The 55,955-nt window shown below is 69.1% G+C and carries 57 protein-coding genes, 1 tRNA gene and 1 pseudogene (2 of these 59 only partly in view); 11 read left to right on the forward strand and 48 right to left on the reverse strand.

All coding sequences use genetic code 11. The annotated features are described in order from the left end of the window. Nucleotides 1–534: the final stretch of a hypothetical protein gene (locus AB0I45_RS00275; protein WP_360315889.1), read on the forward strand. It extends 549 nt beyond the left edge of the window; 534 of the gene's 1,083 nt are visible here — the last part of the coding sequence; its start codon lies beyond the left edge, outside the window; it ends in the stop codon at nt 532–534. A gap of 31 nt (nt 535–565) precedes the next feature. Beyond that, nucleotides 566–1,744, forward strand: coding sequence for an aminotransferase class I/II-fold pyridoxal phosphate-dependent enzyme (locus tag AB0I45_RS00280; RefSeq protein ID WP_360315892.1), 1,179 nt, complete (start codon nt 566–568; stop codon nt 1,742–1,744). Here the strand turns inward: AB0I45_RS00280 and AB0I45_RS00285 are convergent. Then, nucleotides 1,671–2,555: a hypothetical protein gene (locus AB0I45_RS00285; protein ID WP_360315895.1), complete on the reverse strand. Its 885-nt coding sequence runs from the start codon at nt 2,553–2,555 to the stop codon at nt 1,671–1,673. The genes AB0I45_RS00280 and AB0I45_RS00285 overlap by 74 nt on opposite strands. An 89-nt stretch (nt 2,556–2,644) precedes the next feature. Here AB0I45_RS00285 and AB0I45_RS00290 point away from each other — a divergent pair, with 89 nt between their 5' ends. Further along, the gene (locus tag AB0I45_RS00290) at nt 2,645–2,911 is read left to right on the forward strand and encodes a hypothetical protein (protein WP_247618323.1); all 267 of its coding nucleotides are present in this window, start codon (nt 2,645–2,647) and stop codon (nt 2,909–2,911) included. Between the two features lie 117 nt (nt 2,912–3,028). On the opposite strand, the gene map is transcribed toward AB0I45_RS00290, so the two are convergent. The 31 genes and pseudogenes from map to rpsL form a co-directional block, all read right to left on the reverse strand. After that, nucleotides 3,029–3,859 (reverse strand): type I methionyl aminopeptidase, encoded by an 831-nt coding sequence (map, locus tag AB0I45_RS00295; protein WP_360315899.1) that lies wholly within the window; start codon nt 3,857–3,859, stop codon nt 3,029–3,031. After that, nucleotides 3,860–4,429 (reverse strand): adenylate kinase, encoded by a 570-nt coding sequence (locus tag AB0I45_RS00300; RefSeq protein WP_360315902.1) that lies wholly within the window; start codon nt 4,427–4,429, stop codon nt 3,860–3,862. 70 nt (nt 4,430–4,499) lie between these two features. Further along, nucleotides 4,500–5,801, reverse strand: a complete 1,302-nt coding sequence (secY, locus tag AB0I45_RS00305; RefSeq protein WP_247618321.1) for a preprotein translocase subunit SecY — start codon at nt 5,799–5,801, stop codon at nt 4,500–4,502. Between the two features lie 242 nt (nt 5,802–6,043). Further along, entirely contained in the window at nt 6,044–6,496 is a 453-nt protein-coding gene (gene rplO, locus AB0I45_RS00310; protein WP_137317966.1) for a 50S ribosomal protein L15, read from the reverse strand. 1 nt (nt 6,497) lies between these two features. Beyond that, entirely contained in the window at nt 6,498–6,680 is a 183-nt protein-coding gene (gene rpmD / locus AB0I45_RS00315) for a 50S ribosomal protein L30 (protein WP_101652129.1), read from the reverse strand. Beyond that, a complete protein-coding gene (gene rpsE, locus AB0I45_RS00320) occupies nt 6,680–7,312 on the reverse strand; it encodes a 30S ribosomal protein S5 (protein WP_137320277.1) in 633 nt (210 codons plus the stop codon). The genes rpmD and rpsE overlap by 1 nt, the downstream gene beginning before the upstream one ends. Nucleotides 7,313–7,338: 26 nt before the next feature. Next, the gene (rplR, locus tag AB0I45_RS00325) at nt 7,339–7,719 is read right to left on the reverse strand and encodes a 50S ribosomal protein L18 (RefSeq protein WP_360316398.1); all 381 of its coding nucleotides are present in this window, start codon (nt 7,717–7,719) and stop codon (nt 7,339–7,341) included. A gap of 2 nt (nt 7,720–7,721) precedes the next feature. Next, nucleotides 7,722–8,258, reverse strand: a complete 537-nt coding sequence (gene rplF, locus AB0I45_RS00330; RefSeq protein WP_137317968.1) for a 50S ribosomal protein L6 — start codon at nt 8,256–8,258, stop codon at nt 7,722–7,724. A 17-nt stretch (nt 8,259–8,275) separates the two neighbouring features. Further along, a complete protein-coding gene (rpsH, locus tag AB0I45_RS00335) occupies nt 8,276–8,674 on the reverse strand; it encodes a 30S ribosomal protein S8 (RefSeq protein ID WP_101652137.1) in 399 nt (132 codons plus the stop codon). A 70-nt stretch (nt 8,675–8,744) separates the two neighbouring features. Next, a complete protein-coding gene (rplE, locus tag AB0I45_RS00340; RefSeq protein WP_137317969.1) occupies nt 8,745–9,317 on the reverse strand; it encodes a 50S ribosomal protein L5 in 573 nt (190 codons plus the stop codon). Continuing rightward, nucleotides 9,317–9,685: a 50S ribosomal protein L24 gene (gene rplX / locus AB0I45_RS00345; RefSeq protein WP_101652141.1), complete on the reverse strand. Its 369-nt coding sequence runs from the start codon at nt 9,683–9,685 to the stop codon at nt 9,317–9,319. The genes rplE and rplX overlap by 1 nt, the downstream gene beginning before the upstream one ends. A gap of 2 nt (nt 9,686–9,687) precedes the next feature. Next, on the reverse strand, nt 9,688–10,056 hold the full coding sequence (gene rplN / locus AB0I45_RS00350; RefSeq protein ID WP_137317971.1) for a 50S ribosomal protein L14: 369 nt from the start codon (nt 10,054–10,056) through the stop codon (nt 9,688–9,690). 145 nt (nt 10,057–10,201) lie between these two features. Then, a complete protein-coding gene (gene rpsQ, locus AB0I45_RS00355; RefSeq protein ID WP_345029901.1) occupies nt 10,202–10,492 on the reverse strand; it encodes a 30S ribosomal protein S17 in 291 nt (96 codons plus the stop codon). Next, the gene (rpmC, locus tag AB0I45_RS00360; RefSeq protein WP_137320279.1) at nt 10,492–10,743 is read right to left on the reverse strand and encodes a 50S ribosomal protein L29; all 252 of its coding nucleotides are present in this window, start codon (nt 10,741–10,743) and stop codon (nt 10,492–10,494) included. Before rpmC ends, rpsQ begins: the two co-directional genes overlap by 1 nt. 2 nt (nt 10,744–10,745) lie before the next feature. Next, a complete protein-coding gene (gene rplP / locus AB0I45_RS00365; RefSeq protein WP_101652149.1) occupies nt 10,746–11,162 on the reverse strand; it encodes a 50S ribosomal protein L16 in 417 nt (138 codons plus the stop codon). A gap of 3 nt (nt 11,163–11,165) precedes the next feature. Then, nucleotides 11,166–11,993 carry a 30S ribosomal protein S3 gene (gene rpsC, locus AB0I45_RS00370; protein WP_137317973.1) on the reverse strand — a complete coding sequence of 276 codons (828 nt, stop codon included), beginning with the start codon at nt 11,991–11,993 and terminating at the stop codon, nt 11,166–11,168. After that, entirely contained in the window at nt 11,993–12,379 is a 387-nt protein-coding gene (gene rplV / locus AB0I45_RS00375; protein WP_137317974.1) for a 50S ribosomal protein L22, read from the reverse strand. Before rplV ends, rpsC begins: the two co-directional genes overlap by 1 nt. Before the next feature lie 44 nt (nt 12,380–12,423). Continuing rightward, a complete protein-coding gene (gene rpsS, locus AB0I45_RS00380) occupies nt 12,424–12,705 on the reverse strand; it encodes a 30S ribosomal protein S19 (RefSeq protein ID WP_101652155.1) in 282 nt (93 codons plus the stop codon). A 15-nt stretch (nt 12,706–12,720) separates the two neighbouring features. Beyond that, nucleotides 12,721–13,557: a 50S ribosomal protein L2 gene (rplB, locus tag AB0I45_RS00385; RefSeq protein ID WP_137317975.1), complete on the reverse strand. Its 837-nt coding sequence runs from the start codon at nt 13,555–13,557 to the stop codon at nt 12,721–12,723. A gap of 31 nt (nt 13,558–13,588) precedes the next feature. Beyond that, nucleotides 13,589–13,888, reverse strand: a complete 300-nt coding sequence (rplW, locus tag AB0I45_RS00390) for a 50S ribosomal protein L23 (protein ID WP_101652159.1) — start codon at nt 13,886–13,888, stop codon at nt 13,589–13,591. Next, on the reverse strand, nt 13,885–14,571 hold the full coding sequence (rplD, locus tag AB0I45_RS00395; RefSeq protein ID WP_137317976.1) for a 50S ribosomal protein L4: 687 nt from the start codon (nt 14,569–14,571) through the stop codon (nt 13,885–13,887). Before rplD ends, rplW begins: the two co-directional genes overlap by 4 nt. A 5-nt stretch (nt 14,572–14,576) precedes the next feature. Continuing rightward, nucleotides 14,577–15,242 carry a 50S ribosomal protein L3 gene (gene rplC, locus AB0I45_RS00400; protein WP_247618364.1) on the reverse strand — a complete coding sequence of 222 codons (666 nt, stop codon included), beginning with the start codon at nt 15,240–15,242 and terminating at the stop codon, nt 14,577–14,579. 18 nt (nt 15,243–15,260) lie between these two features. Beyond that, a complete protein-coding gene (rpsJ, locus tag AB0I45_RS00405) occupies nt 15,261–15,569 on the reverse strand; it encodes a 30S ribosomal protein S10 (protein ID WP_009379191.1) in 309 nt (102 codons plus the stop codon). A gap of 609 nt (nt 15,570–16,178) precedes the next feature. After that, nucleotides 16,179–17,429, reverse strand: a pseudogene (locus AB0I45_RS00410) (ABC transporter ATP-binding protein); the annotation flags it as partial. Between the two features lie 51 nt (nt 17,430–17,480). Further along, nucleotides 17,481–18,332 carry a carbohydrate ABC transporter permease gene (locus AB0I45_RS00415; protein WP_345029909.1) on the reverse strand — a complete coding sequence of 284 codons (852 nt, stop codon included), beginning with the start codon at nt 18,330–18,332 and terminating at the stop codon, nt 17,481–17,483. Between the two features lie 3 nt (nt 18,333–18,335). Beyond that, on the reverse strand, nt 18,336–19,322 hold the full coding sequence (locus AB0I45_RS00420) for a sugar ABC transporter permease (protein WP_345029913.1): 987 nt from the start codon (nt 19,320–19,322) through the stop codon (nt 18,336–18,338). Then, entirely contained in the window at nt 19,319–20,503 is a 1,185-nt protein-coding gene (locus AB0I45_RS00425) for an extracellular solute-binding protein (RefSeq protein WP_360316402.1), read from the reverse strand. The genes AB0I45_RS00420 and AB0I45_RS00425 overlap by 4 nt, the downstream gene beginning before the upstream one ends. Before the next feature lie 303 nt (nt 20,504–20,806). Further along, entirely contained in the window at nt 20,807–22,000 is a 1,194-nt protein-coding gene (gene tuf / locus AB0I45_RS00430) for an elongation factor Tu (RefSeq protein ID WP_247618314.1), read from the reverse strand. Between the two features lie 108 nt (nt 22,001–22,108). Continuing rightward, nucleotides 22,109–24,211: an elongation factor G gene (fusA, locus tag AB0I45_RS00435; protein WP_360315922.1), complete on the reverse strand. Its 2,103-nt coding sequence runs from the start codon at nt 24,209–24,211 to the stop codon at nt 22,109–22,111. Between the two features lie 69 nt (nt 24,212–24,280). After that, a complete protein-coding gene (gene rpsG / locus AB0I45_RS00440; protein ID WP_137317982.1) occupies nt 24,281–24,751 on the reverse strand; it encodes a 30S ribosomal protein S7 in 471 nt (156 codons plus the stop codon). After that, complete coding sequence (gene rpsL / locus AB0I45_RS00445) at nt 24,751–25,125, reverse strand: 30S ribosomal protein S12 (RefSeq protein WP_102161472.1); 375 nt, start codon at nt 25,123–25,125, stop codon at nt 24,751–24,753. Before rpsL ends, rpsG begins: the two co-directional genes overlap by 1 nt. A 410-nt stretch (nt 25,126–25,535) precedes the next feature. On the opposite strand from rpsL, the gene AB0I45_RS00450 reads away from it, so the two are divergent. The 3 genes from AB0I45_RS00450 (at nt 25,536) to AB0I45_RS00460 (ending at nt 28,617) form a co-directional block, all read left to right on the forward strand. After that, nucleotides 25,536–26,234: a DUF1707 domain-containing protein gene (locus AB0I45_RS00450; RefSeq protein WP_295686742.1), complete on the forward strand. Its 699-nt coding sequence runs from the start codon at nt 25,536–25,538 to the stop codon at nt 26,232–26,234. A gap of 163 nt (nt 26,235–26,397) precedes the next feature. After that, entirely contained in the window at nt 26,398–27,423 is a 1,026-nt protein-coding gene (locus tag AB0I45_RS00455; RefSeq protein ID WP_295686739.1) for an ATP-dependent 6-phosphofructokinase, read from the forward strand. Between the two features lie 423 nt (nt 27,424–27,846). Beyond that, on the forward strand, nt 27,847–28,617 hold the full coding sequence (locus AB0I45_RS00460) for a zinc-binding dehydrogenase (RefSeq protein WP_360316405.1): 771 nt from the start codon (nt 27,847–27,849) through the stop codon (nt 28,615–28,617). Nucleotides 28,618–28,796: 179 nt separating this feature from the next. On the opposite strand, the gene AB0I45_RS00465 is transcribed toward AB0I45_RS00460, so the two are convergent. From AB0I45_RS00465 to AB0I45_RS00475, 3 genes are all read right to left on the reverse strand, one after another. Next, nucleotides 28,797–32,669 carry a DNA-directed RNA polymerase subunit beta' gene (locus AB0I45_RS00465; protein WP_295686733.1) on the reverse strand — a complete coding sequence of 1,291 codons (3,873 nt, stop codon included), beginning with the start codon at nt 32,667–32,669 and terminating at the stop codon, nt 28,797–28,799. A gap of 57 nt (nt 32,670–32,726) precedes the next feature. Continuing rightward, nucleotides 32,727–36,212, reverse strand: coding sequence for a DNA-directed RNA polymerase subunit beta (gene rpoB, locus AB0I45_RS00470; RefSeq protein ID WP_360315929.1), 3,486 nt, complete (start codon nt 36,210–36,212; stop codon nt 32,727–32,729). 295 nt (nt 36,213–36,507) lie between these two features. Beyond that, nucleotides 36,508–37,830, reverse strand: coding sequence for a hypothetical protein (locus AB0I45_RS00475; RefSeq protein WP_360315932.1), 1,323 nt, complete (start codon nt 37,828–37,830; stop codon nt 36,508–36,510). Nucleotides 37,831–38,455: 625 nt separating this feature from the next. On the opposite strand from AB0I45_RS00475, the gene AB0I45_RS00480 reads away from it, so the two are divergent. Further along, the gene (locus tag AB0I45_RS00480; protein WP_360315935.1) at nt 38,456–41,767 is read left to right on the forward strand and encodes a hypothetical protein; all 3,312 of its coding nucleotides are present in this window, start codon (nt 38,456–38,458) and stop codon (nt 41,765–41,767) included. Then, nucleotides 41,760–42,518 (forward strand): MBL fold metallo-hydrolase, encoded by a 759-nt coding sequence (locus tag AB0I45_RS00485; protein WP_360315943.1) that lies wholly within the window; start codon nt 41,760–41,762, stop codon nt 42,516–42,518. Before AB0I45_RS00480 ends, AB0I45_RS00485 begins: the two co-directional genes overlap by 8 nt. A gap of 124 nt (nt 42,519–42,642) precedes the next feature. Here the strand turns inward: AB0I45_RS00485 and AB0I45_RS00490 are convergent, their stop codons facing one another. From AB0I45_RS00490 to rplJ, 3 genes are all read right to left on the reverse strand, one after another. Continuing rightward, complete coding sequence (locus tag AB0I45_RS00490; protein ID WP_360315946.1) at nt 42,643–43,374, reverse strand: hypothetical protein; 732 nt, start codon at nt 43,372–43,374, stop codon at nt 42,643–42,645. A gap of 269 nt (nt 43,375–43,643) precedes the next feature. Continuing rightward, nucleotides 43,644–44,033 carry a 50S ribosomal protein L7/L12 gene (rplL, locus tag AB0I45_RS00495; RefSeq protein WP_101652197.1) on the reverse strand — a complete coding sequence of 130 codons (390 nt, stop codon included), beginning with the start codon at nt 44,031–44,033 and terminating at the stop codon, nt 43,644–43,646. Nucleotides 44,034–44,096: 63 nt separating this feature from the next. Beyond that, a complete protein-coding gene (rplJ, locus tag AB0I45_RS00500) occupies nt 44,097–44,639 on the reverse strand; it encodes a 50S ribosomal protein L10 (protein WP_137320282.1) in 543 nt (180 codons plus the stop codon). 311 nt (nt 44,640–44,950) lie between these two features. Here rplJ and AB0I45_RS00505 point away from each other — a divergent pair, with 311 nt between their 5' ends. Beyond that, nucleotides 44,951–45,556 carry a DedA family protein gene (locus AB0I45_RS00505; protein WP_360315949.1) on the forward strand — a complete coding sequence of 202 codons (606 nt, stop codon included), beginning with the start codon at nt 44,951–44,953 and terminating at the stop codon, nt 45,554–45,556. A gap of 216 nt (nt 45,557–45,772) precedes the next feature. Here AB0I45_RS00505 and rplA read toward each other — a convergent pair whose 3' ends face one another. From rplA to AB0I45_RS00555, 10 genes are all read right to left on the reverse strand, one after another. After that, nucleotides 45,773–46,468, reverse strand: coding sequence for a 50S ribosomal protein L1 (gene rplA / locus AB0I45_RS00510; protein ID WP_137317992.1), 696 nt, complete (start codon nt 46,466–46,468; stop codon nt 45,773–45,775). 71 nt (nt 46,469–46,539) lie between these two features. Continuing rightward, nucleotides 46,540–46,977 carry a 50S ribosomal protein L11 gene (gene rplK / locus AB0I45_RS00515; protein ID WP_137317993.1) on the reverse strand — a complete coding sequence of 146 codons (438 nt, stop codon included), beginning with the start codon at nt 46,975–46,977 and terminating at the stop codon, nt 46,540–46,542. A gap of 204 nt (nt 46,978–47,181) precedes the next feature. Continuing rightward, a complete protein-coding gene (nusG, locus tag AB0I45_RS00520) occupies nt 47,182–47,952 on the reverse strand; it encodes a transcription termination/antitermination protein NusG (RefSeq protein WP_360316409.1) in 771 nt (256 codons plus the stop codon). A gap of 233 nt (nt 47,953–48,185) precedes the next feature. After that, nucleotides 48,186–48,464 (reverse strand): preprotein translocase subunit SecE, encoded by a 279-nt coding sequence (secE, locus tag AB0I45_RS00525; protein WP_247618298.1) that lies wholly within the window; start codon nt 48,462–48,464, stop codon nt 48,186–48,188. Between the two features lie 76 nt (nt 48,465–48,540). After that, nucleotides 48,541–48,613: transfer RNA gene (locus AB0I45_RS00530), tRNA-Trp, on the reverse strand. Between the two features lie 144 nt (nt 48,614–48,757). Beyond that, nucleotides 48,758–50,434 carry a metallophosphoesterase gene (locus AB0I45_RS00535; protein WP_360315954.1) on the reverse strand — a complete coding sequence of 559 codons (1,677 nt, stop codon included), beginning with the start codon at nt 50,432–50,434 and terminating at the stop codon, nt 48,758–48,760. Beyond that, a complete protein-coding gene (locus tag AB0I45_RS00540; protein ID WP_360315957.1) occupies nt 50,431–51,504 on the reverse strand; it encodes a UDP-N-acetylmuramate dehydrogenase in 1,074 nt (357 codons plus the stop codon). The genes AB0I45_RS00535 and AB0I45_RS00540 overlap by 4 nt, the downstream gene beginning before the upstream one ends. Beyond that, on the reverse strand, nt 51,501–52,001 hold the full coding sequence (locus tag AB0I45_RS00545; protein WP_360315960.1) for a MaoC/PaaZ C-terminal domain-containing protein: 501 nt from the start codon (nt 51,999–52,001) through the stop codon (nt 51,501–51,503). The genes AB0I45_RS00540 and AB0I45_RS00545 overlap by 4 nt, the downstream gene beginning before the upstream one ends. Beyond that, nucleotides 51,998–52,450, reverse strand: a complete 453-nt coding sequence (locus AB0I45_RS00550; protein ID WP_137317998.1) for a MaoC family dehydratase N-terminal domain-containing protein — start codon at nt 52,448–52,450, stop codon at nt 51,998–52,000. The genes AB0I45_RS00545 and AB0I45_RS00550 overlap by 4 nt, the downstream gene beginning before the upstream one ends. Before the next feature lie 133 nt (nt 52,451–52,583). Further along, entirely contained in the window at nt 52,584–53,441 is an 858-nt protein-coding gene (locus AB0I45_RS00555; RefSeq protein WP_360315963.1) for a TetR family transcriptional regulator, read from the reverse strand. A 144-nt stretch (nt 53,442–53,585) separates the two neighbouring features. On the opposite strand from AB0I45_RS00555, the gene AB0I45_RS00560 reads away from it, so the two are divergent. Together AB0I45_RS00560 and AB0I45_RS00565 are read left to right on the forward strand one after the other, a co-directional pair. Further along, nucleotides 53,586–54,539 carry a cyclase family protein gene (locus tag AB0I45_RS00560; RefSeq protein WP_360315966.1) on the forward strand — a complete coding sequence of 318 codons (954 nt, stop codon included), beginning with the start codon at nt 53,586–53,588 and terminating at the stop codon, nt 54,537–54,539. Continuing rightward, nucleotides 54,536–55,955, forward strand: the 5' portion of a protein-coding gene (locus AB0I45_RS00565) for an AMP-binding protein (protein WP_360315969.1). It continues 197 nt past the right edge of the window; 1,420 of the gene's 1,617 nt are visible here — the first part of the coding sequence; its start codon is at nt 54,536–54,538; the stop codon falls past the right edge of the window. Before AB0I45_RS00560 ends, AB0I45_RS00565 begins: the two co-directional genes overlap by 4 nt.

Here is a 55,955-nt window from a genome sequence, read left to right on the forward strand (position 1 = left end):
GCCCGCTGGGTGACGCTCAGCCCCCGCGTTCCCGCCGCGCACCGCGCCGGGGACCGCCGGCTGCGACCGAACGCCGCCTCGCTCGTGGAGAAGGCGGCCGCACTGACCTACGGGCGCGGCTCCTACCGGCGGATCCAGGGGGACTTCGCCGGCGTCGCGCTCGGGCTCCTCACCGGCCGGTGGTGCCCGGCCCGGCCGGTCCCGCTGCGCCTGTCGCGGATCGAGCACTGGCTCGCGGCCGGACGTCCGGTCGTCGCCTCGACGCTCGTGCGACCCGGCGGATCGTTCCGGGTGCCGCGGGAGGACGACCCGCACCGCTCGGTCGCCGTCATGGACGGCCACGTCTACGTGGTGCGGCGGGTCGCCCGGCTGAGCGAGGACGGCTCACCCGACCCGCACGGGCCGCTGCGGGTCCATGTGCACAATCCGCTCGGCGGCGCCGAGGGCGAACCCCGGCGCACCGATCTGTTCCTCTCCGCGGCCCAGCTCCGCCGCACGTTCATCAGCGTCAATGTCGGCCCCCGCCTGCGCTGAGGCCCCGCCGACCGAGCGGTACCGTGGAGGCATGACGATTCCCGAGTACACCCCGGACCAGCTCCGCGCCCGCGGCGGCATCAAGTGGACCGCGGTCCCCGAGACCCTGGGCGCCTTCATCGCCGAGGCCGACTTCGGCACCGCCCCGGCCGTGCACTCGGCCCTCGCCGAGCTCACCGAGAAGGAGCTCTTCACCTACACGCCGCCGGCGATGCTCCGGGATCTCCGCGAGGCCACCGCCGAGCACTGCGCACGGAGCTTCGGCTGGGACATCGCCCCCGCACAGGTCGCCGCGGTGCCCGACGTCATCACCGCGTACCGCGCGATGATCGACCTGTTCACCGCACCGGGCACCCCGGTCGTCCTCATGACCCCGGCGTACATGCCGTTCTTCAAGGTGCCGCCGCTGTGCGGACGCGAGATCCGCGAGGTGCCGATGATCCGCACCGCCGACGGCTGGGACGTCGACGGGCCCGCCCTCGAGTCCGCGCTCGCCGGCGGCGGGCTGCTCGTCCTCTGCAATCCCCACAACCCGATCGGCAAGGTCTACGAGCGCACCGAGCTCGAGGCCATCAGCCGGATCGTCGAGGCCACGGGGTCCCGGGTGTTCGCCGACGAGATCCATGCCCCGCTCGTCTTCCCGGGCGCCCGCCACATCCCCTACGCCACGGTGTCCGAGGCTGCCGGAGAGCACTCGATCACCGCGCTGTCGGCCTCCAAGGCGTTCAACATCCCGGGCCTCAAGTGCGCGCAGATGGTGTTCACGAACCGCGTCGATGCCGCCCGGTTCGCCGAGCTCGGCGAGTTCGTCGCGCACTCGACGGCGAGCCCCGGCATCGTCGCGACGACCGCGGCCTACCGGGAGGGTGGGGACTGGCTGGCGGAGCTGCTGGCCTACCTCGACGACAACCGCGCAGCGCTCGCTGCCCTGCTCGCCGAGCGGCTGCCGGAAGCGGGGCACCTGCCGTCCGCCGGGAGCTACATCGCCTGGGTCGACCTGCGGGCCTACGACCTCGGCGAGGACCCCGCCCGGTTCCTCCGCGAGTCCGCCGGGATCGCGCTGACGAACGGCCGCGAGTGCGGTGAGGCCGGCGCCGGGCACGTGCGCATCAACACCGCGACCCCGCGGGCGGTCCTCACGGAGATCGTCGAACGGATGGCCGAGGCGATCGACGGCCGGCAGGAGGCGCCTGCGGATCCCACTCGATGAGGTCCGCATTCGGCAGCGCCTGCACCCGGCTCAGCACGGCGGGGCCGAACGCTGCCCAGTAGTACTCGTTGAGCATGCTCATGCAGCGGCCCAGCCGGGTGTGGATGTCGAGGCCGGGGGCGAGGTCTGCCGGCAGGACCGGTGCGCTCATGAGCTCGCCGGAGACTGCATAGTAGAGATCGAAGTAATCGACCAGGCCGAGTTCGGAGCCGCCGAGTGCTGCGGCGACCCGCGCCTCGGCATCGCCGATCATGCTTCGCAGCGCGGCGATCCCGAATGCCCGGTCGGCCCAGCGCCGGGCCTGGTCCATGTCTTCGGGCACGAGGGAGCAGAACTCGAGCCAGGCCCTGCCTTCGACCCCGATGTCCGCACCGACCTCGGCCCGGAACCCGGCGACCGCCTCGGTGAGAACGATGAGCACTCCCGGCCGGAGCGGCCGGTAGCCGGATCTCCGTGCAAGGTAGAGCACGCGGTCACGATCGGAGCGACGAGCCTCGGGGATCGACAGGACGACGGCGGCGAACGCCCCGGAGAACTCCGTGTGCTCCACCCGCCCGGCGAGCCGCCCATAGCTCGGGCGCAGGGCCTCGGCGAGGCGGTACACGGCGATCCTGCCCACCTGGGACCGGTGCAGCAGACCGCGTGAGACGAGGCGCACGACCTGGTTGCGAGCAGCGGATTCGCTGTAGCCGTGGAGAGCGAGCACCGAGGTGATCACCGGCCCCGGCACTGCGCTCGCCCCGAGCGAGCCGAACACGGAGACCACGTCGAAACCACCGCGGGTGATGCGGTAGCGGTGCTGATCCGTCACTGTTCGTCTCCGTTTCGGGAGGAAGTGGCAAGGGGTGAACCGCCACCATAGCGTGGACAGCGATACCCGTTGTCTCAGAAAGGTCCACCATGTCCCAGTCCTTCGCAGCAGCGCTCGAGAGCGCTCGCGCTGCCCACAGCTTCTCCCTCGCCGCGGCCAGCGTGGCGGCCTCGATCACCGTAGTCATCGCCTTCGCAGCATTCATGATCGTCGGTGCAGGCATCACCACCACCGCGACATGGATGTTCGCACTCGGTCTCCTGGCAGCAGGCGGGACCTATCTGGGAACCTTCCTGGGAGTCCGCGGGAAGATGAGGGAGGTGCCGGACACCCGGGCCGCTGCCGCACAGGTCTGATCCGGGTGCGTCCACGTGACGCCCGCGCCCGCTTCACCGCTGGATACGACGACGGCCGGAGTGCACACGCACTCCGGCCGGTCCGTTCGGCGGGCCCGGTGGCCCGCCGGTGCCGCGTCAGTCCTCGAGCGGCACCGGGGTCACGCCGTAGGTGGCGAGGCGCTCGGCCCCGCCGTCCTCGGCGGTGAGCACCCAGATGCCGCGCTCGTGGCGAGCCACTGTGTGCTCCCAGTGGGCGGCCCGCGCCCCGTCGACGGTGACGACGGTCCAGTCGTCGTCGAGGGTGCGCGAGGCGATGTCACCGGCGACGAGCATCGGCTCGATCGCCAGGCACAGCCCGGGCCGGATCTTCGGCCCCATGTTCCTGGCCCGGTAGTTGAGCACCTCGGGCTCCATGTGCATCTGCGTGCCGATGCCGTGCCCGGTGTAGTCCTCGAGCAGCCCGAGGTCCGGAGCCTCGGCCAGCGCGAACTCCTCGATCGCCGCACCGATCTCGCCGACCCGCTTGGCGCGGGCGAAGGCCGCGATGCCGGCCCACATCGATTCCTCGGTGATGTCGGAGAGACGCCGGTCGGCCGCACTCGCGTGCTCCCAGCCGCCGACGCAGAGGGTGAAGGCGGAGTCGCCGTGATAGCCGTCGACGATCGCTCCGCAGTCGATCGACACGAGATCGCCGGCCTCGAGGACGCGCGCGCCGGGGATGCCGTGGACGATCTCCTCGTTCACGGAGATGCAGGCCACAGCGGGGAACCCGTGATAGCCCTTGAAGTTCGAGCGCGCACCGGCCTCGGCGATGACGGCGGCCGCGGCTGCGTCGACCTCGGCGGTGGTGGCCCCGGGCACGGACGCGGCACGGGCGGCCGCGAGGGCCGCCCGTGTGACGAGACCGGCGCGGCGCATCGTGCGGATCTGCGCCTCGGTCTTGAGCTCCAGCTTGGATCCGAACACTCAGTGCCCGATCTGCGCGAGGATGCGGTCGGTGATCGCATCGATCTCACCGAGCCCGTCGACCTGGCGCAGCAGACCGCGGTCGGCGTAGACCCGGGTCAGCGGCTGCGTCTGCTCGGCATAGACGTCGAGGCGGTGGCGGATGACCTCCTCGGTGTCGTCGGAGCGGCCCTGGAGCTGCGCGCGGGCGAGCAGGCGCTCGACGACCTCGTCGGTGTCGGCGGTGAGCTCGACGACGTGGTCGAGCGACTCGCCGAGGTCGGACAGCATCGAGTCGAGCTCGGCGACCTGCGCCTCGGTGCGCGGGTAGCCGTCGAGCAGGAACCCGGGCTGGGCGTCGTCCTGGGCGAGGCGGTCCCTGACCATCGAGTTGGTGACCTCGTCCGGCACGTACTCGCCGGAGTCCATGTAGCGCTTCGCGGTCTTCCCGAGTTCGGTCTCCCCGGCGACGTTCGCACGGAAGATGTCCCCGGTGGAGATCGCCGGGATGCCGAGCTTCTCCGCGAGGCGGGCGGCCTGGGTGCCCTTGCCCGCCCCCGGCGGGCCGATGAGGATGATCCGTTCGCTCATGGTGTGTTCCTTTCAGGATGGTCCCGCCCACGGCCGGCGCCCGGGACGGGCGCGGCCGATGCGGTCGTGGTCAGCGCAGCAGCCCCTCGTAGTGGCGCTGCTGCATCTGCGAATCGATCTGCTTGACGGTCTCCAGGCCCACACCGACGATGATGAGGAGCGAGGTGCCGCCGAACGGGAAGTTCTGGTTGGCATCGATGAGCACCAGCGCGATGAGCGGGATCATCGCGACGAACGCGAGGTACAGCGAGCCCGGGAAGGTGATCCGGGTGAGCACGTAGCTCAGGTACTGCTCCGTCGGCCGTCCGGCGCGGATGCCGGGGATGAAGCCGCCGTACTTCTTCATGTTGTCCGCGACCTCCTCCGGGTTGAAGGTGATCGCGACGTAGAAGTACGTGAAGAAGATTGTCAGCAGGAAGTACACGAGCATGTAGACCGGGTGGTCGCCCGTCGTGAGGTACTCGGTGATCCACTGCACCCACTGCGCCTCGGGGTCGCCGAACTGCGCGATCAGGCTCGGCAGGTACAGGACCGAGGAGGCGAAGATCACCGGGATCACACCGGCCTGGTTGACCTTGATCGGGATGTAGGTCGAGGTCCCGCCGAACATCCGACGGCCGACCATGCGCTTGGCGTACTGCACCGGGATGCGGCGCTGGGACTGCTCGACGAACACGACGAGCGCGACGATCGCGAGGCCGACCGCGACGACGATGAGGAAGATGTCGATGCCCTGCGAGGTGAGGATCGCGCCGAAGGCGGCCGGGAACCCGGCGGCGACGGCGGTGAAGATCAGCAGCGACATGCCGTTGCCGACGCCCCGCTCGGTGATCTGCTCGCCGAGCCACATGATGAGGCCGGTGCCGGCGGTCAGGGTGATGACGATGATGAGGACGCCCCACCAGGTGTCGTTGACGATGAGGTCCTGGCAGCCTTCGACATTGCCGAACAGCGCACCGGTGCGCACCGTGGAGACGAGGGTCGTGGCATTGAGGATGCCCAGTCCGATCGTCATGTACCGGGTGTACTGGGTGAGCTTCGCCTGGCCGGAGGCGCCCTCCTTGTGGAGGGCCTCGAAGCGCGGGATCACCACGCGCAGGAGCTGGGTGATGATGCTCGCCGTGATGTAGGGCATGATGCCGAGCGCGAAGATCGACAGCTGGAGCAGCGCTCCGCCGCTGAACAGGTTGACGAGCCCGAACGCACCCTGGTTGAGCTGCGGGTTGGCGACGCACTGCTGGACCTGCGCGTAGTCGATGCCGGGGGCGGGGATGTACGAGCCGAGCCGGTAGAGCACGATCACGCCGAGTGTGAAGAGGAGTTTGTTCCTCAGATCGGGCGTTTTGAAAGCCCGCCCAATTGCGCCGAGCAAGCGTCCTCCTGGGGGTGTCCACCAAGGCGGGCGGCCGCGCGCGTGCGCAGGGGCCGGCGATCCTCGGATGATGAGTCGTTGAGAGTACCTGTTGAACTGTAGCAGGGTGGTTCCGCGCCCCTGAAACCGAACGGCCGGCCCCGGACGGGGGTCCCCGGTGCACGCTCAGGGGTGCGGACGCGACAGGAGGGAGGCCGCCCTCAGGCGACCTCCCTCCCAGCGACCGGGCCGAGGGGTCACCCTCAGGCGGTCGTCGTCTTCCCTCCGGCCGCTTCGATCTTCTCGATCGCGGACGCGGAGAACTTGTCGGCGGTGATGTCGAGCTTGACGGAGATCTCTCCGGTGCCCAGCACCTTGACCGGCTGCTTGGGGCGCACGGCGCCCTTGGCGACCAGGTCCTCGACACCCACGGTGCCGCCCTCGGGGAACAGCGACGAGAGCTTGTCGAGGTTGACGACCTGGAAGGTCACCTTGTTCGGGTTCTTGAACCCGCGCAGCTTCGGGAGCCGCATGTGGAGCGGGGTCTGCCCGCCCTCGAAGCCGTGCGGAACCTGGTAACGAGCCTTCGTTCCCTTGGTGCCGCGACCGGCGGTCTTGCCCTTCGACGCCTCACCGCGACCCACACGGGTCTTCGCGGTCTTGGCGCCGGGGGCAGGACGCAGGTGGTGCAGCTTCAGCACATTCTCTTCTGCCATCTCAATCCACCTCTTCGCACTTCACCAGGTGGCGCACGGTGTTCACCATGCCGCGGAACTCCGGCCGGTCCTCTTTCACGACGACGTCGTTGATCTTCTTGAGACCGAGGCTCCGGAGGGTTTCGCGCTGGTTCTGCTTGCCACCGATTTCGGACTTGATCTGCGTGATCTTCAGCTGTGCCATCAGGCGTTCGCTCCGCTCTCCTGTGCGCGCAGCATCGCGTACGGCGCGACTTCGTCGACCGGCAGGCCGCGGCGGGCCGCGACCTCCTCGGGACGCTCGAGGCCCTTGAGCGCCGCGATCGTGGCGTGCACGATGTTGATGGCGTTCGAGGAGCCCAGCGACTTCGACAGGATGTCGTGGACGCCGGCGCAGTCGAGGACGGCGCGGACCGGACCGCCGGCGATCACGCCGGTACCCGGGGCGGCCGGACGCAGCAGGACGACGCCTGCGGCGGCCTCACCCTGCACCGGGTGCGGGATGGTCTTCTGGATGCGGGGGACACGGAAGAAGTTCTTCTTCGCCTCCTCGACACCCTTGGCGATGGCCGCGGGAACTTCCTTGGCCTTACCGTAGCCCATGCCCACCATGCCGTTGCCGTCACCGACGACGACGAGCGCGGTGAAGGAGAACCGGCGTCCGCCCTTGACCACCTTCGACACGCGGTTGATGGTGACGACGTGCTCGATGAACTGGTTCTTGTCGTCGCGGTCCTGCCGGTTGCCGCGACGGCCGTCGCGGCCGCCGCCCTCGCCGCGGCCCCGGCCGCGACCGCGGTTGCGGTCATCGGTCTGCGGGGTCTCGGTCTGGGCCACCTGCTGGTCCTTGTTCTCTTCAGTGCTCACAGGGACAGTCCTCCTTCGCGTGCACCTTCGGCGATCGCGGCGACACGACCGTGGTAGGTGTTGCCGCCGCGGTCGAACACCACGGACCCGATGCCCGCGGCCTTGGCGCGCTCGGCGACGAGCTCGCCGACCCGGCGTGCCTTCGTGGTCTTGTCGTCGCCGGCGGACCGGAGATCGGCTTCCATGGTGGAGGCCGATGCCAGGGTCTTCCCGACGCTGTCGTCGATGACCTGCACGAACACGTGGCGGCTCGATCGCTTGACGACGAGACGGGGACGCTCGGCAGTGCCGTTGATGTGCTTGCGCAGACGGACGTGGCGGCGAGCGCGTGCAGCGCCCTTGCCCTTGCCGTAGCTCTGCTTCTTTCCGAAGGCCATGGTCACTTACCAGCCTTTCCGACCTTGCGGCGAACGTTCTCGCCGGCGTAGCGCACACCCTTGCCCTTGTAGGGCTCGGGCTTGCGCAGCTTGCGGATGTTTGCCGCCACCTCGCCGACGAGCTGCTTGTCGATGCCGGAGACGGTCAGCTTGTTCTGGCCCTCGACCGAGAAGGTGATCCCGGCCGGCGGCTCGACGGTGATCGAGTGGCTGTAGCCGAGGGCGAACTCGAGGTTCGAGCCCTTGGCCTGCACGCGGTAACCGGTGCCGACGATCTCGAGCGACTTCGAGTAGCCCTCGGTGACGCCGACGATCTGGTTGTTGATCAGGGTGCGGGTGAGTCCGTGGAGCGAACGCGATTCGCGCTCGTCGTTCGGACGGGTGACGCTCACGGCGCCGTCCTCGAGGGTGACCTCGATGGGCTCGGCGACGGTGAGTCCGAGCTCGCCCTTCGGTCCCTTGACGGAGACGCGGCGACCGTCGATCTTCACCTCGACACCGGAGGGAACGGAGATCGGCTGCTTGCCAATACGTGACATTGTGCTCTCCCCCTTCCTTACCAGACGTAGGCGAGGACTTCCCCACCCACGCCCTTCTTCGATGCTTGCTTGTCGGTGAGCAGACCCGAGGAGGTCGACAGGATCGCGATTCCGAGTCCGCCGAGCACCTTGGGCAGGTTCGTGCTCTTCGCGTAGACCCGCAGACCGGGCTTCGACACGCGGCGGATGCCGGCGATCGAGCGCTCGCGGTTGGGGCCGAACTTGAGGTCGAGCTCGAGCTTCTTGCCGACCTCGGCGTCAGCGACGCGCCAGTCGGAGATGAAGCCCTCGGTCTTGAGGATCTCGGCGATGTTCGACTTCAGCTTGCTGTAGGGCATGCTGACATCCTCGTGGTACGCCGAGTTGGCGTTGCGCAGACGCGTGAGCATGTCTGCGACGGGATCAGTCATTGTCATTGGGCTGTTGCCCTTCCTCGTTGGGGTTTCGTCGGCGGCGTGCGCCGCGTCGGACCTACAACGTAGAGATTCAGTTGGTCTTGAACGGGAAGCCCAGGTGGCGCAGCAGCGCCCGGCCTTCGTCGTCGGTCTTGGCGGTGGTCACCACGGTGATGTCCATGCCGCGGACGCGGTCGATCGCGTCCTGGTCGATCTCGTGGAACATCGACTGCTCGGTCAGACCGAAGGTGTAGTTCCCGTTGCCGTCGAACTGGCGGTCCGACAGTCCGCGGAAGTCGCGGATGCGCGGCAGCGCGAGCGAGACGACGCGGTCGAGGAACTCCCACATCCGGGCCCCGCGCATGGTGACGTGGGCGCCGATCGGCTGTCCCTCGCGCAGCTTGAACTGCGCGATCGACTTCCGGGCCTTCGTCACCACGGGCTTCTGGCCGGTGATGAGGGTGAGGTCGCGGATCGCACCCTCGATGAGCTTGGAGTCGCGCGCGGCGTCTCCGACACCCATGTTCACGACGACCTTGACGAGGCCAGGGACCTGCATCGGGTTGCCGTAGCCGAACTCCTCCTGGAGCTTCGGCACGATGTCTTCACGGTAGACCTGCTTGAGGCGCGGTGCCGGGCGGGTCTGCACGGTGCTGTCGGTCATCAGATGTCCTCCCCGGTACGACGCGAGACGCGGACCCGCACGGTGCGGGTGCGGCCGTCGCGCTCGACTTCCTCGGTGCGGTAGCCCACGCGGGTCGGCTTGTTGTCCTTGGGATCGACGAGCATCACCTTGGCCACGTGGATCGGTGCCTCGTGGATCTCGATGCCGCCCGCGGTGGCGCCCGAGGCGGTCTGGCCGGCCTTGCGGTGCTTGGTCACCCGGTTGACGCCCTCGACGAGGACGCGGTTGGTCTCGGGGAACACCTCGAGGACCTTGCCCTGCTTGCCGCGGTCGCCCCCGCGCGAGGCGCGGGCTCCGGCGATGACCTGCACGAGGTCACCCTTCTTGATCTTGAGCTTTGCTGCCATGCTCACAACACCTCCGGCGCCAGCGAGATGATCTTCATGAACTTCTTGTCGCGCAGCTCGCGCCCGACGGGTCCGAAGATGCGGGTTCCACGAGGCTCGCCGTCGGTCTTGAGGATGACCGCTGCGTTCTCGTCGAACTTGATGTACGAGCCGTCGGCGCGACGGCGCTCCTTGACGGTGCGGACGACGACCGCCTTGACGACGTCGCCCTTCTTGACGTTGCCGCCGGGGATGGCGTCCTTGACGGTGGCGACGATCGTGTCGCCGATGCCGGCATAGCGCCGGCCGGAACCGCCGAGGATCCGGATCGCGAGGATCTCCTTCGCGCCCGTGTTGTCGGCGACCTTGAGTCGCGACTCCTGCTGGATCACTGCTTATCTCCTGTCGTCTCGTCGGTTCTCACCGGTGGCGAGCCTGACGGAACGGATGGTTGACGTGTGTGCCCTGCCCCGGGAGTCCCGGTGGCCGCCGCGGAAGGGGCGGGACCGGGGGGAACCCGGGGCGTGTGCGGGCCTCTTACTTGGCGCGCTCGACGATCTCGACGAGACGCCAGCGCTTGGTCGCCGACAGCGGACGGGTCTCGGACACGACGACGAGGTCGCCGATGCCTGCCGTGTTCTGCTCGTCGTGGACCTTGATCTTGCTGGTCTTCCGCATGATCTTGCCGTAGAGACGGTGCTTCTTGCGGTCCTCGACCTCCACCACGATGGTCTTGTCCATCTTGTCGGAGACGACGTAGCCGCGCGCGGTCTTGCGCGAGTTGCGCTCCGACTCCTGTGCTGCGGCAGCCTGGGTCTGCTCGGCCATCACTTATCCTCTTCCTTGGCATCGGCCGGGTTCGTCCGGATCGACAGCTCGCGCTCACGGAGCACGGTGTAGATCCGGGCGATGTCGCGGCGCACGGCCTTGAGCCGACCGTGGCTCTCGAGCTGACCGGTGGCCGACTGGAACCGGAGGTTGAACAGCTCGGCCTTGGCCTTCTTCAGCTCCTCGACAAGACGGTCGTTGTCGAAGCCGTCGAGGGCGTCCATGGACAGGTCCTTGGAACCGATCGCCATTGTCATTCACCACCTTCGCGCCGCACGATGCGGGCCTTGAGAGGAAGCTTGTGGATCGCCAGGCGCAGGGCCTCGCGAGCGACTTCCTCGGGGACACCGGCGAGCTCGAACAGAACTCGACCGGGCTTGACGTTCGCCACCCACCACTCGGGTGAGCCCTTGCCGGAGCCCATGCGGGTCTCGGCGGGCTTCTTGGTCAGCGGGCGGTCGGGGTAGATGTTGATCCACACCTTGCCGCCGCGCTTGATGTGGCGGGTCATCGCGATACGAGCCGCCTCGATCTGCCGGTTGGTCACGTAGGCCGGCTCGAGAGCCTGGACTCCCCAGTCACCGAACGTGACCTCGTTGCCGCCCTTGGACATGCCGCCGCGCTTGGGGTGGTGCTGCTTGCGGTGCTTGACTCGACGAGGGATCAGCATGTGTCAGCCCTCCGATCCGGCCGCTGCGGCCGGAGCCGCCTCGGCAGTGTTGTCAGTCTTCCTCTGGCCGCCCTCGGGACGACGGTCGGTGCCCCGACCCCGTCCTCCGCGACCGCGACCGCGGGCACCGCCGCCGGCGCCGCGCGGGCCCCGTGCGTTCGGCTGTGCGGCCTCCTGGGCGGCGATCTCCTTGTCGGTGAAGTCGCCCTTGTAGATCCACACCTTGACGCCGATCCGGCCGAAGGTCGTCTGCGCCTCGTAGAAGCCGTAGTCGATGTTCGCCCGGAGGGTGTGCAACGGCACGCGTCCCTCGCGGTAGAACTCCGAGCGGCTCATCTCGGCGCCGCCCAGACGGCCGGCGCACTGCACGCGGATGCCCTTGGCGCCGGCCCGCTGCGCGGACTGGATCGCTTTGCGCATCGCACGGCGGAAGGCCACGCGGCTCGCGAGCTGCTCGGCCACGCCCTGCGCCACCAGCTGTGCATCGGTCTCGGGGTTCTTGACCTCGAGGATGTTGAGCTGGATCTGCTTGCCGGTGAGCTTCTCGAGCTGCCCGCGGATGCGGTCGGCCTCGGCGCCGCGGCGACCGATGACGATGCCGGGACGCGCGGTGCGGATGTCGACGCGCACCCGGTCACGGGTCCGCTCGATGTTGACCTTCGAGATGCCGGCCCGCTCGAGGCCGGTGCTCAGCAGGCGGCGGATCTTGACGTCCTCGCCCACGTAGTCGCTGTAGCGCTGCCCGGCCTTGGTCGAGTCGGCGTACCACTTCGACTTGTGGTCGGTGGTGATTCCGAGACGGAATCCGTTGGGATTGATCTTCTGTCCCATCAGCGGTTCCCCTTCCGTGAAGCGCCCACCGGGAGGTCGTCTCCCGATGCCAGCACGACGGTGATGTGGCTGGTGCGCTTGTTGATGCGGTAGGCACGTCCCTGGGCACGAGGCCGGAACCGCTTCATGGTCGGTCCCTCGTCCACGAATGCTTCCGAGATGACCAGTTCGTTCTCGTCGAACGCCTCACCGAGCTTGTCGGCCTGGACACGCGCATTCGCGATGCCCGAGGCGACGAGCTTGTAGATCGGATCGGACGCCGACTGTTCTGCAAATTTCAGCACCGCCAGAGCTTCGGTTGCCTGCTGACCACGAATGAGGTCAACGACGCGCCGAGCCTTCTGGGGCGTGACGCGCAGGTAACGCGCCTTCGCCTTGGCTTCCATCGCTTCCTTCTTTCCTTGTCGAAGATCGCTTCGAGCTGCCCGCCTCAGCGGCGGCGGCCCTTGCGATCGTCCTTGTCGTGGCCGCGGAAAGTCCGCGTCTGGGCGAATTCGCCGAGCTTGTGCCCGACCATGGCCTCGGTGATGAACACCGGGACATGCTTGCGTCCGTCGTGCACCGCGATGGTGTGTCCCAGGAAGTCCGGGATGATCATCGAGCGTCGGGACCAGGTCTTGATGACGTTCTTGGTGCCCTTTTCGTTCTGAGCAGCGACCTTCTGGTACAGGTGCTCGTCAACGAAGGGGCCCTTCTTGAGGCTACGAGGCATTCTTCAGGCTCCCTATCAACGCTTCTTGCCGGTGCGGCGGCGACGCACGATGAGCTTGTCGCTTTCCTTGTTGGGCTTGCGGGTGCGGCCTTCCTTCTGACCCCACGGGCTGACCGGGTGGCGTCCACCGGAGGTCTTGCCCTCGCCACCGCCGTGCGGGTGGTCGACGGGGTTCATCACGACGCCGCGGACGGTCGGGCGCTTGCCCTTCCAGCGCATGCGTCCCGCCTTGCCCCAGTCGATGTTCGACTGCTCGGCGTTGCCGACCTCGCCGACCGTGGCGCGGCAGCGCACGTCGACGTTGCGGATCTCGCCGGACGGCATGCGCAGCTGCGCGTAGGGGCCGTACTTCGCGACGAGCTGCACCGAGGAGCCGGCGGAACGGGCGATCTTGGCGCCGCCGCCCGGACGCAGCTCGACTGCGTGGACGACGGTGCCGACCGGGATGTTCCGCAGGGCCAGGCTGTTGCCGGGCTTGATGTCGGCCGTCGGGCCGGCCTCGATGCGGTCGTCCTGCTTGAGGCGGTTCGGCGCGAGGATGTAGCGCTTCTCGCCGTCCGCGTAGTGCAGCAGGGCGATGCGCGCCGTGCGGTTCGGGTCGTATTCGATGTGTGCGACGCGTGCGGGCACACCGTCCTTGTCATGGCGACGGAAGTCGATGACACGGTACTGGCGCTTGTGTCCGCCGCCGTGATGGCGGGTGGTCACGCGTCCCTGGCTGTTGCGGCCGCCGCTCTTGGACAGCGGGCGCAGAAGTGACTTCTCCGGCGTAGACCGGGTCACTTCGACAAAGTCGGCGACCGAGGAGCCGCGTCGGCCCGGGGTCGTCGGCTTGTGCTTACGGATTCCCATGAGTCTTGATCCTTCTTACGAGGGGTATCGCTTAGAGCGATCCGCCGAAAATGTCGATCGAACCTTCCTTGAGGGCGACGATGGCACGCTTGGTGTCATTGCGCTTGCCCCAGCCGGAGCGGGTCCGACGGCGCTTCCCCTGGCGATTCAGGGTATTCACCGATGCGACCTTCACACCGAAGATGGATTCGATTGCGTACTTGATCTCGGTCTTGTTCGACCGCGGATCGACGAGGAAGGTGTACTTGCCCTCGTCCATCAGGTTGTAGGTCTTCTCCGAGACGACCGGGGCGATGATGATGTCGCGCGGGTCCTTGAACGTCACGCTCATTCTGCGTCCTCCTCGCGGGTGTCGCGTCCGCCTGCCTTGACGCGGCCACGGGCGGCACCGTCGAGGAAGGTCGCCAGCGCGCCCTCGGTGAACACGATGTCGTCGGCCATCAGCACGTCGTACGTGTTGAGCTGGTCGGCGGGCAGCACGTGCACCTTCGGGAGGTTGCGGACGCTGAGATAGGTGAGCTCATCGGCGCGCTCGACGACGACGAGCTTGTTCGCCCGGTCGCTGAGGTTCGACAGCGCCGCACGGGCCTGCTTCGTCGACGGGACGTCCCCGTCGACGAGTGCGCTGACCACGAACACGCGGTCGAGGCGTGCGCGGTCGGACAGGGCGCCGCGGAGCGCAGCGGCCTTCATCTTCTTGGGGGTCCGCTGCGAGTAGTCGCGCGGCACCGGGCCGTGGACGATCCCGCCGCCGGCGTACTGCGGGGCGCGGATCGAGCCCTGGCGTGCGTTGCCGGTGCCCTTCTGGCGGTACGGCTTGCGCCCGCCGCCGCGGACCTCGGACCGGGTCTTGGTCTTGTGGGTACCCTGGCGCGCCGCGGCGAGCTGGGCGACGACGACCTGGTGGATGAGCGGCACGTTGGTCGCCACCCCGAACACGTCGGCGGGCAGCTGCGCGGTTCCGGACTTCTTGCCGGCGGCGTCGAGGACGTCGATAGTCGTGGTTTCAGTCATCTCTCTCAGGCCTCCTTCGCGGCGGAGCGAACGAGAACGACCGCGCCCTTGGGGCCGGGGACGGCGCCCTTGATGAGGAGCAGATTGTTCTCAGCGTCGACAGCGTGGACGGTGAGGTTCTGGGTGGTGTGCTTGACGGCGCCCATCCGACCGGCCATCCGCAGGCCCTTGAAGACGCGACCGGGGGTCGAAGCCCCGCCGATCGAGCCCGCCTTGCGGTGGTTGCGGTGCGCGCCGTGCGAGGCGCCCACGCCGGCGAAGCCGTGGCGCTTCATGACGCCGGCGGTGCCCTTGCCCTTGCTCTTGGCGGTCACGTCGATCTTGGTGCCGGCCTCGAACACGTCTGCGCCGAGCTCCTGGCCGAGCTCGTACTCACCGGCATCGGCGGTGCGCAGCTCGACGAGGTGGCGGCGGGGGGCGACCCCGGCCTTCTCGAAGTGTCCGGCGGTGGGCTTGTCGACCTTGCGCGGATCGATCTCGCCGAAGGCGATCTGCACGGCGGTGTAGCCGTCGACCTCTTCGTTGCGGATCTGCGTGACGACATTCGACCCGGCGGCGATCACGGTGACCGGGACCAGGTTGCTCTGCTCGTCCCACACCTGGGTCATGCCGAGCTTGGTGCCCAGGAGTCCCTTGACGGTGCGGGTGGTCGGGAGAGCCTTGGAACGCATGTTGGCCATTACTCCCCCTTAGAGCTTGATCTCGATGTTGACGTCGTCGGCGAGGTCGAGTCGCATGAGCGAGTCGACGGCCTTCGGCGTCGGGTCGACGATGTCGATGAGCCGCTTGTGGGTGCGCATCTCGAAGTGCTCGCGGCTGTCCTTGTACTTGTGCGGCGAACGGATGACGCAGTACACGTTCTTCTCCGTCGGCAACGGCACGGGGCCCACGACCGTAGCGCCCGCGCGGGTGACAGTGTCCACGATCTTGCGTGCTGCACTGTCAATGACCGCGTGGTCGTACGACTTGAGCCGGATGCGGATCTTCTGTCCCGCCATGGCGTCGTAACTCTTTCTCTTGGTCTTCCCGGACATCAACCGCCGTCCTGTACGGATCGCGCGGTCTGCTCCGGCTTGGTGTGACCGACCCCCGAGGTCGGGCGTGTCGCCACTCCCTTGCGGGCGAAGCTGACACTTCATCAATCGGCTGCCCGGTGCTGACGAACCCGCCTGCGGCAGATTCTCCCGGTGGATTCCGGCCTGTTCGCGGCTGAGTGCCGCTGTGCAGGGGTCATGAGGCCGAAATGCAACTTGTCCATCTTGTCACAGCCGCCAAGGCACCGCAAATCCGGGGCGCACGACGGTCTGTGACCTTCACCGCACCGTGCGGTGGAGGGGGGCGGGGCGGTACGGTCCCACCGCCCCTGCCGGTCTCCGGTCTCCGAATCGTCTCATGGACTGCGCGGTATCCGGAACCTGTCGCGCAATTGCGCGTCGCGTTTCGGATACCGCGCAGTTCGCCGGTGGCTGCTCAGCGCCCGGTCGAGGGGGACCCGGGGTGGAGCCGCCGTCCGCAGTGCGGTCGCCCGTGCCGGCGTCAGTCCGGCCGCTCGCGCCCTGGCCCGCGCCCGCGGCACCGTTCCCGCTGCCGCGCTTCTGCCCTCCGGCGCCCTGCTCGCTGCGGGCGCGCTCGAGGGCCCGCCTCCGGGCCTCCTCCGACTTCCGGGTGATCTCCGCGGCGCGCTCCTCGTCGCGGGTGAGGTTGTCCCCGGTCGCGGGGTCGAACACCATGACGTCGGCAGGGTCGAAGAACAGGCGCACGGTGTCGCCCTCGCGCACTCGCGACTGCGGGTCGAGCGCGGCGACGACCTGGGTGCGCATGCCCTCGCCGTCGAGGTCGCGGTCGAGCTCGTCGAGCGACTCCTGCACCTCGGGGGTGGCCTCGAAGGGGAGGTAGGCGTAGATCTCGTTGCCGAGCCACTCGGTGACATCGACCTCGGCGGTGATCACGGCGCCCCGCTCGACCTCGGACTCCTCGAGCAGGTCGGCGTCCTGGAACGCCTCGGGGCGCAGGCCGGCGATGAGCAGCTCGGGCGCCGAGGCCAGCCCCCGGGCCCGCTCCTCCGGCAGCCGGAAGGTGCCGAAGGGCGACTCGAGCTCGCCGTTGCCGCGATTGGTCACCGGCAGGAAGTTCATCGACGGGGATCCGATGAAGCCGGCGACGAAGATGTTGACCGGCTCCCGGTAGAGCTCCTGCGGGCTCGCATACTGCTGCAGCGCGCCGCGCTTGAGGACGGCGACCTTGTCCCCGAGCGTCATCGCCTCGGTCTGGTCGTGGGTGACGTAGACGGTGGTGACGCCGAGGTTGCGCTGCATCCGGGCGATCTCCGTGCGCATCTGCCCGCGGAGCTTGGCGTCGAGGTTCGACAGCGGCTCGTCGAACAGGAACGCCTTGGCGTCACGGACGATCGCGCGCCCCATGGCCACGCGCTGGCGCTGGCCGCCGGACAGGTTCGCCGGCTTGCGCTCGAGGTGCTCGCTGAGCTCGAGCATCGTCGCCGCCCGGTCGACGCGCGCCTTCACCTCGTCCTCCGGGTACGAGGTCTTGTCGAGGCGCAGCGGGAACGCGATGTTCTCGTACACCGTGAGGTGCGGGTAGAGCGCGTAGTTCTGGAACACCATCGACAGGTCGCGGTCGCGCGGGGCCTTGTCGTTGACCCGCTCGCCGTCGATGAGGAGGTCGCCGTCGGTGATGTCCTCGAGACCGACGATCATCCGCAGGACGGTGGACTTGCCCGAGCCAGAGGGCCCGACGAGGATGACGAACTCGCCGTCTTCGATCCGCAGACTGACGTCGTTGACGGCGGGGAACCCGTCGCCGTACCGCTTGACGAGATTCCGGAGCTCGATTTCAGCCATGGTGTGCTCCTTGACGGGGGCGAACGGAGGTCGGTGTGACGAGCGCGCGGGTCATCCCTTCACCGCGCCCGAGGTCAGGCCGGAGACGATCTGGCGCTGGAACAGGAGGACGATGATGATCACCGGGATCGTCACGACGATCGAGGCGGCGGCGATCGAGCCGGCCGGCTCCTCGAACTGCGAGGCGCCGGTGAAGAACGACAGCGCCGCCGGCACGGGGCGGGCCGCCGAGGTCGAGGTCAGCGAGATGCCGTAGAGGAAGTCGTTCCACGCGATGAAGAAGGCGATGATCGCGGTGGTGAAGACGCCCGGTGCGGCGAGCGGCACGATGACCTTGCGGAACGCCTGGAAGGCAGTCGCCCCGTCGACCTGCGCGGCCTGCTCGAGCTCCCAGGGGATCTCCTTGAAGAACGAGGTGAGCGTCCAGATGGAGATCGGCAGGGTGAGCGAGAGGTACGGGATGATGAGGCCGAGCCACGTGTCGTAGAGGCCGATCCTCGACCACAGGTTGAACAGCGGGGTGACGATCGAGATCACCGGGAACACCGTGATCGCCAGCGACATGTAGAGCACGACGTTCTTGCCCGGGAAGTCGAGCCGGGCGATCGCGTACGCGGCGAGGGTGGAGAGGACGACGGCGACGAGCGTGGCGATGAGGCAGATCCCGATCGAGTTCCGCAGCGCCGGCAGGAACAGCTCCTGGGCGCCGCCGAACAGGATGAGGTCGTAGTTCTCCCAGGACAGCTCCGTCGGCCAGAACTGCCGGTTGGCGATGTCCGAGGGGCTCTTGAGCGACAGGGACAGGATCCAGACGACGGGGAACAGCGCCCACAGTGCGATGAGCACGAAGGCGACGATCCACAGGGTCTTCGTCAGCGGCGAGGTGGTGCGGGTGGCGGCCATGGCTCAACCTCTCGAATCGCCGAGGTTCACGCGGAACCCCTTGATGAACAGGAGACAGATGAGGCCCACGCAGAGGAACAGGAGCACCGAGACCGCGGAGCCGAGGCCCGTCTGGAGCTGCGAGATCGTCTGGTCGTAGGCGAGCGAGGACACCGTCGCGGTGCCGTTGGCTCCCTGCGTCATGACGAACACGGAGTCGAAGATCCGGAACGCCTCGAGGGTGCGGAACATCAGGGCGACCATGATCGCGGATTTCATGTTCGGCAGGATGACGCGGGTGAGGCGCTGCCACCAGCTCGCGCCGTCGACGGTCGCGGCCTCGACCATGTCACCGGGGATCTGCGCGAGCCCGGCGAGCATGAGGAGCGAGATGAACGGCGTGGTCTTCCAGATCTCGGCGAGCGAGATGACTGCGAACGAGGACCAGAAGTTGCCGAACCAGTCGAAGCCCTCGATCCCGAACCACGTGCCGACGAAGCCGGTGCCGAGGTCGAAGGCGTACTTCCACGAGAACGCCGCGACGACGGTGATGATGCCGTAGGGCACGAGGATGATCGTGCGGATCGGCCCCCGCACACCCTTCATCGCGTTGAGCATGACCATCGCGAAGAAGAAACCGAGGACGAGCTCGACGGCGACGGTGACGACGGTGATGAGGAGCGTGAAGCCCAGCGTCTGCCACCACAGCGGATCGGACAGCACCGTGACGTAGTTCGCCCCCCAGTTGAAGTACGCGTTCTCCCGGTCGGTGAGCCGGAGGTTGAAGAACGACTGGTAGACGGCCTGGAGGATCGGATATCCGGTGACGAGGAGGAGCACGATCGCCGCCGGCGCGGCGAGCATGAGCCCGAGCTTCGCCTCGGCCCGGCTGCGCTCCGAGGTGTAGCGCTTCCGCTTCCCGGTCCGGCCCGGCTTCTCGCGGGCGCGCGTCGTGCCCGGGGACTGGGCGGAGGCGCCGCCGGGGCCGCGGAGTTCGGTCGATTCGCTCACAGCAGTGCCTCCCCGCGCATGATCTCCAGGACGAGTGCGGTGGACTCGGCCGGGGTGGTGGCCGGGTCGATGTCGGCCGGCGGGTGCCAGGACAGCTGGATGCCGCCGGTGATCGTCGAGTAGTAGGGCGAGATCGGACGGGAGGCGGCGGTCTCGAGGGAGTCGAGGATCGCCTGCGCGTACGGCAGCTCGTCCTGCACCGCCTGATCGTCGAACGCCGCGCGGGTCGCCGGGGGCAGACCGTCGGTGATGAAGTACTCCGCCTGGTTCTCCGGCTGGCGGATGCAGTCGACGGCGGCGAACGCGGCCTCGGGGTTCGAGGAGAAGGCGCCGACGGCGAGCTTGACGCCGCCGAACGGAGCAGCGCCCGGGGTGCCCTCCTCGACGGCGGGGTACGGCGCCCAGCCGACGTCGTCGAGGACCGCCTGGTCGATCGAGCCGTCCTCGACGCCCGCGACGAGGGCCGAGTAGACGAACGGCCAGTTGACCATGAAGCCGCCGTTATCGCCCTGGAAACGCAGCAGCGCGCCGTTCTCGTCGAGGTTGGAGAACGAGGGCCCGCCGAGGCCCTCCTTCCCGATCGTCGACATGATCTCCGCGGCCTTCTCCCCCTCCGGGGTGTCGAGGCCGAGCTCGGTCTCCTCCGGCTCCGCCTCGGGATCGGCGACGATCTGCCCACCCTGGGATTCGATGAGGGCGTTGAGCCACACGGTGAGGGACTCGGCGCGGATGCCCTGTGCGCCGATCTCCTTCTCCTGGCTCTGCGCGGCCTCGATGATCTGGTCCCAGGTCACCGGCTGCGACATGTCGAGCCCGGCGGCCTCGGCGACGGACTTGCGGTACCACAGGATCTGGGTGTTGGCCTGGAGCGGGGCGGAGACGAGCTCGTCCTCCCAGTAGGAGGACTCCGCGGCGGCCTCGATGACGTCCTCGGTGAAGGACTCCGTGTACTCCTCGGGCACCGGCTCGAGGTAGCCGGCATTGGCGAACTCGGGAACGTAGACGGTGTCGAGGCTCATGATGTCGATCGAGGAGTCGTTCGAGGCGAGGCGCCGGATGAGCTGCTCGCGCTGGCTCTCCGCGTCGTTCGGCAGCACCGAGGTGCTGATCCGGTACTCGCCGCCGGAGTCCGCGCTGCACTTCTCCGCGAGTGCATCCTGCCCGCCGTTGTCCGGGTTGATGTACTACGTGATCGTGTTCCCGCCCGGGTCGGTCTGGCAGCCGGAGAGTGCCATCACCGCTGCTCCTGCGGCCGCCGCCAGGGGCAGCAGGCGCCTGGATCTCCGCTGTCTCGGCCTCATCATCGAGCCTCCGTGTCGCCGTCGAAATGTCCTGTCAGCCCCCTCCATAACCCCGGACGCACGGGTGTGGAGAGCCGGTTTCCGAGCTAGCACGGCACACCCTGCGATGTCGGGAACGGCGCCCGGGCACGACAGAGGCCCCGGAGATCGCTCTCCGGGGCCTCTGCTCAGTCGCGCTTCAGATCACTCGACGATCTTGGTGACACGACCGGCGCCGACGGTGCGTCCGCCCTCGCGGATGGCGAAGCGGAGGCCCTCCTCCATGGCGATCGGCTGGATGAGCTCGACCGACATGTCGGTGTTGTCGCCCGGCATGACCATCTCGGTGCCCTCGGGCAGCGTGATGACGCCGGTGACGTCGGTGGTCCGGAAGTAGAACTGCGGACGGTAGTTCGAGTAGAACGGGTTGTGACGGCCGCCCTCGTCCTTGGACAGGATGTAGACCTGGCCCTCGAACTTGGTGTGCGGGGTGATCGAACCCGGCTTCACGATGACCTGACCGCGCTCGACCTCTTCGCGCTTGGTGCCGCGCAGCAGGAGGCCGACGTTCTCACCGGCGCGAGCGTCCGGCAGGGTCTTGCGGAACATCTCGATGGCGGTGACGGTGGTCTTCGAGGAGGTCGGCTTGATGCCGACGATCTCGATCTCCTCGTTGGGGAGGAGCACACCGCGCTCCACACGACCGGTCACGACGGTGCCGCGGCCGGTGATGGTGAAGACGTCCTCGACGGGCATGAGGAACGGCTTGTCGATGTCGCGCTCCGGCTCCGGGACGTACTCGTCGACCTGGTCCATGAGCTCTTCGACCGTCTTGACCCATTCGGCGTCGCCCTCGAGCGCCTTGAGCGCCGAGACCTTGACGACGGGGGCGTTGTCGCCGTCGAACTCCTGATCGGAGAGGAGCTCGCGCACCTCCATCTCGACGAGCTCGAGGAGCTCCTCGTCGTCGACCATGTCCGACTTGTTGAGCGCGACCACGATGTAAGGCACGCCGACCTGACGCGCGAGCAGCACGTGCTCACGGGTCTGGGGCATGGGGCCGTCGGTGGCGGCGACCACGAGGATCGCGCCGTCCATCTGGGCCGCACCGGTGATCATGTTCTTGATGTAGTCGGCGTGACCGGGGGCGTCGACGTGAGCGTAGTGACGCTTCTCGGTCTGGTACTCGACGTGCGACACGTTGATCGTGATGCCGCGCTGCTTCTCCTCGGGCGCGTTGTCGACCTGGTCGAAGGCGCGCGCCTCGTTGAGATCCGGGTACTTGTCGGCCAGGACCTTGGTGATCGCCGCGGTCAGCGTGGTCTTGCCGTGGTCGACGTGACCGATCGTGCCGATGTTGACGTGCGGCTTGGTCCTGTCGAAGCTAGCCTTTGCCACTGGGTTCCTCCTCGTGGGTGGTGCAGGATGTGCGGTTCACATCCTACGCCTGGGTTGGATATTCATAAGCCGTCGGGCCGGGCAGCCCGCGCAGACTGGGGGCGGAGATTACTCTCCGCGGACCTTCTGGATGATCTCCTCGGCAACAGCCTTCGGGACCTCCGAGTAGCTCTCGAACTGCATCGAGTACACGGCGCGGCCCTGGGTCTTCGACCGCAGGTCGCCGATGTAGCCGAACATCTCCGAGAGCGGGACGAACGCGCGGACGACCTTGACGCCCGATGCATCCTCCATCGACTGGATCTGTCCGCGCCGCGAGTTCAGGTCGCCGATGACGTCGCCCATGTACTCCTCGGGCGTACGGACCTCGACGTCCATGAGCGGTTCGAGCAGAACCGGGTTCGCCTTCTTGACGCCCTCCTTGAGGACCATCGAGCCGGCGATCTTGAACGCCATCTCCGAGGAGTCGACGTCGTGGTAGGCGCCGTCGACCAGGATGGCCTTGACTCCCACCAGCGGGTAGCCGGCGAGCACGCCCATCTGCATGGCGTCCTGGATGCCGGCGTCGACGCTCGGGATGTACTCACGGGGCACGCGGCCGCCGGTGATGGCGTTCTCGAACTCGTAGATCGTCTCACCGGTGACCTCGAGCGGCTCGAAGGTGACCTGGACCTTCGCGAATTGGCCGGATCCACCCGTCTGCTTCTTGTGGGTGTAGTCGACCTTCTCCACCTTGCGGCGGATGGTCTCGCGGTAGGCCACCTGCGGCTTGCCGACGTTCGCCTCGACCTTGAACTCCCGCTTCATGCGGTCGACGAGGATGTCGAGGTGCAGCTCGCCCATGCCGCCGATCTCGGTCTGACCGGTCTCGTCGTTGAGGTTGACCGTGAAGGTGGGATCCTCCTTGGCCAGCTTCTGGATCGCGGTCGACAGTTTCTCCTGGTCGCCCTTGGTCTTGGGCTCGATCGCCACGAAGATCACGGGATCGGGGAAGCTCATCGACTCGAGCACGACGGGATCGCTCGGGTCGCTCAGGGTGTCACCGGTGGTGGTGTCCTTGAGGCCGATGAACGCGTAGATGTGGCCGGCGACGGCCTCCTCCACCGGGTTCTCCTTGTTGGAGTGCATCTGGAAGAGCTTGCCGATGCGCTCCTTCTTGCCCGTGGTGGTGTTGAGCACCGGGGCGCCGGAGGCGACCTTGCCCGAGTACACGCGGACGTAGGTCAGCGAGCCGAAGAACGGGTGGGTCGCGACCTTGAACGCGAGAGCCGAGAAGGGCTGGCTGGTCGAGGGCTCGCGGGTGACGACGGTCTCCTCGTCGCCCACCGGGTGGCCCTCGACGGCCTCGACGTCGAGCGGGGTCGGGAGGTAGTCGATGACGGCGTTGAGCATGGGCTGGACGCCCTTGTTCTTGAACGCCGAACCGCACATCACCGGGAACGCCTCGGAGGCGATGGTGAGCTTGCGGATACCGGACTTGATCTCGTCGATGGTGAGCTCACCGTCGTCGAGGTACTTCTCCATGAGCTCCTCGTCCGCCTCGGCGACGTCCTCGATGAGCTGGTTGCGGTACTCCTCGGCGCGCTCGACCAGGTCGGCGGGAATCTCCGTCTCGGTCATGTCCTGACCCTTCTGGGATTCGTCCGGCCAGATCCAGGCCTTCATCTCGACGAGGTCGACGATTCCGGCGAAGTCGTTCTCCGCCCCGATCGGCAGCTGGATGACCAGCGGCTTCGCACCGAGACGGTCCTTGATGGTGGAGACGGTGAAGTAGAAGTCCGCACCGAGCTTGTCCATCTTGTTGACGAAGCACACGCGCGGGACGTTGTACTTGTCGGCCTGGCGCCACACGGTCTCCGACTGGGGCTCCACGCCCTCCTTGCCGTCGAACACGGCGACGGCGCCATCGAGCACGCGCAGGGAGCGCTCCACCTCGACGGTGAAGTCGACGTGCCCCGGGGTGTCGATGATGTTGATCTGGTTGCCCTCCCAGTAGCAGGTCGTGGCAGCCGAGGTGATGGTGATGCCGCGCTCCTGCTCCTGCTCCATCCAGTCCATCGTCGAGGCGCCGTCGTGGGTCTCGCCGATCTTGTAGTTCACACCGGTGTAGAACAGGATGCGTTCGGTGGTGGTGGTCTTACCGGCGTCGATGTGGGCCATGATGCCGATGTTGCGGACCTTGTTGAGGTCGGTCAGCACGTCGAGTGCCACGGTGTCTCTCTCTCGTCTCGATGACTGGGTGTACCGGCCGGGCGGACGGTGGTCCGCCCGGCCCGGAGGTCACCAGCGGTAATGGGCGAAGGCCTTGTTGGACTCGGCCATCTTGTGGGTGTCCTCGCGACGCTTGACTGCGGCGCCGAGGCCGTTGCTGGCATCCATGATCTCGTTCTGCAGACGCTCGGTCATGGTCTTCTCGCGGCGCTGCCGCGAGTAGCCCACGAGCCAGCGCAGGGCGAGGGTCGTGGCGCGCACGGGGCGCACGTCGACCGGCACCTGGTAGGTCGCACCGCCGACGCGGCGGGACCGGACCTCGAGCGAGGGACGGATGTTGTCGAGCGCCTTCTTCAGCAGCACGACGGGATCCGTGTTCGTCTTCTCGCCGGCGCCGGCGAGCGCGCCGTAGACGATGCGCTCGGCGGTGGAGCGCTTGCCGTCGAGGAGGATCTTGTTGATGAGCTGGGTGACCAGCGGCGAGCTGTAGACCGGGTCGATGACGACCGGGCGCTTGGGTGCGGGGCCCTTACGTGGCATTACTTCTTCTCCCTCTTGGCTCCGTAGCGGCTGCGGGCCTGCTGACGACCCTTGACTCCCTGGGTGTCGAGCGAGCCGCGCACGATCTTGTAGCGGACGCCGGGGAGGTCCTTCACACGACCGCCGCGGACGAGCACGATCGAGTGCTCCTGCAGGTTGTGGCCCTCGCCGGGGATATAGGCGGTGACCTCGATCTGGCTGGAGAGCTTCACGCGGGCGACCTTGCGGAGCGCCGAGTTGGGCTTCTTGGGGGTGGTGGTGTACACACGCGTGCACACACCGCGGCGCTGCGGGCTGCCCTTGAGGGCAGGCGTCGCGTTCTTCGCGGCCTTGTCATGCCGTCCCTTGCGGACGAGCTGCTGGATTGTCGGCACTGAGTTCTTCTCCGTTTGCTTCTCGCTGTTCCTAAGTCCGAGGGCGCGGGTGCCGCCGGTGCGGACCCTGCCCGTACCCCTCGCACATGTCCCACCGGAATCGAGTGAAGCGACCTGCTCGATCCCAGTCCACGCACGGCCCCTCCCACCCCGAGGTCGGGTGTGTCGCGAGCTCACGGCTCCGCGCCCGACCGGTGGTGCAGGTGGACTGTGCGGCCTGCTCGCCCATGCGGTGGTCCGGTGTGCGCCGCCGGAGTACGGTCCCGACGGCCCGGCCCACACGCGGGCGTGCGGACATGCCTGAAAGAAATCAGACACGGTCAAGCGTAGACGGTGCGGGTTCCATCGGTCAAAACACGGGCGCACCCCGTCTGTGGTGGGCCGCCGGGTCCTGCCCTAGAGTTGGGTCCATGACCCCCGACTCCCCCATCGAGCCCGCACCGCGGCGGATCCGGGCCGGCGACCAGGACCGCGACGCCGTCCTCGACGTGCTCGCCGCCGCGCACGCCTCCGGGCGCCTCGATCCCCTCGAGGTCGACGAGCGGCAGACGGTCGTCGTGGGGTCGAAGTTCCTCGACGAGCTCCTCGAGCCGATCGCCGACCTGCCGGAGGGCGCCGAGCTCACCCTGCGGATCCAGCGGCAGCTCGGCACGGGCCCCGACGGCCCCGGGGCGTCCGGTGCGGGCACGATCGTCCCGGCCCGCACCTCGGGCGCGGGCGAGGTGGTCCCCGCGCGTGCCGGGTCCGGCCCGGAGGAGAACTCCGTGGCGATCCTCAGCGGCCGCGAGATCGAGGTCGCCCCGGGCACGCCCGCCGTCCGCAGCTACTGCGTCATGGGCGGCGACGATCTCTACCTCACCGACTCGCTCGGACCCGGGGTGGAGATCACGGTCGACTGCTACGCGCTCATGGGCGGCAACACGATCTACGTCCCCGGCGGGGTCCGGATCATCGACCGCACGATCAACGTCCTGGCCGGCAACGACATCAAGAAGGGCGCGCGCGGCGACGGCTCGAACGGCACGCTCGTGCTCACCGGCTTCAGCCTCATGGCCGGCCACGACGTCAAGATCGACCCGGGCTGGGCGCGCGCGATCTCCCGCTCGTAACCTCCTGCTCATCCGGCGTCGATAGTCTGCAGCCGGATCCCCGACCCGGACCCGCATGGGAGCCGAACGGCACATGACCGGGCCCGGGCCGGCACCACCGACGCCCGTCCAGCACCGATCCGCGCACGACAGCACCGATCCGCGCACGACCGAAGGAGAACAGATGAACATCGGAATCATGACCTCGGGAGGCGACGGCCCCGGCCTCAACGCCGTCATCCGCGGCGCGGTGCGCAAGGGGATCCGGGCCCACGGCTTCTCCTTCACCGGGATCCGCGACGGCTGGCGCGGGCTCCTCGAGGACGACACCCACCCGCTCCACATGGTCGACGTGCGCGGCCTGTCCGGCCGCGGCGGCACGATCCTCGGCACCTCGCGGACCCACCCGTACTCCCAGGGCGGCCCTGAGCAGATGCGCACCGTGATGGAGCGCCGCGGGATCGATGCCATCATCGCGATCGGCGGCGAGGGCACGCTGGCCGGCGCCGCCCGGCTCGCCGACGACGAGGGGATGCCCGTCGTCGGCGTGCCGAAGACCATCGACAACGACCTCGACGGCACCGACTACACCTTCGGCTTCGACACCGCCCAGTCGATCGCCACCGAGGCGATCGACCGACTGCGCACCACCGCCGACTCCCACCACCGCTGCATGGTCCTCGAGGTGATGGGCCGCAACGTCGGCTGGATCGCCCTGCAGGCGGGGATGGCCGGCGGCGCCCATGCGATCCTCATCCCCGAGTTCCCGGTGAGCTACGAGCAGATCTTCGACTGGGTGCGCTCGGCCTGGGACCGCGGGCGCGCGCCGCTCGTCGTCGTCGCCGAGGGGTTCGTGCCCGAGGGCGTCGAGGACCAGGTCGCCGACCGCGGCACCGACAAGCACGGCCGGGTGCGCCTCGGCGGGATCGGCGACCACCTCGCCCCGCTCATCGAGGAGGCCACGGGGATCGAGACCCGGGCGATGATCCTCGGCCACCTGCAGCGCGGCGGCTCTCCCACCGCCTACGACCGGGTGCTCGCGACCCGTCTGGGGATGGCGGCCGTCGATATCGTGCTCGACGAGGGCTGGGGCCAGATGGCCGCGCTCGACGGCACGGACATCACCCGCGTCCGGATGGCCGACGCCGTCGACAACCTCAAGCTCGTCCCCCGGAACCGCTGGGACGAGGTGCAGGTGCTGCTGGGCTGAGGGCCCCGAGGCAGAGGTCCCTCCCCTGCCCGCTCGAGCCGTGCGGCACCTGCCCGAGCAGGCCGTGGGCCACCTGCCCGAGCGGACCACGGGGCACCTCAGCGGTCGATTCCGCCGCTGACTGATACGACGAGGGTCACTCCGTGAACCCCATCGCCCTCGTATGCGTTGAGGTTCATGGTTGAATCATCCGATTCCCGGTGCACCTACCGGTCCGCCGGGACCTCTGCACAGGAAGGCGGTGCCCCATGAAGGCATGGCAGTTCACGAACACCCACGAGCCCCTCGTCCTCAACGAGGTCGAGGAGCCGAAGGCCGGACCCGGCCAGGTCGTCATCGAGATGAAGGCCGCGGGCTTCTGCCAACTCCGATGTCGGTCTGCTCGAGGACGAGGGGTGGCTGTCCACCCTGCCCAAGCAGCCCATCACCATCGGCCACGAGAACGCCGGCGTCGTCGCCGAGCTCGGCGAGGGCGTGACGAACGTCAAGGTCGGTGACCGGGTGGGCGTCTGCCCGACCACCCCGGCCGGCGCTCCCGGCTACGTCGCCGACGGCGGCTTCCAGCCGAAGATCGCCTTCGACGCGAATGCGCTCGTGCCGATCCCCGACGGCGTGTCCTGGGAGCAGGGCGCGGCCGCGACGGATGCGGGCATGACCTCGTACCACGCGATCATCACCAACGGCCAGGCCGGCCCCGGCAAGAAGATCGGCGTCATCGGCTTCGGCGGGCTCGGCCAGATCGGTGCGCGCGTGGCGATCCTCGCCGGCGCCGAGGTCTACGTCGCCGAGGTGAACGAGAAGGTCTGGGACGCCGCGAAGAAGAACGGCGCCAAGGGCGTCGCGAAGTCAATCAGCGAGTTCTCCGACGTCGAGTTCGACGCGATCATCGACTACGCCGGCTTCGGCACCACCACCGCCGAGGCGATCGAGACCGTGCGCCGCGGCGGCATCGTCGTGCAGGTCGGCATGGGCCGGCTCGAGGCGACGATCTCGACCAGGGCCCTCATCCTCTCCGAGGTCACCCTCATCGGTTCGCAGGGCGGCACCAAGGAGGACATCGCCGGGGTGTACGAGTACCTCGCCACCGGCGAGCTCGAGCCCACCCTCACCACGATCGGCTTCGAGGACATCCCCGAGGGCCTCGACAAGCTCGCCAAGGGCGAGGTCGTCGGGCGCCTCGTCGCGCTCTACTGAGCCGCGCCGCCGCAGCACCCGTCGAGTGGTCAGGTTCTTTCGGATTCCCGCGAGTATTCGAAGGAAACTGACCACTCGATGATCGGGGTCGGCAGGACCCGTGAATGACCGCAGGGCCCGGAGAGATCCTCTCCGGGCCCTGCGCGTCTCTGCGGGTCCTATGACCGCGGGGGCTCAGCTCAGCTGAACGCTCCGAAGTCGTAGTCCTCGAGCGGGATGGCCGCGCCCTCCCCGGTCAGGCTCGGGTAGAAGTCGCCGTAGGAGTTGTTGAACATCTCCTGCTTGGCCTCCTCGGTGGGCTCGACGACCATGTCGCGGAACTTGTGCATTCCGGTTCCGGCCGGGATGAGCTTACCGAGGATGACGTTCTCCTTGAGGCCGAGCAGCGGATCCGACTTGCCCTCGAGGGCCGCCTCGGTGAGCACACGGGTGGTCTCCTGGAAGGAGGCCGCCGACAGCCACGACTCGGTCGCGAGCGAGGCCTTGGTGATGCCCATGAGCTCGTCGCGGGCCGAGGCGGGGGTGCCGCCCTCGGCGACGATCCGCCGGTTCTCCGCCTGGTACCGCCCGCGGTCCACGAGCTCGCCGGGCAGCAGCGTCGTGTCGCCGGACTCGATGACGGTGACGCGCCGGAGCATCTGGCGCACGATGACCTCGATGTGCTTGTCGTGGATGCCCACGCCCTGCGAGCGGTACACCTTCTGCACCTCGTCGACGAGGAAGCGCTCGGCCTCCCGGCGACCGCGGATGCGGAGCACCTGCTTGGGGTCGACAGCACCCTGGACGAGCTTCTCACCGGCGGTGATGTGCTGGCCGTCCTCGACGAGCAGCTGCGAGCGGCGGCCCACGGCGTGCTCGATCTCCTCGGCCCCGTCGTCGGGCACGATGATGACGTAGCGCGTCTTGCGCGAGTCATCGATCTTGACCCGGCCGGTGGCCTCGGCGATCGGCGCGAATCCCTTGGGCGTGCGCGCCTCGAACAGCTCGGTCACACGCGGCAGACCCTGCGTGATGTCTCCTCCGCCGCCGGCGGCCACGCCACCGGTGTGGAAGGTGCGCATCGTCAGCTGGGTGCCGGGCTCGCCGATCGACTGCGCCGCGACCGTGCCGATCGCCTCGCCGATGTCGACGAGCTGGCCGGTGGCCATCGACCGTCCGTAGTGGACGGCCGAGATCTGCACGTCGGAGTCGGCGGTGAGCACGGAGTGCACCTTGATCTCACGGATGCCGTGGGCGACGAGGTTCTCGACGACCTCGACGGTGACATCGGTCTTCGCCGGGTACAGCACGGTGCCGTCGGAGTCGGTGATGTCGGACACCGTGAGGCGGCCGTGCAGGCTCGTCTCCGCGAACTCGTGGACCTCGAGCTCCCCGGTCGGCCCCTCCTGCGCGATCGGCAGGGTGAGGCCCTTCGTCGTGTCGGTGTCCTCGGTGCGCACGATGACGTCCTGGGACACGTCGACGAGGCGACGGGTGAGGTAGCCCGAGTCCGCCGTCCGCAGCGCGGTGTCGGCGAGTCCCTTGCGGGCTCCGTGGCTCGCGATGAAGTACTCGAGCACCGACAGGCCCTCGCGGTAGTTCGACTTGATCGGACGCGGGATGATCTCACCCTTGGGGTTCGTCACCAGGCCTCGCATACCCGCGAGCTGCCGGACCTGCGTCCAGTTGCCCGAGGCGCCGGACTCGACGAGGCGCAGCACGGAGTTGTTCTCCGGGAAGTTCTTCTGCATCGCATCATCGACCTCGTCGGTGGTCTCCGACCAGATCTTGACGAGCTCGTTGCGGCGCTCGTCGTCGGTCAGGGCACCGAAGTCGTACTGCTCCTGCACCTTGGCCGCGAGGTCCTCCGCCTTGGCGAGCATGCCCTCCTTGGCGTCCGGGGACACGATGTCGGACATCGCGACCGTCAGACCCGAGCGGGTGGCCCAGTAGAAGCCGGTGGACTTGAAGTTGTCGAGCGTCGCGGCGACCTCGACCTTGGGGTAGAAGTCGGCGAGCCGGTTGACGATCTTCGACAGCATCTTCTTGTCGACGGTGGCGTCGATGAAGCGGTAGTCCGCCGGCAGCGTCTCGTTGAACAGCGCACGGCCCAGCGTCGTCTCGACGACGGCCGGCTTGCCGGGCTCCCAGCCCTCGGGCATGGTCATCGACTCGTTCGGGACGATGTCGTCGATCCGCACGCGGATCTTCGCTCCGAGGTCGAGCTCGCCGCGGTCGAAGGCCATGATGGCCTCGGCGATCGAGGAGAACTCGCGTCCGGTGCCCTCGGCGCCCGACCGCTCGCTCGTCAGGTGGTAGATGCCGATGATCATGTCCTGGCTGGGCATGGTGACCGGCTTGCCGTCGGAGGGCTTGAGGATGTTGTTCGCCGACAGCATGAGCACGCGGGCCTCGGCCTGCGCCTCCGCGGACAGCGGCAGGTGCACGGCCATCTGGTCGCCGTCGAAGTCGGCGTTGAACGCCGAGCACACGAGCGGGTGGATCTGGATGGCCTTGCCCTCGACGAGCTGCGGCTCGAAGGCCTGGATGCCCAGGCGGTGCAGGGTCGGTGCGCGGTTGAGCAGCACCGGGTGCTCGGTGATCGCCTCTTCGAGGACGTCCCACACCTGCGGGTGCTGGCGCTCGACCATGCGCTTGGCGGACTTGATGTTCTGCGCGTGGTTGAGGTCGACGAGCCGCTTCATGACGAAGGGCTTGAACAGCTCGAGCGCCATCGTCTTGGGCAGACCGCACTGGTGGAGCTTGAGGGTCGGGCCGACGACGATGACCGAGCGGCCGGAGTAGTCGACGCGCTTGCCGAGCAGGTTCTGGCGGAACCGGCCCTGCTTGCCCTTGAGCATGTCAGACAGCGACTTGAGCGGGCGATTGCCCGGCCCGGTGACCGGCCGGCCGCGGCGGCCGTTGTCGAACAGCGAGTCGACGGCCTCCTGGAGCATCCGCTTCTCGTTGTTGACGATGATCTCCGGGGCGCCGAGGTCGAGCAGGCGCTTGAGGCGGTTGTTGCGGTTGATCACCCGGCGGTAGAGGTCGTTGAGGTCCGAGGTCGCGAACCGGCCGCCGTCGAGCTGCACCATCGGGCGGAGCTCCGGCGGGATCACCGGGATCGCGTCCAGGACCATGCCCTCAGGGGTGTTGTCGGTGGTGAGGAACGCGTTGACGACCTTGAGGCGCTTGAGCGCCCGGGTCTTGCGCTGTCCCTTGCCGGTCTTGATGAGCTCGCGCAGCGCATCCGATTCCGCCTCCAGGTCGAAGTCCTGGAGCCGCTTCTGGATCGCCTCGGCGCCCATCGCGCCGGAGAAGTAGATGCCGAAGCGCTCGACCATCTCGCGGTAGAGCGACTCGTCGCCCTCGAGGTCGGACACGGCGAGGTTCTTGAACCGGTCCCAGACCTTCTCGATGCGGTCGATGTCGCGCTCGGAGTGCTTGCGGAGGTTCGCCATCTCGCGCTCCGCCTGGTCGCGGAGCTTCTTCTTGGCCTGGGCGGTGCCGCCCTCGGCCTCGAGCGCGGCGAGGTCCTCCTCGAGCTTCCGGGCACGCCGGTCGATGTCGGCGTCGCGACGGTCGACGAGCTGCTTCTTCTCGACGTCGATCTGGTTCTGCAGGGTCGGCAGGTCCCGGTGCCGGGAGTCCTCGTCGACCCAGGTGATCATGTACGCGGCGAAGTAGATGATCTTCTCGAGATCCTTCGGCGCCAGATCGAGCAGGTAGCCCAGGCGGGAGGGCACACCCTTGAAGTACCAGATGTGGGTGACCGGAGCGGCGAGCTCGATGTGGCCCATCCGCTCACGGCGGACCTTGGCCCGGGTGACCTCGACCCCGCAGCGCTCGCAGATGATGCCCTTGAAGCGCACGCGCTTGTACTTGCCGCAGTAGCACTCCCAGTCGCGGGTCGGTCCGAAGATCTTCTCGCAGAACAGACCGTCCTTCTCCGGCTTCAGGGTGCGGTAGTTGATGGTCTCGGGCTTCTTGACCTCGCCGTGCGACCAGCGGCGGATGTCGTCGGCAGTGGCCAGGCCGATCCGCAGCTCATCGAAGAAATTGACGTCAGGCACGTAAATCCTCTTTCTCGGTGACGATCGCGCACGATCGTCGGTTCGCGTTCGTAAGTATCAGACTTCTTCGACGGTGTTGGCTTCGTGACGGGACAGGTTGATGCCGAGCTCCTCGGCCGCGCGGAAGACCTCCTCGTCGGAGTCGCGCATCTCCACCTGCATGCCGTCCGAGGACAGGACCTCGATGTCGAGACACAGAGACTGCATTTCCTTGATGAGCACCTTGAAGGACTCCGGGATGCCCGGATCCGGCAGGTTCTCGCCCTTGACGATCGCCTCGTAGACCTTGACGCGGCCCGGGATGTCGTCGGACTTGATCGTCAGCAGCTCCTGGAGGGTGTACGCGGCGCCGTACGCCTCGAGCGCCCACACCTCCATCTCGCCGAATCGCTGACCGCCGAACTGCGCCTTGCCGCCCAGCGGCTGCTGGGTGATCATCGAGTACGGTCCGGTCGAGCGCGCGTGGATCTTGTCGTCGACGAGGTGGTGGAGCTTGAGGATGTACATGTAGCCCACCGACACCGGGTACGGGAACGGCTCGCCGGAGCGGCCGTCGTACAGCCGCGCCTTGCCCGAGCTGTCGATCAGCCGGTCGCCGTCGCGGTTGGGGTGCGTCGAGTCGAGCAGTCCGCGCAGCTCCTCCTCGTGGGCGCCGTCGAACACCGGGGTGGCGACGTTCGTGCCCGGCTCCGCCTCGCGGGAGAAGTGGAAGTGCTTGAGCTCCTTGGCCCAGTCGGGGTTGCCCTCGATCTTCCAGCCCTGCTTGGCGACCCACCCGAGGTGGATCTCGAACACCTGTCCGATGTTCATGCGGCGCGGCACGCCGTGCGGGTTGAGGATGATGTCGATCGGGGTGCCGTCCTCGAGGAACGGCATGTCCTCGATCGGCAGGATCTTCGAGATCACGCCCTTGTTGCCGTGGCGGCCGGCCATCTTGTCGCCGATGGTGATCTTGCGGCGCTGCGCCACGTAGACGCGCACCAGCTGGTTGACGCCGGGAGCGAGCTCGTCGTCGTCCTCGCGGTCGAACTCCTTGACCGCGATGACGGTGCCGGACTCGCCGTGGGGCACCTTGAGCGAGGTGTCGCGCACCTCGCGCGACTTCTCGCCGAAGATCGCACGGAGCAGGCGCTCCTCCGGGGTGAGCTCGGTCTCGCCCTTGGGGGTGACCTTGCCGACGAGGATGTCGCCGTCAGTGACCTCCGCGCCGATCCGGATGATGCCGCGCTCGTCGAGGTCCGCCAGCGCCTCCGGGGAGATGTTCGGGATGTCCCGGGTGATCTCCTCGGCGCCGAGCTTGGTGTCGCGCGCGTCGACCTCGTGCTCCTCGATGTGGATCGAGGACAGGACGTCCTCCTGCACCATGCGCTGGGACAGGATGATGGCGTCCTCGAAGTTGTGGCCCTCCCAGGACATGAACGCCACGAGGAGGTTCTTGCCGAGCGCCATCTCGCCGTTCTCGGTCGACGGGCCGTCGCCGATCACGGCGCCGACCTCGACGCGGTCGCCCTCGTCGACGAGGATGCGCTGGTTGTACGAGGTGCCGTGGTTCGAGCGGCGGAACTTCTCCGCCCGGTACGTGATGGTCGTGCCGTCGTCGTTGAGGACGGTGGCGTAGTCGGCGCACACGTCGGTGACGACGCCGGCCTTCGTCGCGACCATGACGTCGCCGGCGTCGACCGCGGCGCGGTACTCCATGCCGGTGCCGACGAGCGGGGCCTCGCTGCGCACCAGCGGCACGGCCTGGCGCTGCATGTTCGCACCCATGAGCGCGCGGTTGGCGTCGTCGTGCTCGAGGAACGGGATGAGCGCGGTCGCCACCGACACCATCTGGCGGGCGGAGACGTCCATGAAGTCGATCTCGTCGGCCGGGAGCAGCTCGGCCTCGCCGCCGCCGCCCTTGGGACGCGCGAGGACGAACTCCTCGGCGAACTTCTGGTCGTCGGTGAGCGGGGCGTTCGCCTGGGCGATCGAGTACTCGAGCTCGTCGTCGGCGGTGAGGTACTCGGTGGAGTCGGTGACGACGCCGCCGACGACCTTGCGGTACGGCGTCTCGATGAACCCGAACGGGTTGATCCGCGCGTACGAGGCGAGCGAGCCGATGAGGCCGATGTTCGGACCCTCCGGGGTCTCGATCGGGCACATGCGGCCGTAGTGCGAGGGGTGGACGTCGCGGACCTCCATGCCGGCGCGGTCGCGCGACAGGCCGCCGGGGCCGAGCGCCGACAGGCGGCGCTTGTGGGTGAGCCCGGCCAGCGGATTGTTCTGGTCCATGAACTGGCTGAGCTGGGAGGTTCCGAAGAACTCCTTGATCGCGGCCACGACGGGACGGATGTTGATGAGCGACTGCGGGGTGATCGCCTCGACGTCCTGCGTGGTCATGCGCTCGCGGACGACGCGCTCCATGCGGGACAGGCCGGTGCGCACCTGGTTCTCGATGAGCTCGCCGACCGCGCGGATGCGGCGGTTGCCGAAGTGGTCGATGTCGTCGAGCGCGACGCGCAGGTCGATCTCCTCGCCGTCGCGGACGCCGGGCATGGTGTCCGCCCCGGCGTGGAGGGACACGATGTAGCGGATCGTCGCGACGATGTCCTCGGTGGTGAGGACGGAGTCGGAGAGCGGCCGGTCGATGCCGAGCTTCCGGTTGACCTTGTAGCGGCCGACCTTGGCGAGGTCGTAGCGCTTCGGGTTGAAGTAGAGGTTGTTGAGCAGCCCCTCGGCGGCCTCGACGGTCGCGGGCTCGGCCGGGCGGAGCTTCTTGTAGATGTCGATGAGGGCTTCCTCGCGCGTGGACACGGTGTCCTTCGCGAGGGTCTCGCGGATCGACTCGAAGTCGCCGAACTCCTCGAGGATCTTCGATTCGGTCCAGCCCAGGGCCTTGAGCAGCACGGTGACCGACTGCTTGCGCTTGCGGTCGAGGCGGACGCCGACCTGGTCGCGCTTGTCGATCTCGAACTCGAGCCAGGCGCCGCGCGAGGGGATGATCTTCGCGGTGAAGATGTCCTTGTCGGAGGTCTTGTCCGGGGTCGACTCGAAGTAGGCGCCCGGGGACCGGACGAGCTGCGAGACGACGACGCGCTCGGTGCCGTTGATGACGAAGGTGCCCTGCTCGGTCATGAGCGGGAAGTCGCCCATGAAGACCGTCTGGCTCTTGATCTCGCCGGTGTTGTTGTTCATGAACTCCGCTGTGACGAACAGCGGAGCGGAGTAGGTGATGTCCTTCTCCTTGCAGTCGTCGATCGAGTACTTGGGAGGCTCGAAGCGGTGCTCGCGGAACGACAGCGACATCGATCCGGAGAAGTCCTCGATCGGCGAGATCTCCTCGAAGATGTCCTCGAGACCGGCGGTCGTGGCGACGGAGTCGTCCCCGCGCTCGGTGGCATCGATGACGCGGTCCTGCCACCGCTCGTTGCCGATCAGCCAGTCGAAGCTGTCGGTCTGCAGTCCGAGCAGATTGGGTACCTCGAGCGGCTCGTGGATCTTCGCGAAGGAGATGCGCTGGGGCGGGTTAGCGGTCCTGGTGTTTTCGTTGGCGGCGGCCAATGGGATCCTTCCGAGTGGGTCACCTGTTGAGTCCGGCTTCACCTGAGCCGGCGTCGAGGACCGCAGGGACCAGGTGTGACGTACACATCCGGGTTCCACGGTCTGCTCAGGCCGGGATTTCCGATGTGCCCACCGCTATATGAAGGCACCACGAAGGCGAAGCAACGCAAATATCCACACTAGACCTGTAATGCCCGGAACGCAAGTGCGGATGTGGTAGGCTCTCACTTTTTCCTCTGCGCTCCACTCCCGCTCCTGGTCAGGTACCCCGTAGGAGCGATCCCGGGGCGAGGGATCACCCGCCTCCGCGCTGCCAAGTGCCGGTCATCCCCAGCGCCCGGAAGCCGACCCGGTCGTTGATCGCGAGCATCGGCGTGTTCTCCGCGGAGTTCCACGTGTACACCCGCTCGACCTCCGGGGCGCTCGCGCGCAGGTGGCCGGCATTGAGCCGCTTGAGGAGCACCGCGTATCCGCGCCCGCGGGCCTCCGGCACCGTCACCGTGGATTCCTGGAACCCGAACTCGCGGCCTTCGCCGACGTGGTAGACGGTGGCGCCCAGCGGCGCGCCGTCGTCCGCCCGCAGCAGCACCGTCCCGTAGGCCGTGATGCCGCGGGCCCGGGTGAGCCGGTCCTCGTCGCGGACGCGCTCCGGGGTGTGCACGACGGGCTCGAGATCGGCCTCCCCCACCGGGATCGTCGCCTCGAACACGGTGAGGAGGTGGGCGAGCGCGTCGAGGAGGTGGGCGGGGACATCGCCCACCCAGCTGTGCGCGCGGAGGCCGGCGGGCACCTCGGGCGCGGGGACGTCGCTCACGGGGAGGACGGCGAAGCGCTCGATCTGCACGAGGCGGAACCCGCGGGACTCGAGCCGGAGGAGCGCCGGGTCGTCGGCGAACAGGGCGCCGTGGCCGGGCGCGAGGCGGCGCAGCGGCCGGGTGCCGTTCGGCCCGCGATCGGGGTCGAGGCGAGCCGCCCCGGGGTCCGGACGGGCGGTACCGGAGTCGGAGCCGCCCTCGGGACGGGCACCGTCGAAATGGGCGGCGGGCCGCCCGAGTGCGGTTGCGGAGTAGTTGTCGTCCGGGTGGTCGGGGTGCTGCTCGTCGGCGTAGAGGACGGTGCGGCCGACCTCCGAGACGACCGCGTCGACGTGGGCCCAGAGCAGATCGTCGACCGCGGCGGCAGTCTCCGGCGCGAGGCCGGGGAGGACATCGACCGCGACGTCGGCGGAGTCGAGGTTGTCCCGGAGCGGGGCGACGACGACGGCGCAGCCGAGGCACGCGTCCCCGCCGACGGCGAGAGCGAGATCGCGCAGGTGGTGGGGGTCCGATTCCCAGCCCGCACGGCGCTCCGCGGCGGTGGTGACGAGTTCGGGGAGGCCGATGCTCTCCATGAGCACCTCCTCCTCGATCGCCTGCACGTGGTCGAGGAACTCGCCGAAGAGCTGCGGGTCGGCGGCGACGTCGGCGGCCCGGAGGAGGCGCAGGTCGGCCGAGCCCGGGCCGGTGGCCGGGGTCGGCCGCGCGGGGTCCCCCGACTCGGCGGGCCGGGTGCCGTCGTCCGGCGCCGGACGGGCATGAGCGAGCAGCGCGGCGGATGAGGGTGCCGGGGATGCGCTCATGGTCCACTTCTACCACCGCCGATCGTCCGGAGCGATGCCTGGCGGGGCCGTCGCCACGCGGGTGCGGTTGACTGTGGACAACCGCAGGCGCGGCATCGGCGGCTGGTAGGTTCGGGCTGACGGCGCGGTCGCGCATCGCCGCGCCCTTGCCTGGACCGGAGGAGACATGGACACTGGGGCCGATCCCGGATATCTCATCGTGTGGCTGTGGATCTCCTGGGCCGTCGCCCTGCCGGTGCTCCTCGCCGCGGGGATCGCCACCCTCATCAGCCTCGGCGCGGGGCGGGGAGCCGCCGAGGCGCCCCGGCCGCGGGCCACTCGTGCGGCTGGTCGCCCCGGGTACCGTTCCCCCCGCCCTGGCACGATGCCTCCGCGCCCGCCCTGGGTGCCGCAGGCGGACGCGCAGGTCGCCGGCCCCCCGATACCGCGCTCCGCTGCGCACCCCGGCATGCACGCGCCCGGGAACCAGTCCCCCGGCATGCACGCACCCGGGTTGCAGGCCCCTCGCACAGCGGCTCCGACGCCGGGTCAACCGGTTGCCGGGCATCTTGCGCCCGGCCATCCGGTACTCGGTCGATCGCAGGGCGGCCGACCGGCTCCCTCTCCGGCCCGCACCGACCGGAGCGTGCTGTACCCCAATCTCCTCCTCGGCGTCGCCTGCCTCTTCGTCCTCGCGGCCGCGGTCGTGTTCGCCGGGATCAGCCAGTCGGCGGTGCTGCGGGCCGTGAGCATCTGGGCCGTCGCGCTCCTCGCCTACGGTGCGGGTCTGCTCCTCCACGGCCTGGCACCGCGCCTGCGCCCGATCGGCATCGCGCTCACCGGGCTCGGCCTCGCGCTCGTCCCGATCGCCGGCGGGCTGCTCGGCGGGCTGTCGCTGACGAGCCCGTCGCTGGCGTGGTTCATCTCCTCCGCCGTCGGGGCGCTCTGCTACGGCTTCGCCGCCTTCCGGCTGCGCTCGGCGCTCATCACCTGGTTCGGACTGCTCTTCGTCCTCTCCCTCGTGCTGTCGATGATGGCCCTGACGCCCGCCCCGACGGTCTGGTACTTCTGCGCTCTCGTGCTCGCCGCCACGGCATTCGCCGTCGCCGCCCGGCTGCTCACCGGCCGGGTCCACCCTGCGTTCGTCCTGCCGCACCTGGTGCTCGGGGAGGTCGTCGCGCCGGCGGCGGTGGTCGCCTCCGTCTTCATCGATCCGTTCCCGAGCGCGTGGGCCTGGGCCGCACTGTTCGCTGTGCTCGGCGTCCACTACCTCGTCGGGGCGTGGTGCCTGGGCTCGACGGTCCGCGGTCCGATCGCCCGGCTGGCGCTCTCGACCTCCCTCATCTGGGCCGTCGGCGCGACCATCGGCAGCCTCTGGCCGGACCAGCCCCCGGCGACCCAGGCGGGCACCATGGTGCTCACCGCCCTGGCCCTGTCCACCGGGTTCCTCGGGGAGGCCCTGCTCCACCGCCGTCGCACCCTCGCCACCTGGTTCGTACTCGGAGTCGCCGCCGGAATCGGGCTCATCGCCACGCTCGTCTCGCCGTTCTCACTGGCCTCGCCCCTGGTGCGGCCGCTCGCCGGCGGCACGATCGCCCTCACCGTGCTCCTCGTGGTGCTGCTCGTCGTCTGCGCGCTGCGTTTCGACCTCCCCCCGGCGCGTGCCGGAGCGGTGGCGCTCGGCTGCACCCTGGGCCCCTGGGCAGCCGCCGCACTCGGCGTGAGCGACGCCGAGGTGTCCCCCTCGAGCGGGGCTCCGTACCTCTTCCTCATGGTGGGTCTCGTCCTCGTGCTCGCCGCGGACGGCGCGGGCGCGGCGTGGATCACCTCGAAGCGCGGGCGGCATCTGCTCCACCTCCGCCGCTCCGCCCCGCTGCTGTCGGCGGTGACGAGCGGCACTCTGCTCGCCCCCGCGTTCGGCGCGCCCGATGCCGGACACCCGCTCCTCGCGTTCGGCGGCTACCTCGTCCTGCTCCTGGCGCTGTGCGCCGCCGCCTGGGCGGTTCGCTCCGCGCTCCTCCTCACCGGCGCGATCCCGCTCGTCACCGCAGCAGCACTCACCGTGGCCTCGTCGTACGGGGCGGACGGCCTGCGCATGACCGCCCCGGTCCCGAACGACGTCGTGCGCCTGGGGCTCACCGTCGCGCTGCTCGGCGGAGTCGTCGTCGCGGAGGTCCTGCTGCTGCGGGCCGGACGCCGCTGGCGCGCCCGCTACGCCGGGACCATGGCCCTGCTCCTCGCCGGTGCCGTCGCCCTCGACGTCCTCGTCCCCGTGTTCCCCGCTCCGGACAGCGACCTCGGCCTCGGGGTGCTCGCCCTCGGCGCCGTCGGCGGCCTGCTCCTGCTCCACGCGGTGGTGGTCTTCGGCCACCGGATGCGGCCCCGCGCCCCGGGCAGCCGACACGCGCCTCCCGGTCTCGGTTCGACCGCAGTCTGGGTGGGCCTCGGTGCGCTCACCGTCCTCACCGTGTTCCGGGCCGGCCAGGCGTCCACGCTGTTCGCCGTGATCACCTGTGTGCTGCTCGCCGCCGCCGGGGCACACGCGACCCTCGTGCACCGGAACCAGTGGCTGCTGCTCCCGGTCGCCGCGGCCTCGGCCATCGCAGTCATCAAGCTCTCCGGTCTGCCGTTCGACGACGGGGCGCTCCGGACCGTCGTCTCCGCCTGGGTCGTCTGGGCCCTGTGGTACGGGTGCTACTGGGCGCTCACCTCGGCCGGGAAGCCGGCGACGGCTCCGCTGGCGGTCGCGTTCGCGGCCGCTGTCACCGCGATCGTCGCGACCCCGCTGCTCGACGTCGAGGTCACCTGGCTCAACTCCGTCACGCAGCTCGCCGTCGGCGTCTCGGTGACGATCCCCGCACTCATGCTCGCCCTCCTCACCGCACGGGTCAGGGACACAACCATCCGCCGGATCCTGCCCGAATGCGCTTCGTTCGTCGGCGCCATCGGCCTCATGGTCGCCGCCCACGGCGTCGTGTCCACCGCTCTCGTCGTCAATCTCCACTTCCTCGCCGCGGTCGCCTGGCTCTGGGCGTGGCTGGCCGACCGGCGCGGCGACGCACCCGTCGGCGGCACCCTGCGCCGGGTGATCTCCGCGGCCGCGGTGAGCCTCACCGGCGTGTACGCCGGGCTCGTCGACGGAGGCTGGTACACGGTGCTGTTCCTCGTCGACCACGTCGCGCTGCTCGTCTACGGTGCGGTCCGCTCGCGGGCCTGGGCACTGTGGTGGGGTCTCGGCGCCTCGGTCGCGGCGATCGTGTGGTTCCTCCGCGATCTCGTCTGGCTCGCTCTCATCGTCCTCGCGCTCGTGCTCATCGGCGTCGTGGTGTGGCTCCTGCTCCGCAAGCCGCAGGACCAGACCCGGGGCGGGCAGCAGGCGCCGAGGCCGGGCGGGTCTGTCGGTCCGGAGGGGCCGGGTTACCCCCGGGGTCCGGGATACTCGCGAGCGCCTGGGGCGCCGGGACCGGGATTCCGGCAGACAGAGCCTCGGGTCCCGCAGGCAGGGCCTCGGGTCCCGCAGGCAGGGCCGGGGGTGCCGCAGGCAGGGCCGGGGGTGCCGCAGACAGTGCCGAGGGTCCCGCAGGCAGTGCCGGGGGTGCCGCAGGCAGGGCCGGGGGTGCCGGGACCGCGCAGCGCTGCGGAAGCGGCACCACGTCCACCGGTTCCGCCGCACGCCCGACCCGGCGGCATACCCGGAACGAGCCCGGGCGGCCCTGCCCCGAACGGTCCGGCCCAGACGCCGTACCCCGGTTCCGGCGGACGCCCGGAGCAGCCGTCTCCGTGGGGGCCACCGGGTCGGGCCGGTCGGCCCGATGAGCAGTGGTCGCCACGGCCGCAGCAGCCCCGCCCGCCCGGGCCGCCGCACACTCCAGGACCTCCGCACAGCTCCGAACCCCCTCCACCCGGCCCACCGGCCCCACCCGGGCCTCCCCCACCGAACAGGAGCCCGCATGGTTGAGATCTACGTGTTCACCTCGGACCCGGTGCAGCTCAACTCGTACCTCGTCGTCGGCACCGAGCGGGCACTCGTCGTCGATACCGGCGCCGGACCTGCCCAGGCAGGATCCATCCTCGCGGCGTTCCGTGCCCTCACCGATCTGCCGCTCGCCGTGGTCAACACCCACGACCACTGGGACCACTTCTTCGGCAATGCCGCATTCGCCGCGGACGGGGTCGACGATTTCCTCGCCTCCCCCGGATTCGTCCGCGATCACCGGGCCTCGGCGTGGATCCAGCTCGAAGCCGTCCCCCTCGAGCACGAGCCGGACCTGCCCACGCCGGAGGACCTCCTCGTCCCCGTGACGGCGGTCGACACCGGTGAGACGCTGTCGCTGGGCGACTGCACGGTCGAGTTCCTCCCGCTCGGCGGGCACACCGAGTCCGACCTCGTCATCCTGTGCGAGGACGTCGCGCTCGTCGGGGATCTCGTCGAAGAGGGTGCGCCGCCTCAGTTCGGCGACGATGCGCTCCCGGCGCGGTGGGCCGAATCGCTCGAGACCCTGCTCGCTCTCCCGCAGCCGCAGGTATTCGCGCCCGGGCACGGTCAGCCCGTCGACCGTACGTTCCTCGCCGCCCAACTCGGGGACATCGCAGCGGTGGCAGAGAGCGACTCCACTGCCGAGGTGCCATCCCGGACCGCTCCCCCGTTCACCTGGGTGGGCACCGGGGCAGGCTCCCACCTGCCGGCCGGGGTGCGCCGGCTGCGCTGAAGCAGCGGTGTGCCGGTCGCTTCGTCAGCGCGCTTCGACCCGCTGATGGTCGCAGGCACCGGACCCCGATCGAGTACTCCAGGGATCCTCGGGGTGAGCCCGGGCCGGCCGGGGTCCTGCAGGGTCACGGGCGCGGCGCCCCGGTTTCCGGCGGGAACGCGGACGCGCTGCCCGGCTCCTCGTCCGGGCGGAACACCGCCTGCTCGTCGAACAGGCCGCGCAGCGACGCTGCGACCTCCTCGACCACCGGGTACGCCTGCCCGTCGCGGCTGCAGTTGTTCCGGCCTTCGATCACGTGGAGGCGGTCGTCCCCGACCCACACCTCGAGCGTGGTCGACTTCGTCCCGGCCGGGACCGGATGGCCGCCGCAGGTCTGATCGCTGCCCACGGCACGCTCGGCGGCGGCGATCGCGTCCGCCCAGGTGTCGGGATCCATCTCCACGCGCGACTGCCCGATGTGGGACCCATAGGCGGAGACGGTGATGCCTGCGGCGCTCGGATCCGCGTCGAGCCGGTAGCTCCGGTGGTAACGGGGCGGGACCGAGGAGTCGCGGTGGATGATCCGCAGCGCTGTCTCCGCGGGGTCGAGCGGCGACGGGGCCGGCTGCGGGGCGCCCGACTCCGTCGACGGGCCGACCGTGGGGTCCGGAGTGGGGCGAGGGTCGGGGACGAATCCGCAGGCACTGAGGCAGAGGATGGCGAGCGCCACCGTGCCGAGGGCGGGGGCGCCCCGGCGGCGGTGGCCGCGCGAGACCGTGGCACCTCGGCCGGCTGCGGCGCCGCGGTGAGCGAGGGCACCCGAGGGGGCAGCGGCACCACGGCCGCGGGAGCTTCTGCGAGCACGGGATCGGTTCATACGATCACGGTAGAGCCCGCGGCGATCCCGGATGTGGCGGACGCGTGCCGGTCCGGACACACCGGATACCGCGCACCGGACCCCCGCACACCGGGACCGCCGGGGCGGTCGCCGCGGCGTTGAGATTGCAGATTCTCGCGGAATCGCTCTCAGGAACCTACAAAAATTGAGGGGTGAATGCACGGGACCCCGCTGCCACGGGGGCAGCGGGGTCCGGTGCTGGATACGCTCCGCTCACGGTCCGATCGCTCGGACCGCGGCGGATCGGATCACTTGAGGGAGACGGTGGCGCCGGCGGCCTCGAGGGCCTCCTTGGCCTTCTCCGCGGTCTCCTTGTTGACGCCCTCGAGGACGGCCTTGGGAGCGCCGTCGACGAGCTCCTTGGCCTCCTTGAGGCCGAGCGAGGTCAGTCCGCGGACCTCCTTGATGACCGGGACCTTCTTCTCGCCGCCGGACTCGAGGATGACGTCGAACTCATCCTTCTCCTCGGCGGCGGCCTCGCCACCGGCACCGCCGGCAGCAGGGGCGGCGGCAGCGGCGACCGGAGCGGCGGCCTCGACCTCGAAGGTCTCTTCGAACTGCTTGACGAAGTCGGAGAGTTCGATCAGGGAGAGCTCTTTGAACGCTTCGATGAGCTCTTCGGGGGTGAGCTTAGCCATGGTGGCTATGTCCTTCCTTACATGGCTGACGATCGCAGCCGGGGTGGTTTACAGGGGTGAAACTCAGGCGTCCTCGGTCGCGGCGGCCTCGGAGCCGGCGTTCTTCTCGCGAAGAGCGTCGACGGTCCGGACGGTCTTGACCAGCGGGGCGGTGAACATGTAGGCGGCCTTGTAGAGGCTGCCCTTCATGGCACCGGCTGCCTTCGCAAGCAGCACCTCGCGGGATTCGAGGTCGGCGAGTTTCGTGATCTCGTCAGCGGTCAGCGGCTTCCCCTCGAGGTAGCCTGCCTTGATGACCAGCTGCGGATTCGCCTTGGCGAAGTCACGCAGCGCCTTCGCGGCCTCGGACGGTTCGCCGGTGATGAAGGCAATGGCGGAGGGTCCGTTGAGGAGTCCGTCGAATGCCTCGATGCCGGCTTCCTTGGCAGCGATAGCGGTGAGCGTATTCTTCACCACGGCGTAGCTTGCCGTCTCACCGAGTGCTACGCGCAGGTCTTTCATCTGCGCGACGGTGAGACCGCGGTACTCGGTCAGCACTGCAGCCGGGGAGTTCTCGAGCAACTGCTTGAGCTCCGCAACTGCCGCTGCCTTGTCAGGCCTCGCCATGGTATTCCTTTCGTACGATGTCGGTGCCGAGAACACGAAAAAGCGCTCCGCGCAGAATGCACGGAACGCTGCGACTGCGGATGCGAACATCCTGATCATCGTTCTCATGACACCTGCGCTGGTCACTCTCTGCGAGTCTTCGCCAGTGGGCACGATCATCCGATTCCGGATGAGGTGATTCCCACGGGGACCGACGGTCTTGGGCAGTCTTCATGCTAGTGCACGCGGCCCCGGACTCCAAATCCGCGGCTGGGCCGGGGCCGCGACGGGGCCGCGGCCGGGCCGCCCGGGGAGACCTGTAGCCTGGGGCGGTGGAAGAGATCGGTACATGGGTGGCAGGCTTCGCCGGAACGCTCGCGGTGTACCCCATCGCCGCATTCGTCAATGCGATCGCCGGCATCGTCCCGCCGATCCCCTCGACGGCTCTGTTCGTGGGCCTCGGCGCGCTCAATGCCACGAACGGCGAGCCGTCCTTCCTGGGACTCGTCCTCGCGATGATCGCCGGTTCGATCGCCGGGGACCTCGTCCTCTATGCGGTCGCCTCCCGCTTCGACTTCCGGCGGTGGCCGCTCCTGTCCTCCCCCCGCGCGCAGCGCAGGCTCGACCGGATCGAGGACCGGCTCACCGACGAAGCGCTCGAGGTGCTCGTCATCTCCCGATTCATCCCCCTCGGGCGCACCGCCGTGTCGCTGCTCGCCGGCGCCGGCCGGATGCCGCTGCGCGACTTCACCGGTGCGTTGACGACTGCCTCGGTCCTCTGGGCCCTGTACTCCGTGGGCTTCGGCTGGGTCACCGCACGGTGGATCCCGGTCCCGACGATCGTCGCGGTGATCATCGCGATCGTGCTGTCGATCGTGCTCGGGTTCGCGATCTCGCGCCTCGGCGACTGGTGGATCGAGCGCCGCGCCGACGACTGAGCGCCGCGCCGCCTCACCACCCCGGTCAGGGCAGCGGGCCGGCCCGTACCGCGCCCACGGTCACGGCCTCGCCGACGGCTGGCCGCACCTCGGCGGACCCTTCCAGTGCATCGGACGCGCACCATCGAGCGCAGAACGATCACTGGTGTGTGAATACGCCACCGGCGGGGTGCGGACGGATCCGCACCCCGCCGGTGGCGGCGGTTCAGCGCTGCGTCAGGGGCGCAGGGCGTTCGCGTCGACGGGCACGCCCGGACCGTTGGTGGTCGAGATCGTGGCCTTCGAGATGTAGCGGCCCTTCGAGGAGGACGGCTTGAGACGGAGCACCTCTTCGAGCGCGGCGTCGAAGTTCTCCTGGAGCTTCTCCTGGTCGAACGACGCCTTGCCGATGATGAAGTGGAGGTTCGAGTGCTTGTCCACCCGGAACTCGATCTTTCCGCCCTTGATGTCCTGGACGGCCTTGGCCACGTCCATGGTCACCGTGCCGGTCTTGGGGTTCGGCATGAGGCCGCGGGGACCGAGCACCTTGCCCAGGCGTCCGACCTTGCCCATCATGTCCGGGGTGGCGACGGCCGCGTCGAACGCGGTGAACCCGCCGGCCACCTTCTCGAGCAGGTCATCGGAGCCGACGTAATCGGCACCTGCTTCACGGGCAGCCTCTGCACGGTCGCCGGCGGCGAACACCAGGACCGTGGCGGTCTTGCCGGTGCCGTGCGGGAGGTTGACGGTGCCGCGCACCATCTGGTCCGCCTTGCGCGGGTCGACGCCCAGGCGGAACGCGACCTCGACGGTCGCGTCGAACTTCGACACCGAGGTGTCCTTGGCCAGGGCGATCGCCTGTGCCGGATCGTAGAACGTGTCTGCCGCGATCTTCTCCGCGGCGGCCCTGTAGGCCTTCGAGCGCTGTGCCATCTGCTTCTCTCCTTGCAGTCGTGGTCCGGGCCGCGCAGGCCCTGCCACTGGTGGGGTCCGATCCGAGAGGATCAGGCCTTGATGTCGGTGGTGATGCCCATCGAACGAGCGGTGCCCGCGATGATCTTCGAGGCGGCCTCGATATCGTTGGCGTTGAGGTCGGGCATCTTCGTCTCGGCGATCTCGCGCACCTGGTCGGCGCTCAGGTGAGCGACCTTGTCGGTGTGCGGGGTGGCCGAACCGGACTTGACGCCCGCAGCCTTCTTGATGAGCTCTGCGGCCGGCGGGGTCTTGGTGATGAAGGTGAACGAGCGATCCTCGTACACCGTGATCTCCACCGGGACCACGTTCCCGCGCTGGTTCTCCGTCGCGGCGTTGTACGCCTTGCAGAACTCCATGATGTTGACGCCGTGCTGACCAAGCGCCGGGCCGATCGGAGGCGCCGGGTTGGCGGCACCTGCCTGGATCTGGAGCTTGATCAGACCGGTGACCTTCTTCTTGGGAGGCATGTTTCGGTCCTTTTCTGTTTCGTCGGCCCCGCAGCCGAGTGCTGCAGGGCAGGTGATCGCCGAAGCCGATGAGAAACGGCAATCAAACCACACCATTGTTCCACGGAACGCCCGTCGGCGCGAATCCGCGCGCTGGGACCTGGAACGCGGCAGGCGCCCGGACCGTGCCGAGCGCCTGCCGCGGTGAGGGCTGGGGTGTGCTGATCAGATCTTGGCGACCTGCTCGAAGCCGAGCTCGACAGGCACGTCGCGCTCGAAGATCGAGAGCAGCACGGTGAGCTTCTGCGATTCGGGGCGGATCTCCTGCACGGTGGCGGGGTGGCCCTCGAAGGAGCCCTCCTTGACCATGACGGACTCGCCGACCTCGAACTCGACGGAGATCGGGGTGCCGGCCTGGGAGCCGCCGCCGGCGCCCGCCTCGGCCTGGGCCTTCGCCTGCTGCTCCTCGAACACGGGAGCGAGCATGGAGAACACCTCGTCGAGGCGCAGCGGGACGGGGTCGTAGGCGTTCCCGACGAACCCGGTGACGCCCGGGGTGTGGCGCACCACGCCCCAGCTCTCGTCGGTGAGGTCCATGCGGACGAGCACGTAGCCGGGGATCCGCACGCGGCGGATCTGCTTGCGCTGACCGTTCTTGATCTCCACGACGTCTTCCATGGGGACCTGGATCTCGAAGATGTGCGCCTCCATGTCGAGGCTGACGATCCGGTTCTCGAGGTTCGCCTTCACCCGGTTCTCGTAGCCGGCGTACGAGTGGATGACGTACCAGTCACCCTCTTTCATCCGCAGCTCGGCCTTGAACTCCTCGGCCGGGTCGACCTCGTCCTCGTCCGCGGCATCCGCGCCCTCGGACTCGGCGGCCTGTTCCTCACCGGCCTGCTCGCCGGTCTCGGCTGCGCCGTCGGCAGGTGCCTCGGTCGCATCGGCAGGGGCGTCCGCGGAATCGGCGGTCGCCTCGGCGGGGGCGTCCTGCACGGGGTCGACGGGGTCGACGGTCTCAGCACCCTCGGTCGCGGCGTCGGCGGTCTCAGGGGTCTCTGCGGGGTCGACCGTGGCGGTCTGCTCCTCGGCAGGGGCCGCCTGCGGCTCGACTGCTTCGACGTTCTCGGTTTTCGGGGTGTTGTCCGACACCAGTTCTCCTTGTGAGTGAGTGGTTGGCGTGCGCCAGGGCTGCGCGGTCCGCGCGCTGTTGAGGTGCGGTGGGCGGCTCACCAGAGCGGCCAGAGGGGGCTTCCTGCGAAGACGGTCCCGGCGAGCTTGCCGAAGATGAAATCGAGTGCCGTCACCAGCAGCATCATCACGACGACGAAGGCGAGCACCACGAGGGTGTAGTTGATGAGTTCTTTGCGGGTCGGGGTGACGACCTTCTTGAGCTCGGCCACGACCTCGCGGAAGAATTGGAGCAGGCCGCCGAACAGCCCGCGCTTCTTCTGGTCCGCGGAGCGCTCTCTCCGAGCCCCCGAGGCCTTTGCAGGTGTGTCTGCCACGCATCCTCACTCGGTCGTCGTTGAAATGGTCCTGTGCCGCCGAGCCGGATCGTCGAACCGACCGGCGAAGCCTGAGCAGGGGTGACAGGACTCGAACCTGCAACCTACGGTTTTGGAGACCGTTGCGCTACCAATTGCGCCACACCCCTTCGGCGTGGAGGGGCACCCCCGTGAAGCGGAGGGCCCACCGCCAAGGCACGAGCATACAGTCTCCGCCGCCTCGCCGTCGAACCGGGCCGGTCCCGAGGCCGAGGCGCCCGCCGCCGGCCGGTCGCTGCCCGTCGGCACCCTCCTCACGGCCCGCCGTCCGCCTGCGCCTCGGCCTCGGGGTCCTCGGCCGGCGCCCAGGGGCCGGGCCGGGGCACGGTCTCGCGGGCGGAGAAGGTCACCCCGGCATCCATGTCCACGGTGACGACCTGGAGGTCGAGCGGCGCCCCGGTGTCCGCGTCGAAGCGGATGATGCTGAGCTCGGCGGGCATCTTGAGCGGGCCGGGGGTGAGAGCGTCGGCGAGCGCCCCACCGGTCGTCGAGCTGACGTAGCGGATGCCCCGCGCAAAGGGCTCGGGGCCGACCCGGCGGTGCCAGTGGCCGCTGAGCGCGAACGGCACGCACCCGGTCTCGAGCGCCGGCTGGGCGTGCCGGGGGTCGTGGATGAGGGTGATGTCGGCCTCGGCCCCGCACGCCTCGGCGGCCATCCGTGCGCCGAACTCCGCGGCGGTCTCCCCGGTCTCGAGCACCGGCTCGGAGACGCCGAACACCGTCCGCCGCGGGTCCGGACCGCCGTGGATCCGCAGCCCCGCGACCTCGACGGTGCCGTCGGCGAGCACCGTCCAGCCGGTGCTCGCCGCGTGCCGAGCGGTGTCGAGGGAGTCGTGGTTGCCCTTGATGAGTACGCGCGGCAGCCGGTCCGGCAGCTGGTGGGCGAGCGCGTCGACGCAGTAGTTCTCCGCCGGGGTGCCCGTCATGGTGATGTCGCCGCCGTCGAGGTAGAGGTCGGCCCCGGTGCGCACGACCACGTCCCCGACGACCCGGGCCATGCCGACGTTGCAGTGGAGGTCGGAGCCGAGCACCGCGGTGACGACCTCGCCGCTGTGTCCGCCGGTCCGCGGGTCCGGCGGCGGGACGAGCGCGGCGGCCGCCGACCAGCGGGCGTCGAACGGGCGCTCGGTCCAGGCGGTGTCGAGCGCGGCCAGCGCCTGGTCGTAGAACGCGTCGTTGTCCTCGATGAATCCGTCGACCAGCCCCACCGCCTCGTCGATCACCCCGGACAGCCGACCGGTGACCTCCGCCCCGGCCAGCGGGGTGCCGGCGAAGGCGGGGTTGGCGGTGATGGGCTGCGGGCGCTGGATCGGCACGAGGAGCACGGCGAGCAGGCACGCGAGCGCGGTGCCGGAGGCGAGTCCGGCGGTGGTGCGGCGCCGCGAGCGCGGCGTGCTGCGGTCCGGCGGCCCGCGCATCACGACGACGACGCCGATGAGGGCGGCGAGCCCGAGCCCGGCCCCGGCCTCCCTGGCGAGGGCGTCGGCGGCGAGTCCGCGGGCGACGATCCGGAACTGCGCCTCGGGTGAGGAGAAGAACGTCGCGTACGCGGACACGTCCTCCCCGAGCGCATCGAGGGTGGTGCCGCCGAGTGCCGACTCCGCCGGGATCTCGCCGACGTCGATGCGCGCGCCGAGGCCGAACGGGAGCAGCTCGGCCGCCGGCATCCGCACGCTGCCGAGCGCCCCGAGGTCGATCGTCACCGCGGCATCCGTGGTGAGCGAGTACTCGGCCATGTGCGGGCCGAAGTTCGCCTCGGTCCGGGCGGTGAGCACGGCCCACGGCGCGACGAGCAGCAGGCAGGCGAGGACGACCCCGAGGCCCGGCAGCACACGGAACAGGGTGCGGGCGAGTGCGCGCGGCTCGTCGAATCGGCGCGTCCGCCGCCCCGGGCGCCCACCGGGAGGGGTCCGGGTGAGGAGAGGGCTCATGCGTCCAGGCTGCACCCGATGAGGTTGGGCTCCGGCTCCAGCGTGATCCCGTACGCCTCGCGCACCCCGGCGCGCACGTGCCGGGCGAGCTCGAGGATGTCCGCAGCGCGGGCATCGCCGCGGTTGGTGAGGGCGAGCGTGTGCTTCTGCGACAGGGTGGCACGCTCCCCCAGCCCGAATCCGCGGCCGAACCCGGCCCGGTCGATGAGCCATGCCGCCGAGGTCTTGACCAGGCGCGGGTCGCGGGCGCCGGTCACCGGGTCGGTGACGGGGTACACGGGTGCGTCGGCGGGGAGTGCGGCGTCAGCCGGCAGGATCGGGTTGGTGAAGAAGGAGCCGGCGGACCAGGTGTCGTGGTCGGCGTCGTCGAGCACCATGCCCTTGGAGGCGCGCAGCGCGAGGACCGCCTCGCGCACCTCGCGGGTGTCGACCTGCTCACCGAGGTCGACCTCGAGCGCGCGGGCGAGCTGCGTATAGCGCACCGGGGCGGACAGCCGGGACACGCCGAGCCGGAAGGTCACGGCGAGCACGACGAACTGCACCGCCCCGGTGTTCGCCGCGGTGCGCTTGAGGCGCGAGGTGCGATAGCCGAACTCGAGGTCGGTGCGGTCGAGGCGCAGCTCGTCGCCGCTCATCCGGTCGAACACGAGCACCGATTCGATCGACTCGGCGACCTCCGCCCCGTAGGCGCCGACGTTCTGCACCGGGGTGGCGCCGACGGTGCCGGGGATCCCGGAGAGCGCCTCGAGACCGGTGAGGCCCCGAGCGAGGGTGTCGGCGACGAACGCGTCCCAGTTCTCGCCCGCCTCGACGGTGAGGAGCCGTTCGTCGGGGGTGACCTCGTGCATCTGCACCCCGGTGGAGCGGATGAGGCAGACGGGTCCGGAGAACCCCGCGTCGCCGATGAGGAGGTTCGAGCCGCCGGCGACGAACAGCACGTCCGGGCGCGGCCCGCCGGCCTGCAGCGGGTGGGCGGCGCAGAACTCGGCCAGCGCCTCCCGGGTGGGCGCCTCGGTGACGGTGTCGGCCGGCCCACCCACGCGGAAGGTCGTGAGCTCGGCGAGGTTCACGAGAGGCGGACCTTGACCTGGGTCCGGCCGAGCACCTTCGTGCCGCCGGAGGTCACCTCGACGTCGAGGCGGGCGATGCCGGCCTCGGTGTCGACGTCGCCGACGGAGGCCGTCATCTCGAGCGAGGTCGTCGGGGTGTCCGGCGCGCCGGATTCCGCATCGGGCACGACGACCGGGGAGGTGAACCGGGTGCGGTAGTCGACGATGGCACCGGGGTCCACCGCCCATTCGGCGATCCGGGAGACCACGGAGCCCATGGTGAGCATGCCGTGGGCGATGACGTTCTCGAGGCCCACCTCGCGGGCGAAACGCTCGTTCCAGTGGATGTGGTTGTAGTCGCCCGAGGCGCCGGCGTAGCGGACGAGGTCCGCGCGGGACAGCGGGATGCTCGCGGTGACGACGGTGCGCCCGACCTGGAGGTCGGCGAGCTTGGGGGCGATGTCGGACGGCGAGGGGCGGTACTCCTCGCGCGGAACTCCGGTGGGCTGGTCGCTCATGCGTCCTCTCCTCTCACGACGATGGTCGAGACCACGGTGGCGACGGGCTCGTCGCCGTCCGCGGTGGTGAGCTCGGTGCGGGTGGTGATCATCGCGTGGCCGCCGGCCTCGCGGATGCCGTCGACGTGGCAGGTCGCCGCGAGCACGTCCCCGGCGACGATCGGACGGGTGTAGGTGAACTGCTCCGAGCCGTGGACCACCCGGGCGAAGTCGATGCCGGCGTCGGGCCGGGTGATGTAGAGCGCCTCGGTGCGCTGGGCGGGGATCACCGCGAAGGTGGGCGGGGCGACGACGTCGGAGTAGCCGAACTGCGCCGCGGACTCCGGATCGAAGTGGGACCGGCTGTTCGCACCGGTGGCACGGGCGAACTGGGCGATCGCCTCGCGAGTGACCTCGAACGGTTGCGCGAGCGGATAGCTCGAGCCCTGCAGCTCCGTGTTCACTGCCATGCTGCTCCTCCTGGGGGTCTGGCCCGCCGCGCCGGCAGGTGCATCCTGCCGGCCGACGGTGTCGGTCCTGGCAGTCTATCGGCGGACGGCCCCGCCTTCATGCCGGACGGGCCCCGCCGCCGGGTCGAACGGGTCAGGAGGAGCGGCGGGCGCCCACCTGCATGATCGCGACGGCGTAGTCGGCGAGGTCGGCGGCGGCGGTCTCCGGGCTCACCGGGCCGCTCGGGTCGTACCACTGGGCGAGGGAGGTGCACATGTTCGCCACAACACGGCAGGCGATCTTGAGGTCGGGGACGGAGAACACGCCCGATTCCACCCCGGCCGCGGCCTCCTCGTCGATGACGTGCTGGACGGACCGGCGCAGCTCGGCGATCCGGGTCCGGTGCGGCTCCTCGACGCTGCGCATCTCGCTCGCACCGATGAACGCCTTGCTCCGCGCGGTCGCATGGTAGTAGGCGAGCGCCTCGACGACGGCGGCGAAGCGCTCCTCCGGCGGGCGGTCCGCGACCTTCGCACGCACCCCGTCCACACCCTCGATGAGGTTCGACATCGTCGTGTCGAGGATCGCGACGAGCATCTGCTGCTTGCTCTCGTAGTAGTGGTAGACGCCGGCGACGCTCACCCCGGCCTCCTGCGCGATCTGCCGCATCGAGGTGCCGTGGTAGCCCCAGCGGTTGAAGCACGTGATGGCGGCCTCGAGCACCTTGGGCAGGGTGTCGTCGTGCCTGCTGCTCGTGCGGGATCCGCCGCCGGCGGACACGGCGGAGCCGGAGACCAGGGCGTCGAGCTCGATGTCGAGGGCCGCGGCGATGTCGGTGAGCCGGTCGACGGTGATGGACACCTTGTCGCGCTCGATGAGGGACAGCGTCGCCGGGCTCACCCCGATCCGCGTGCTCACCTGCTCGAGGGTCAGGCCGGCGGCGTTGCGCGCCCCCCGGACGCGCCGCCCGAGCTCGCCGCTGTCCGCCGGAGCCGCAGTGTCTTTAGTCATGCTAAAAACCCTAACACTCGTGTGCCGCTCTCACTCCCCGCAGCTTCAAAAAAACTCGCACCCCGCATAGTCTGGGGGCCCGTTCGAGTTAGCGCTCGTTCGGATCTGTGAAGATGCAGTCGAAACGCGAAAGGCAATGACGCCATGACCAACGTTTCTGACCTGACTGAGATTCTCGCCGACGCCCCGAAGAACTGGGGCAAGTGGGGCCCTGACGATGAGATCGGCTCCCTCAACTACCTCACCAAGGACGAAGTCCTCCGCGGCGTTCGCAGCGTCGTCTCGGGCGAGGTCCACACTCTGCAGCGGCTGATCGGCGACCCTAAGGGGGACCCGGTCTTCCCCGGCCGCGAGCCGGCCCAGCGGGAGATGATCCTCGACGAGTCGACCTGGGACGGGGAGGACGCCCCGCAGTTCCCGGGCGGTCTGCACTACGCGGATGACAAGCTCCTCGCGTTCCTCCAGGGCTCCACACAGTACGACGCGCTCGGACACGTGTGGTACGACGGGCAGCTGTGGAACGGGTACGACGCACGCACCACCATCGGAGGAATGGAGAAGGCGAGCGTCGAACCGATCGGTGATCGTGGCGTGGTCGGTCGCGGCGTCCTCCTCGACATGGCACGGCATTTCGGGGTCGACTCGATCGAATCCCGGCGCACCTTCGGCCGCGACGACCTGTTGGAATGCGCAGAATCCCAGGGTGTGACGATCGAGAAGCACGACATCCTGGTCATCCGGACGAACCACCTCCAGCGCTTCTTCGACGAGGGGGACGCGTTCTACGAGGACTTCTGCGAACCCGGGCTCGCGTACTCCCCGGAACTCGTCGAGTGGTTCCACGACACCGAGATCCCGAACCTCGTGACCGACACGATCGCCAACGAGGTGACGACGGATCCGAACACCGGAGCATCCCTCATCCTCCACAACGCCCTCATGCGCAATCTCGGAGTGGTGTTCACCGAGATCTGCGACCTCGAGAAGCTCGCGGCCGCGTGCGCCGCCGACAACCGGTGGGATTTCCTCTACACCGCCGCCCCGATCAAGATCCACCGGGCGACGGGTTCACCGGTCAACCCCGTGGTGATCCGATGAAGCCGTTCTCCACTCCGATCGCCTCGCCGTACTCCACCGTCGTCGAGATGTGGCGGGCCGCGGTGGACGAGGCCGGCGACCGCCCCTTCCTCCACAGCTTCGACGCGACATGGACGTTCGCGGAGGTCGATGACCGGGCACGCACGTTCGCCGCTGAGCTGAGCCGTGCGGGAATCGGACCCGGCGACCGGGTCGCGCTGTACACGCAGAACGATCCGATCTTCGTCGTCGGCCTCATCGCCGCGCTCGAGGTCGGCGGGATCGCGGTGCCGATCAACCCGATGAACACGACCCGCGAGCTGCGCTATCAGCTCGAGGATTCGGGGGCGCGCGTCCTGGTCACGATCCCGAGCCTGTACCGCGCTGTGGCGCAGGACGTCGTCGGCGACACCGCCGTCGTCCTCACCGTCGTCGGTGGGCACACGCAGTGGACGCAGCAGGGCGAGGAGGTCGAGATCTCCGAGGCCCGGGTCGGCGAGGAGCTCGGTGCGGACGTCCTGTCGGCGGAGTCGATCTTCTCGCAGGAGCGGCGCGAGGAGTCCGTGCCTCCCGACATCTCCGCCGAGGACATCGCGGTCCTGACGTACACCTCGGGCACGACCGGGAAGCCGAAGGGCGCGCAGAACACCCACGGGAACCTCGTGTTCAACGCCGAGAGCTACCTCGAGATCACCGGGCTCGAACCGGGGCAGCCGGTGCTCGGGATCGCTCCGCTGTTCCACATCACCGGGATGGTCGGGCACGTCATGCTCGCCATCCGGGCCCGGAGCCCGCTCGTCCTCAGCCACCGGTTCCATCCTGCGGTCATGCTCGAGTCGATCCGCAGGCGGCGACCGGTCTTCGCCGTCGGCGCGATCACCGCGCTCATGGCGCTGGCCGACAGCCCGGCGCAGGAGGACGGCGACTTCGACTCCCTCACCACGATCTTCTCCGGAGGCGCCCCGATCGCCCCGGCGCTCGCGGACCGTCTCGAGGGGATCTTCGGGGCGTACGTCCACAACATCTACGGGATGAGCGAGACGTCCTCGCCGACGCACAGCGTCCCGCGAGGGGAGAAGGCTCCCGTCGATCCCACCTCGGGAGCCCTGTCCGTCGGTCAGCCGATCTACTGCACCCGGTCCCGGATCGTCGATGAGAACGGGGACGACTGCGAGCCGGGCGCGTACGGGGAGATCCTCAGCGCCGGACCGCAGATCACGTCCGGGTACTGGGAGAATCCGGACGCGACCGCACAGGCCTTCGACGGGGAGTTCCTGCGCACCGGGGACGTCGGCTTCGTCGACGAGGGCGGCTGGTTCTACCTCGTCGACCGGAAGAAGGACATGGTCAACGCCTCGGGGTACAAGGTGTGGCCCCGGGAGGTCGAGGACGTCCTCTACGGCCATCCGGCCGTCAGCGAGGCCGCCGTGGTCGGCG

The organism is Brevibacterium sp. NPDC049920, assembly GCF_040656435.1.
Lineage (GTDB): Bacteria > Actinomycetota > Actinomycetes > Actinomycetales > Brevibacteriaceae > Brevibacterium > Brevibacterium pityocampae.

What these genes read in the sequence shown, in the direction of transcription:
- AB0I45_RS00280 (WP_360315892.1), top strand. Translation starts at nt 566, where the DNA reads ATGACGATTCCCGAGTACACCCCGGACCAGCTCCGCGCCCGCGGCGGC.
- AB0I45_RS00290 (WP_247618323.1), top strand. Translation starts at nt 2,645, where the DNA reads ATGTCCCAGTCCTTCGCAGCAGCGCTCGAGAGCGCTCGCGCTGCCCAC.
- AB0I45_RS00300 (WP_360315902.1), bottom strand. Translation starts at nt 4,429, where the DNA reads ATGAGCGAACGGATCATCCTCATCGGCCCGCCGGGGGCGGGCAAGGGC.
- rplO (WP_137317966.1), bottom strand. Translation starts at nt 6,496, where the DNA reads ATGGCAGAAGAGAATGTGCTGAAGCTGCACCACCTGCGTCCTGCCCCC.
- rpmD (WP_101652129.1), bottom strand. Translation starts at nt 6,680, where the DNA reads ATGGCACAGCTGAAGATCACGCAGATCAAGTCCGAAATCGGTGGCAAG.
- rplR (WP_360316398.1), bottom strand. Translation starts at nt 7,719, where the DNA reads ATGGCCTTCGGAAAGAAGCAGAGCTACGGCAAGGGCAAGGGCGCTGCA.
- rplF (WP_137317968.1), bottom strand. Translation starts at nt 8,258, where the DNA reads ATGTCACGTATTGGCAAGCAGCCGATCTCCGTTCCCTCCGGTGTCGAG.
- rpsH (WP_101652137.1), bottom strand. Translation starts at nt 8,674, where the DNA reads ATGACAATGACTGATCCCGTCGCAGACATGCTCACGCGTCTGCGCAAC.
- rplE (WP_137317969.1), bottom strand. Translation starts at nt 9,317, where the DNA reads ATGACCGACAGCACCGTGCAGACCCGCCCGGCACCGCGCCTCAAGCAG.
- rplX (WP_101652141.1), bottom strand. Translation starts at nt 9,685, where the DNA reads ATGGCAGCAAAGCTCAAGATCAAGAAGGGTGACCTCGTGCAGGTCATC.
- rpsQ (WP_345029901.1), bottom strand. Translation starts at nt 10,492, where the DNA reads ATGGCCGAGCAGACCCAGGCTGCCGCAGCACAGGAGTCGGAGCGCAAC.
- rpmC (WP_137320279.1), bottom strand. Translation starts at nt 10,743, where the DNA reads ATGGCGATCGGTTCCAAGGACCTGTCCATGGACGCCCTCGACGGCTTC.
- rplP (WP_101652149.1), bottom strand. Translation starts at nt 11,162, where the DNA reads ATGCTGATCCCTCGTCGAGTCAAGCACCGCAAGCAGCACCACCCCAAG.
- rpsC (WP_137317973.1), bottom strand. Translation starts at nt 11,993, where the DNA reads ATGGGACAGAAGATCAATCCCAACGGATTCCGTCTCGGAATCACCACC.
- rplV (WP_137317974.1), bottom strand. Translation starts at nt 12,379, where the DNA reads ATGGAAGCCAAGGCGAAGGCGCGTTACCTGCGCGTCACGCCCCAGAAG.
- rpsS (WP_101652155.1), bottom strand. Translation starts at nt 12,705, where the DNA reads ATGCCTCGTAGCCTCAAGAAGGGCCCCTTCGTTGACGAGCACCTGTAC.
- rplB (WP_137317975.1), bottom strand. Translation starts at nt 13,557, where the DNA reads ATGGGAATCCGTAAGCACAAGCCGACGACCCCGGGCCGACGCGGCTCC.
- rplW (WP_101652159.1), bottom strand. Translation starts at nt 13,888, where the DNA reads ATGAGCGTGACGTTCAAGGACCCGCGCGACATCATCATCGCCCCGGTC.
- rplD (WP_137317976.1), bottom strand. Translation starts at nt 14,571, where the DNA reads ATGACTGAAACCACGACTATCGACGTCCTCGACGCCGCCGGCAAGAAG.
- rplC (WP_247618364.1), bottom strand. Translation starts at nt 15,242, where the DNA reads ATGCGTTCCAAGGCTCTCCCGACCACCCGCACCGTCAAGGGACTCCTG.
- rpsJ (WP_009379191.1), bottom strand. Translation starts at nt 15,569, where the DNA reads ATGGCGGGACAGAAGATCCGCATCCGGCTCAAGTCGTACGACCACGCG.
- AB0I45_RS00415 (WP_345029909.1), bottom strand. Translation starts at nt 18,332, where the DNA reads ATGGCCGCCACCCGCACCACCTCGCCGCTGACGAAGACCCTGTGGATC.
- rpsG (WP_137317982.1), bottom strand. Translation starts at nt 24,751, where the DNA reads ATGCCACGTAAGGGCCCCGCACCCAAGCGCCCGGTCGTCATCGACCCG.
- AB0I45_RS00450 (WP_295686742.1), top strand. Translation starts at nt 25,536, where the DNA reads ATGACCCCCGACTCCCCCATCGAGCCCGCACCGCGGCGGATCCGGGCC.
- AB0I45_RS00455 (WP_295686739.1), top strand. Translation starts at nt 26,398, where the DNA reads ATGAACATCGGAATCATGACCTCGGGAGGCGACGGCCCCGGCCTCAAC.
- AB0I45_RS00475 (WP_360315932.1), bottom strand. Translation starts at nt 37,830, where the DNA reads ATGAGCGCATCCCCGGCACCCTCATCCGCCGCGCTGCTCGCTCATGCC.
- AB0I45_RS00485 (WP_360315943.1), top strand. Translation starts at nt 41,760, where the DNA reads ATGGTTGAGATCTACGTGTTCACCTCGGACCCGGTGCAGCTCAACTCG.
- AB0I45_RS00490 (WP_360315946.1), bottom strand. Translation starts at nt 43,374, where the DNA reads ATGAACCGATCCCGTGCTCGCAGAAGCTCCCGCGGCCGTGGTGCCGCT.
- rplL (WP_101652197.1), bottom strand. Translation starts at nt 44,033, where the DNA reads ATGGCTAAGCTCACCCCCGAAGAGCTCATCGAAGCGTTCAAAGAGCTC.
- rplJ (WP_137320282.1), bottom strand. Translation starts at nt 44,639, where the DNA reads ATGGCGAGGCCTGACAAGGCAGCGGCAGTTGCGGAGCTCAAGCAGTTG.
- rplA (WP_137317992.1), bottom strand. Translation starts at nt 46,468, where the DNA reads ATGGCACAGCGCTCGAAGGCCTACAGGGCCGCCGCGGAGAAGATCGCG.
- rplK (WP_137317993.1), bottom strand. Translation starts at nt 46,977, where the DNA reads ATGCCTCCCAAGAAGAAGGTCACCGGTCTGATCAAGCTCCAGATCCAG.
- AB0I45_RS00535 (WP_360315954.1), bottom strand. Translation starts at nt 50,434, where the DNA reads ATGAGCCCTCTCCTCACCCGGACCCCTCCCGGTGGGCGCCCGGGGCGG.
- AB0I45_RS00545 (WP_360315960.1), bottom strand. Translation starts at nt 52,001, where the DNA reads ATGAGCGACCAGCCCACCGGAGTTCCGCGCGAGGAGTACCGCCCCTCG.
- AB0I45_RS00550 (WP_137317998.1), bottom strand. Translation starts at nt 52,450, where the DNA reads ATGGCAGTGAACACGGAGCTGCAGGGCTCGAGCTATCCGCTCGCGCAA.
- AB0I45_RS00555 (WP_360315963.1), bottom strand. Translation starts at nt 53,441, where the DNA reads ATGACTAAAGACACTGCGGCTCCGGCGGACAGCGGCGAGCTCGGGCGG.
- AB0I45_RS00560 (WP_360315966.1), top strand. Translation starts at nt 53,586, where the DNA reads ATGACCAACGTTTCTGACCTGACTGAGATTCTCGCCGACGCCCCGAAG.